The 56,580-nt window shown below is 60.0% G+C and carries 54 protein-coding genes and 1 tRNA gene (1 of these 55 only partly in view); 45 read left to right on the top strand and 10 right to left on the bottom strand.

Annotated features, from left to right (window positions below; translation table 11 throughout):
* The first annotated feature begins 281 nt into the window (after window positions 1-281).
* Both AAAV44_RS06930 and AAAV44_RS06935 read left to right on the top strand, forming a co-directional pair.
* On the top strand, window positions 282-953 hold the full coding sequence (locus tag AAAV44_RS06930; RefSeq protein WP_349115141.1) for a response regulator transcription factor: 672 nt from the start codon (window positions 282-284) through the stop codon (window positions 951-953).
* A gap of 9 nt (window positions 954-962) precedes the next feature.
* Window positions 963-2,006 carry a sensor histidine kinase gene (locus AAAV44_RS06935; RefSeq protein WP_349115143.1) on the top strand — a complete coding sequence of 348 codons (1,044 nt, stop codon included), beginning with the start codon at window positions 963-965 and terminating at the stop codon, window positions 2,004-2,006.
* A 314-nt stretch (window positions 2,007-2,320) separates the two neighbouring features.
* Here AAAV44_RS06935 and AAAV44_RS06940 read toward each other — a convergent pair whose 3' ends face one another.
* Window positions 2,321-2,758: a universal stress protein gene (locus AAAV44_RS06940; RefSeq protein WP_349115144.1), complete on the bottom strand. Its 438-nt coding sequence runs from the start codon at window positions 2,756-2,758 to the stop codon at window positions 2,321-2,323.
* A gap of 248 nt (window positions 2,759-3,006) precedes the next feature.
* On the opposite strand from AAAV44_RS06940, the gene AAAV44_RS06945 reads away from it, so the two are divergent.
* Window positions 3,007-3,987 (top strand): undecaprenyl-diphosphate phosphatase, encoded by a 981-nt coding sequence (locus AAAV44_RS06945; RefSeq protein WP_349115146.1) that lies wholly within the window; start codon window positions 3,007-3,009, stop codon window positions 3,985-3,987.
* A 333-nt stretch (window positions 3,988-4,320) separates the two neighbouring features.
* Complete coding sequence (locus tag AAAV44_RS06950) at window positions 4,321-7,224, top strand: UvrD-helicase domain-containing protein (protein ID WP_349115148.1); 2,904 nt, start codon at window positions 4,321-4,323, stop codon at window positions 7,222-7,224.
* Window positions 7,225-7,511: 287 nt separating this feature from the next.
* Here the strand turns inward: AAAV44_RS06950 and AAAV44_RS06955 are convergent, their stop codons facing one another.
* Window positions 7,512-8,450 carry a type I phosphomannose isomerase catalytic subunit gene (locus AAAV44_RS06955; RefSeq protein ID WP_349115151.1) on the bottom strand — a complete coding sequence of 313 codons (939 nt, stop codon included), beginning with the start codon at window positions 8,448-8,450 and terminating at the stop codon, window positions 7,512-7,514.
* 68 nt (window positions 8,451-8,518) lie between these two features.
* Entirely contained in the window at window positions 8,519-9,238 is a 720-nt protein-coding gene (locus tag AAAV44_RS06960) for a GntR family transcriptional regulator (RefSeq protein ID WP_195240705.1), read from the bottom strand.
* 304 nt (window positions 9,239-9,542) lie between these two features.
* On the opposite strand from AAAV44_RS06960, the gene AAAV44_RS06965 reads away from it, so the two are divergent.
* From AAAV44_RS06965 to nhaA, 7 genes are all read left to right on the top strand, one after another.
* The gene (locus tag AAAV44_RS06965) at window positions 9,543-10,943 is read left to right on the top strand and encodes a glycoside hydrolase family 1 protein (protein ID WP_117746098.1); all 1,401 of its coding nucleotides are present in this window, start codon (window positions 9,543-9,545) and stop codon (window positions 10,941-10,943) included.
* 120 nt (window positions 10,944-11,063) lie between these two features.
* The gene (locus AAAV44_RS06970) at window positions 11,064-12,407 is read left to right on the top strand and encodes a PTS transporter subunit EIIC (protein WP_138340244.1); all 1,344 of its coding nucleotides are present in this window, start codon (window positions 11,064-11,066) and stop codon (window positions 12,405-12,407) included.
* 161 nt (window positions 12,408-12,568) lie between these two features.
* Window positions 12,569-12,871: a PTS sugar transporter subunit IIB gene (locus AAAV44_RS06975; RefSeq protein ID WP_035137700.1), complete on the top strand. Its 303-nt coding sequence runs from the start codon at window positions 12,569-12,571 to the stop codon at window positions 12,869-12,871.
* Between the two features lie 9 nt (window positions 12,872-12,880).
* Window positions 12,881-13,213 (top strand): PTS lactose/cellobiose transporter subunit IIA, encoded by a 333-nt coding sequence (locus tag AAAV44_RS06980; protein ID WP_197736861.1) that lies wholly within the window; start codon window positions 12,881-12,883, stop codon window positions 13,211-13,213.
* A 241-nt stretch (window positions 13,214-13,454) separates the two neighbouring features.
* Complete coding sequence (locus AAAV44_RS06985; RefSeq protein WP_233540726.1) at window positions 13,455-14,408, top strand: ROK family protein; 954 nt, start codon at window positions 13,455-13,457, stop codon at window positions 14,406-14,408.
* A 147-nt stretch (window positions 14,409-14,555) separates the two neighbouring features.
* Window positions 14,556-15,479 carry a manganese-dependent inorganic pyrophosphatase gene (locus AAAV44_RS06990; RefSeq protein WP_118226883.1) on the top strand — a complete coding sequence of 308 codons (924 nt, stop codon included), beginning with the start codon at window positions 14,556-14,558 and terminating at the stop codon, window positions 15,477-15,479.
* A gap of 267 nt (window positions 15,480-15,746) precedes the next feature.
* On the top strand, window positions 15,747-17,105 hold the full coding sequence (gene nhaA, locus AAAV44_RS06995) for a Na+/H+ antiporter NhaA (protein ID WP_195543913.1): 1,359 nt from the start codon (window positions 15,747-15,749) through the stop codon (window positions 17,103-17,105).
* 332 nt (window positions 17,106-17,437) lie between these two features.
* On the opposite strand, the gene AAAV44_RS07000 is transcribed toward nhaA, so the two are convergent.
* Window positions 17,438-17,692 (bottom strand): hypothetical protein, encoded by a 255-nt coding sequence (locus AAAV44_RS07000; protein ID WP_055285533.1) that lies wholly within the window; start codon window positions 17,690-17,692, stop codon window positions 17,438-17,440.
* A 149-nt stretch (window positions 17,693-17,841) separates the two neighbouring features.
* Here AAAV44_RS07000 and AAAV44_RS07005 point away from each other — a divergent pair, with 149 nt between their 5' ends.
* From AAAV44_RS07005 to AAAV44_RS07035, 7 genes are all read left to right on the top strand, one after another.
* Window positions 17,842-19,146, top strand: a complete 1,305-nt coding sequence (locus tag AAAV44_RS07005; RefSeq protein ID WP_349115153.1) for an aminotransferase class I/II-fold pyridoxal phosphate-dependent enzyme — start codon at window positions 17,842-17,844, stop codon at window positions 19,144-19,146.
* Between the two features lie 51 nt (window positions 19,147-19,197).
* Complete coding sequence (locus tag AAAV44_RS07010) at window positions 19,198-19,512, top strand: STAS domain-containing protein (RefSeq protein ID WP_035137695.1); 315 nt, start codon at window positions 19,198-19,200, stop codon at window positions 19,510-19,512.
* Between the two features lie 153 nt (window positions 19,513-19,665).
* On the top strand, window positions 19,666-20,253 hold the full coding sequence (locus tag AAAV44_RS07015) for a twin-arginine translocase TatA/TatE family subunit (protein WP_349115155.1): 588 nt from the start codon (window positions 19,666-19,668) through the stop codon (window positions 20,251-20,253).
* Window positions 20,253-21,044 (top strand): twin-arginine translocase subunit TatC, encoded by a 792-nt coding sequence (gene tatC, locus AAAV44_RS07020; protein ID WP_349115157.1) that lies wholly within the window; start codon window positions 20,253-20,255, stop codon window positions 21,042-21,044. The genes AAAV44_RS07015 and tatC overlap by 1 nt, the downstream gene beginning before the upstream one ends.
* A gap of 6 nt (window positions 21,045-21,050) precedes the next feature.
* Complete coding sequence (gene hypA / locus AAAV44_RS07025; protein WP_349115159.1) at window positions 21,051-21,407, top strand: hydrogenase maturation nickel metallochaperone HypA; 357 nt, start codon at window positions 21,051-21,053, stop codon at window positions 21,405-21,407.
* Between the two features lie 55 nt (window positions 21,408-21,462).
* Window positions 21,463-22,146, top strand: coding sequence for a hydrogenase nickel incorporation protein HypB (gene hypB / locus AAAV44_RS07030; RefSeq protein ID WP_349115160.1), 684 nt, complete (start codon window positions 21,463-21,465; stop codon window positions 22,144-22,146).
* A 54-nt stretch (window positions 22,147-22,200) separates the two neighbouring features.
* Entirely contained in the window at window positions 22,201-24,795 is a 2,595-nt protein-coding gene (locus AAAV44_RS07035) for a DNA topoisomerase I (protein WP_349115161.1), read from the top strand.
* A gap of 144 nt (window positions 24,796-24,939) precedes the next feature.
* Here the strand turns inward: AAAV44_RS07035 and AAAV44_RS07040 are convergent, their stop codons facing one another.
* Window positions 24,940-25,923, bottom strand: coding sequence for a zinc ribbon domain-containing protein (locus tag AAAV44_RS07040; RefSeq protein WP_349115162.1), 984 nt, complete (start codon window positions 25,921-25,923; stop codon window positions 24,940-24,942).
* A 246-nt stretch (window positions 25,924-26,169) separates the two neighbouring features.
* Here AAAV44_RS07040 and tmk point away from each other — a divergent pair, with 246 nt between their 5' ends.
* The 21 genes from tmk (at window position 26,170) to nagA (ending at window position 47,341) form a co-directional block, all read left to right on the top strand.
* Window positions 26,170-26,853 carry a dTMP kinase gene (gene tmk, locus AAAV44_RS07045; RefSeq protein WP_349115163.1) on the top strand — a complete coding sequence of 228 codons (684 nt, stop codon included), beginning with the start codon at window positions 26,170-26,172 and terminating at the stop codon, window positions 26,851-26,853.
* A gap of 1 nt (window position 26,854) precedes the next feature.
* On the top strand, window positions 26,855-27,982 hold the full coding sequence (locus AAAV44_RS07050) for a DNA polymerase III subunit (protein ID WP_349115164.1): 1,128 nt from the start codon (window positions 26,855-26,857) through the stop codon (window positions 27,980-27,982).
* Entirely contained in the window at window positions 27,973-29,667 is a 1,695-nt protein-coding gene (gene ricT, locus AAAV44_RS07055; RefSeq protein WP_349115165.1) for a regulatory iron-sulfur-containing complex subunit RicT, read from the top strand. The genes AAAV44_RS07050 and ricT overlap by 10 nt, the downstream gene beginning before the upstream one ends.
* 101 nt (window positions 29,668-29,768) lie before the next feature.
* Window positions 29,769-30,575 (top strand): phosphoribosyltransferase family protein, encoded by an 807-nt coding sequence (locus tag AAAV44_RS07060; RefSeq protein ID WP_349115166.1) that lies wholly within the window; start codon window positions 29,769-29,771, stop codon window positions 30,573-30,575.
* A 10-nt stretch (window positions 30,576-30,585) separates the two neighbouring features.
* On the top strand, window positions 30,586-31,698 hold the full coding sequence (locus tag AAAV44_RS07065) for a hypothetical protein (RefSeq protein ID WP_349115167.1): 1,113 nt from the start codon (window positions 30,586-30,588) through the stop codon (window positions 31,696-31,698).
* Window positions 31,699-32,448: 750 nt separating this feature from the next.
* Window positions 32,449-33,441, top strand: coding sequence for a transporter substrate-binding domain-containing protein (locus AAAV44_RS07070; protein WP_349115168.1), 993 nt, complete (start codon window positions 32,449-32,451; stop codon window positions 33,439-33,441).
* Window positions 33,442-33,758: 317 nt separating this feature from the next.
* On the top strand, window positions 33,759-34,343 hold the full coding sequence (gene raiA / locus AAAV44_RS07075) for a ribosome-associated translation inhibitor RaiA (protein WP_035137685.1): 585 nt from the start codon (window positions 33,759-33,761) through the stop codon (window positions 34,341-34,343).
* Between the two features lie 80 nt (window positions 34,344-34,423).
* Complete coding sequence (locus tag AAAV44_RS07080; protein ID WP_349115169.1) at window positions 34,424-35,377, top strand: DegV family protein; 954 nt, start codon at window positions 34,424-34,426, stop codon at window positions 35,375-35,377.
* A gap of 99 nt (window positions 35,378-35,476) precedes the next feature.
* Entirely contained in the window at window positions 35,477-36,556 is a 1,080-nt protein-coding gene (locus AAAV44_RS07085) for an NAD(P)-binding domain-containing protein (protein ID WP_349115170.1), read from the top strand.
* Window positions 36,557-36,561: 5 nt separating this feature from the next.
* On the top strand, window positions 36,562-36,990 hold the full coding sequence (locus tag AAAV44_RS07090) for a hypothetical protein (protein ID WP_349115171.1): 429 nt from the start codon (window positions 36,562-36,564) through the stop codon (window positions 36,988-36,990).
* Between the two features lie 15 nt (window positions 36,991-37,005).
* Complete coding sequence (locus tag AAAV44_RS07095) at window positions 37,006-37,704, top strand: hypothetical protein (protein ID WP_349115172.1); 699 nt, start codon at window positions 37,006-37,008, stop codon at window positions 37,702-37,704.
* 6 nt (window positions 37,705-37,710) lie between these two features.
* Window positions 37,711-38,796, top strand: coding sequence for an isocitrate/isopropylmalate family dehydrogenase (locus tag AAAV44_RS07100; RefSeq protein WP_349115173.1), 1,086 nt, complete (start codon window positions 37,711-37,713; stop codon window positions 38,794-38,796).
* 126 nt (window positions 38,797-38,922) lie between these two features.
* The gene (locus AAAV44_RS07105) at window positions 38,923-40,017 is read left to right on the top strand and encodes a hypothetical protein (RefSeq protein ID WP_349115174.1); all 1,095 of its coding nucleotides are present in this window, start codon (window positions 38,923-38,925) and stop codon (window positions 40,015-40,017) included.
* 633 nt (window positions 40,018-40,650) lie between these two features.
* Window positions 40,651-41,094 carry a PTS sugar transporter subunit IIA gene (locus tag AAAV44_RS07110; RefSeq protein WP_035137680.1) on the top strand — a complete coding sequence of 148 codons (444 nt, stop codon included), beginning with the start codon at window positions 40,651-40,653 and terminating at the stop codon, window positions 41,092-41,094.
* Window positions 41,094-41,375, top strand: a complete 282-nt coding sequence (gene yajC, locus AAAV44_RS07115) for a preprotein translocase subunit YajC (protein WP_022094612.1) — start codon at window positions 41,094-41,096, stop codon at window positions 41,373-41,375. The genes AAAV44_RS07110 and yajC overlap by 1 nt, the downstream gene beginning before the upstream one ends.
* Window positions 41,376-41,411: 36 nt before the next feature.
* A complete protein-coding gene (gene agaV / locus AAAV44_RS07120; protein WP_022094611.1) occupies window positions 41,412-41,894 on the top strand; it encodes a PTS N-acetylgalactosamine transporter subunit IIB in 483 nt (160 codons plus the stop codon).
* A 90-nt stretch (window positions 41,895-41,984) separates the two neighbouring features.
* Entirely contained in the window at window positions 41,985-42,785 is an 801-nt protein-coding gene (locus AAAV44_RS07125) for a PTS sugar transporter subunit IIC (protein WP_022094610.1), read from the top strand.
* Window positions 42,775-43,857 (top strand): PTS system mannose/fructose/sorbose family transporter subunit IID, encoded by a 1,083-nt coding sequence (locus AAAV44_RS07130; protein ID WP_217108221.1) that lies wholly within the window; start codon window positions 42,775-42,777, stop codon window positions 43,855-43,857. Before AAAV44_RS07125 ends, AAAV44_RS07130 begins: the two co-directional genes overlap by 11 nt.
* A gap of 185 nt (window positions 43,858-44,042) precedes the next feature.
* The gene (locus AAAV44_RS07135; RefSeq protein WP_055310430.1) at window positions 44,043-44,774 is read left to right on the top strand and encodes a GntR family transcriptional regulator; all 732 of its coding nucleotides are present in this window, start codon (window positions 44,043-44,045) and stop codon (window positions 44,772-44,774) included.
* 114 nt (window positions 44,775-44,888) lie between these two features.
* Complete coding sequence (locus AAAV44_RS07140) at window positions 44,889-46,055, top strand: SIS domain-containing protein (RefSeq protein ID WP_035137674.1); 1,167 nt, start codon at window positions 44,889-44,891, stop codon at window positions 46,053-46,055.
* A gap of 116 nt (window positions 46,056-46,171) precedes the next feature.
* Window positions 46,172-47,341 carry an N-acetylglucosamine-6-phosphate deacetylase gene (gene nagA, locus AAAV44_RS07145; protein ID WP_349115175.1) on the top strand — a complete coding sequence of 390 codons (1,170 nt, stop codon included), beginning with the start codon at window positions 46,172-46,174 and terminating at the stop codon, window positions 47,339-47,341.
* Between the two features lie 75 nt (window positions 47,342-47,416).
* On the opposite strand, the gene AAAV44_RS07150 is transcribed toward nagA, so the two are convergent.
* Window positions 47,417-48,001 carry a flavodoxin domain-containing protein gene (locus AAAV44_RS07150; protein ID WP_055310431.1) on the bottom strand — a complete coding sequence of 195 codons (585 nt, stop codon included), beginning with the start codon at window positions 47,999-48,001 and terminating at the stop codon, window positions 47,417-47,419.
* Between the two features lie 156 nt (window positions 48,002-48,157).
* Here AAAV44_RS07150 and AAAV44_RS07155 point away from each other — a divergent pair, with 156 nt between their 5' ends.
* The 3 genes from AAAV44_RS07155 (at window position 48,158) to AAAV44_RS07165 (ending at window position 50,705) form a co-directional block, all read left to right on the top strand.
* Window positions 48,158-49,039 (top strand): aldose 1-epimerase family protein, encoded by an 882-nt coding sequence (locus tag AAAV44_RS07155; RefSeq protein ID WP_349115176.1) that lies wholly within the window; start codon window positions 48,158-48,160, stop codon window positions 49,037-49,039.
* Between the two features lie 59 nt (window positions 49,040-49,098).
* The gene (locus AAAV44_RS07160; RefSeq protein ID WP_117756831.1) at window positions 49,099-50,034 is read left to right on the top strand and encodes a hexose kinase; all 936 of its coding nucleotides are present in this window, start codon (window positions 49,099-49,101) and stop codon (window positions 50,032-50,034) included.
* Window positions 50,035-50,231: 197 nt separating this feature from the next.
* Entirely contained in the window at window positions 50,232-50,705 is a 474-nt protein-coding gene (locus tag AAAV44_RS07165) for a YhcH/YjgK/YiaL family protein (protein WP_117743267.1), read from the top strand.
* A 218-nt stretch (window positions 50,706-50,923) separates the two neighbouring features.
* On the opposite strand, the gene AAAV44_RS07170 is transcribed toward AAAV44_RS07165, so the two are convergent.
* A tRNA-Thr gene (locus AAAV44_RS07170) sits at window positions 50,924-50,999 on the bottom strand.
* A 157-nt stretch (window positions 51,000-51,156) separates the two neighbouring features.
* Here AAAV44_RS07170 and AAAV44_RS07175 point away from each other — a divergent pair.
* Entirely contained in the window at window positions 51,157-51,639 is a 483-nt protein-coding gene (locus AAAV44_RS07175) for a PTS sugar transporter subunit IIB (protein ID WP_349115177.1), read from the top strand.
* A 326-nt stretch (window positions 51,640-51,965) separates the two neighbouring features.
* On the opposite strand, the gene AAAV44_RS07180 is transcribed toward AAAV44_RS07175, so the two are convergent.
* The gene (locus AAAV44_RS07180; protein WP_349115178.1) at window positions 51,966-53,018 is read right to left on the bottom strand and encodes an aldose epimerase family protein; all 1,053 of its coding nucleotides are present in this window, start codon (window positions 53,016-53,018) and stop codon (window positions 51,966-51,968) included.
* A 205-nt stretch (window positions 53,019-53,223) separates the two neighbouring features.
* Between AAAV44_RS07180 and AAAV44_RS07185 the strand changes: the two genes are divergently transcribed.
* Window positions 53,224-53,988, top strand: coding sequence for a DeoR/GlpR family DNA-binding transcription regulator (locus AAAV44_RS07185; RefSeq protein WP_349115179.1), 765 nt, complete (start codon window positions 53,224-53,226; stop codon window positions 53,986-53,988).
* A 272-nt stretch (window positions 53,989-54,260) separates the two neighbouring features.
* Here AAAV44_RS07185 and AAAV44_RS07190 read toward each other — a convergent pair whose 3' ends face one another.
* Window positions 54,261-54,980, bottom strand: coding sequence for a GntR family transcriptional regulator (locus tag AAAV44_RS07190; RefSeq protein WP_349115180.1), 720 nt, complete (start codon window positions 54,978-54,980; stop codon window positions 54,261-54,263).
* Window positions 54,981-55,052: 72 nt separating this feature from the next.
* Window positions 55,053-55,973, bottom strand: a complete 921-nt coding sequence (locus AAAV44_RS07195) for a hypothetical protein (protein ID WP_022094155.1) — start codon at window positions 55,971-55,973, stop codon at window positions 55,053-55,055.
* Window positions 55,974-56,329: 356 nt separating this feature from the next.
* On the opposite strand from AAAV44_RS07195, the gene AAAV44_RS07200 reads away from it, so the two are divergent.
* Window positions 56,330-56,580: the start of a PTS lactose transporter subunit IIBC gene (locus tag AAAV44_RS07200; RefSeq protein WP_349115181.1), read on the top strand. 1,444 nt of this gene lie beyond the right edge of the window; the window shows 251 of its 1,695 coding nt (coding positions 1-251); the start codon lies at window positions 56,330-56,332; its stop codon lies beyond the right edge, outside the window.

Genomic DNA, 56,580 nt, shown 5'->3' on the forward strand with positions numbered 1-56,580 from the left:
GGCCCTCTACGGGGCAGGGGCTGACGGCCGTCCGGGGCGGTCGGCCAGCGACCACCGGTACGGCTCAATCGTATAACCGTGCAACGGAAAAGAGCCGCCCTTTCGGACGGCTCAAACTGTAATGGGGATTAAAAACTCATTTAATTCCCGTGCTCGTCGCGAGCGAGGGGCAAGCCTCTGCCACTCGCGAACAGTTCTGTCACTTTGGTGCCGCGTGAGGCGCGTATCTGCGGATCCGCGGTTATAATGGGGCAAGACAACCAAGAGGGGGGGCGGAATCCATGGCGCTGATCTATGTCGTTGAGGACGACGAGCCCATTCGTCGTGAGCTTATCGACATCCTTGCCCGCGCCGGTTTTGAGGTTGAGGCATGCGAATCGTTTGAGCATGTCTCGCGCGATATTCTCGCCGCCGTGCCCGACCTGGTGCTGCTCGACCTCACGCTTCCCGTCAAGGACGGCCAGCATATCTGCCACGAGGTTCGCCGCGAATCCGAGGTTCCCATCATCGTCCTCACGTCGCGCACGACCGAGATTGACGAGGTCATGGCCATGACGCTCGGCGCGGACGTCTTTGTTCCCAAGCCCTATAGCGCCCGTGTGCTCGTGGCGCGCATCAATGCCTTGCTGCGTCGCACCGCGGCGGCGGGCGAGCGCAGCACGCTTGTCCACAAGGGCCTGGAGCTCGATCTCGCCCGCTCCATGGTCACCAATACGGCAACCGGCGACAGTACCGAGCTCACCAAAAACGAGCTGCGTATTCTCTCGCTGCTTCTGAGCCGTGCGGGCAAGATCGTCTCGCGCTCGGCCATCATGCAGGACCTGTGGGACTCCGACGCCTTCGTGGACGACAATACGCTCACCGTCAACATCAACCGCCTGCGCACCACGCTCGAAAAAATCGGTATCAAGGGGTATTTGACGACGCACCGCGGCCAGGGCTATTCGGTCTAGGGGCCGGCTATGTCGTTCGCCAAATTCTTCAAAGATGCGCTGCTTCCCGTCGCCGTGTGGACGTGCGGCGTGCTGCTGAGCTGCTTTGTGCTGACGGTCGCCGGCGCACCCGTTTCTATCGTGGTCGTGGCTGTTGGCGTGTCCTTTATCTTCGGTATGCTCGGCATCGTGATCGAGTACGCGCGCCGTCGTCGTTTTCTGCGCCAGCTGGAGCGTGCGGCAGAGGAGCTCGAGAGTCCCGCATGGGTGCAGGAGATGGTGCAATGCCCGACCTATGCCGAGGGCGAGCTCGAGTACGAGGTCTTGCGCCGGGTGGGCAAGGCGGCATGCGACGAGGTTGCCGAAGGCTGGCGTCAGACCGATGACTATCGCGACTACATCGAGAGCTGGGTCCACGAGGCCAAGCTGCCCCTGGCGGCGGCCCATCTGATTTTGGAAAACCTGGATGGCAGCGAAGACGACCTGTCGCGTGTGGATGACCTGGGTCGCGAGCTGGCTCGCGTGGAACGCTATATCGACCAGGCGCTGTACTACGCGCGCTCGGAAGTCGTGGAGCGCGACTACCTGATTCGCCGCTGGGATCTCAAGACTTTGGTGACGGGCGCGATTAAAGCCAACGCGCGCGAGCTCATTGCGGCGCACGTGGCTCCGGTGTGCGAGAACCTCGACTTTGAGGTCTTTACCGACGAGAAGTGGCTCGAGTTTATTCTGGGTCAGCTCATTCAGAACAGCATTAAATATGCGCGTGAGGACGGCGCAAAGATTGTGTTTTCGGGTGCGTTGCTGGACGAGGGTCTGGCAAGCGAGCGCATCGAGCTTACCGTCGCGGACAACGGCTGCGGCGTGTGTGCGGCAGACCTACCGCGCGTGTTCGAGAAGGGCTTTACCGGCGACAACGGCCGCACCACCAAGCGTGCAACGGGCATCGGCCTCTACCTGGTGGCGCGCCTGTGCTCCAAGATGGGCATCGACGTCACCGCAGCATCCGACTCCGGCAAAGGCTTCGTCGTAACATTCGCCTTCTCAACCAACAAGTTCCAATACTTTGAGTAGACGGGCCGTCTTGCGGTGCGGACGGCCATGTTCCCGAACGTGAACTTAGCTAAGGCAATTAGCGCTATGTTCCTGAACGTGAACACAACTATGGGGCTCAAATGAATCTCCCATAACAAAAACGTGCCGCCCCAAACAAAACGTGCCGCCCCAAACGGGGCGGCACGCCATTTTTCTATCAGACAACTCGTTGAAGTAAGGCTGCGAAGGCCGCGGGGCCGGGAGGGGTTTCCTAAGGGCACATCCCGCAGCCGCAACGCGGCGAGGACGTGCCCGTGGAAACCCCGCAGGCCCCGCGGCCGGTGGGAGCAACGCTACTTCACGACCAAGATGTCGCAGTCCGTATTGCGCAGCAGGAACGTCGAAATCGAACCCAGGAGCGCATACTTGATCGAGGACAGGCCGCGGGCGCCGCAGAGCACCAGGTCGGGCTTAACCACGTCGAGCATCTCGTCCTTGAGCGTCTCGCGAATACGGCCGGCGCGAATCATGACCTCGACCTCGGGAATATCGGGATTGGCCTTGGCCTCTTCGAGCTGCTTGGCAATGGAGTTCTTAAATGCCTCCTCTAGGCCGTTGACCAGGTCGACCGGACAGGAACCGGCGCTCTCGAGCGCCGTGGAATCGATAACGTGGCCGATGATTAGCTTGGCGCCGTTGTTCGCGGCGACCTTGATGGCGCGTGCGAGCACAAAATCCTGCTGCTCAGTACCGTCGAGTGAAACAAATACCTTGGTGTAGCCCTCGTTCATGGTTTCCTCCTTGGTCTATCGCACGGGCGCGGGGCTCGTGCATCGGGCGGGCGCGGGCGCGTTGGCCGCCGGACACTTTATCTTGTTGCAGTTATACCCAAGGATTTGGGTTTGACCGCTCGCAATTCTGTGAACGGGCGAGTTTTTTGGTAAGGGTAGGCGCAGGCGCGCCGCCAACGGTTGATAATGGGACATCGCCCGCACCGTCCGCAGAACAATATCGGCGGGTGTCTAACGAGGGGGTCCCTTTGGATATTATCGAGCTTCTAAAATCTGCCTTCATGGGCCTGGTCGAGGGCATCACCGAATGGCTGCCTGTTTCGTCGACCGGTCACATGATCTTGGTGGATGAGTTCGTCAAGATGAACGTGAGCGAGACGTTCTGGAATATGTTCCTGGTCGTGATTCAGCTCGGCGCCATTCTGGCCGTCTGTGTGCTGTTCTTCCATGAGCTCAACCCGTTCTCGCCCAGCAAGGGCAAGGAGGGCCGTCGCGACACCTGGGTGCTGTGGGGCAAGATTGTGCTCGGTTGCATTCCTGCGGCGGCGATCGGCCTGCCGCTCAACGACTGGATGGAGGAGCATTTCTACAATGCTCCCGTCGTGGCGCTGGCGCTCATTGTGTACGGCGTGCTGTTTATCGTGATCGAGAACTGGCGCGCGAGCAAGCGAGAGGAAATGGCCGTTGCCGGTTCGTTTGGTTCGCGTGCTGTGGTGTCGGGCGGACGTCCCGCCGGTGCGCACTTTGCGGCGCCCGCCGCGGCTACCGCTGAGGATGAGGACGATGACGAGAATCTGGACTTTGGTTCCATCACCACGCTCGAGGATCTAAGCTGGAAGACTGCGCTGGGTATCGGCTGCTTCCAGGTGCTTTCGCTGATTCCGGGCACGTCGCGCTCCGGCTCCACCATCATCGGTGGCTTGCTTTTGGGCTGCACGCGTTCGGTGGCGTCCAAGTTTACGTTCTTCCTGGCCATCCCTGTCATGTTTGGCGCGAGCGCGCTCAAGCTGGTCAAGTATTTCATCAAGGGCGGCACGTTCGGTGCGAACGAGGTCGCTATCTTGGGCGTGGGCTGCGTTGTGGCCTTTGTGGTTTCGCTCATCGCCATCAAGTGGCTCATGGGCTTCGTCCGCCGTCACGACTTTAAGTGCTTCGGTGTTTACCGCATCATCCTGGGCATCGTAGTGCTTGCATACTTCTTCGTTCTGGAGCCTATGCTCGGCCTGTAACTTAGTCGACGCTGCGCGGCGGCCAGAGCGACAACTCGTCATTCAAAGAGGGTGGCATGACCAAAAGGTCTATGCCGCCCCCTTTTCATGCCAATTTGTTCGCCCTGACCGTCGCTCGCTGCTGCTGCCATGACATCGGCGGTTTCGTGATTGTCAATAGATTGGTGCAGACTAACCTGACCCCATTGCACCAAATCCGTTGGGGCGAGCCTGACGGTGACGCACGGAGTCGTGGTGTGATTTGCGTCGGTGTCCGCGCGGCTCGGTATACTGGTACGGCTCAAACTATGGCGCTGCCCGCAGGCGCGCCGTCCGTCAGATGAGGAGTCGCCCATGACCCAGCCCTTGCCCTGGGAAAAGAACGCCGCGGTACCCGTGCCGCCCACGCCGGAACCCGTGCCGCTCGATGCATACACCGCCCCCGCTGCGCCGGAGCCCGAGCTCGTCCCGCTCGACATCTACGACGCTCCCGCGCCGGCACCCAAACCCGCCAAGCCGCTCGTCGACCTCGACAGCCTTAATCCCGCCCAGCGCGAGGCGGTCCTGACCACCGAGGGTCCGTTGCTGGTCCTTGCCGGCGCCGGCTCGGGCAAGACCCGCGTCTTGACCTTCCGCATCGCACATATGCTCGGCGACCTGGGTGTTAAGCCCTGGCAGATCCTTGCCATCACGTTTACCAACAAGGCCGCGGCCGAGATGCGTGAGCGTCTGGCGGCGCTCATTCCCAGCGGCACCCGTGGCATGTGGGTGTGCACCTTCCATGCCATGTGCGTGCGTATGCTGCGCGAGGACGCCGACCTGCTGGGCTACACCGGTCAGTTCACCATCTACGATGACGATGACTCAAAGCGCATGGTGCGCGACATTATGCAGGCGCTCGGTATCGAGCAAAAGCAGTTCCCCATCAACATGATCCGCAGCAAGATCAGCTCGGCCAAAAACGCCATGATCGGCCCCGAGGACATGCTCAAATCCGCCGACAGCCCCAATGACAAAAAGGCCGCGCAGGTCTACCTGGAACTGGAGCGCCGCCTGCGCGCCGCCAATGCGATGGACTTCGACGACTTGCTCGTGCGCACGCTTGAGCTGCTGCGCACCCGCCCCGAGGTGCTCGATAAGTACCAGGAGCGCTTCCGCTACATTAGCGTCGACGAGTATCAGGACACCAACCACGTCCAGTACGAGATCGCCAACCTGCTGGCCGCCAAGTACCAAAACCTCATGGTCGTGGGCGACGATGACCAGTCCATTTATAGCTGGCGTGGCGCCGACATCACCAACATCCTGGACTTTGAACAGGACTTTAAAAACTGCAAGACCGTTAAGCTGGAGCAGAACTACCGCTCCACGGGCCATATCCTGAGCGCCGCCAACGCCGTGGTGCGCCACAACTCGCAGCGCAAGGACAAGCGCCTGTTTACGGCCGAGGGCGACGGCGAGAAGATCCAGGCCTTCCAGGCAAGCGATGAGCGCGACGAGGGCCGCTGGATTGCCGGCGAGATCGAGAAGCTGCATGCCAAGGGTACGAGCTACGACGATATCGCCGTGTTCTACCGCACCAACGCTCAGTCGCGTATTCTCGAAGATATGTTCCTGCGCGCGGGCGTTCCCTACAAGATCGTGGGCGGCACGCGATTCTTCGATCGCGCCGAGATCCGCGACGTCATGGCCTACCTCAAGATGATCGTGAACCCGGCCGACGAGATGAGCGTCAAGCGCGTCATCAACACGCCGCGCCGCGGCATCGGCTCCACCTCGATCCAAAAGATCGAGCAGCTGGCGCGCGACAACCGTTGCTCGTTCTTCCAGGCCTGCGAGATCGCAACAGCCGAGACAGGCATGTTTAGCGCCAAGGTGCGCAATGGCCTGTCGAGCTTTGTCTCGCTGGTGCGCGAAGGTCGCCGCATGGACGGCGAACTCAAGGACGTCGTCGAGATGATCGTCGATAAGACGGGCCTGCTGCAGGCTTTCCGCGCCGAGGGCACCATGGAGTCCGAGAGCCGCGCCGAGAACATCCAGGAATTCCTGGGCGTCGCCGCCGAATTTGAGGAGACGCACGAGGACATCGAAGGTACGCTCGAGAGCTTGGAAGAGCTGCGCGCTGCCGGTGTTGCCGATGTGCCTGTCAGCGCCGAGCCCGAGCCCGTCGTGGTGAGCGCGCCTGCGCCCGAACCGGGGCCGTCTGCCCCGGTATCCTCGTTTGAGGCGCTCGTTGGCGCGCGTGACGCTGCGGGTTCCAATCCGCTCGATAGTCTAGCCGCCCCGGCGCTCTCGCCGCAGGATGCCCTGGCCGCCGCCATCGCGGGCAACGCGTATGCCGCGCCGACAGAGCTGCCCGCCGGTGCCGTGCATGCTGACGAGATTGAGCGCACCTACGGCCCGCTCACCTGCAAGGCGCTGCCCGCTCTCATGGAGTGGCTGGCCCTGCGCTCCGACTTGGATTCCCTGGCCGGCGAGACGCATGCCATTACCATGATGACCATCCACTCCGCCAAGGGCCTGGAGTTCCCGGCGGTGTTCGTGGCCGGCATGGAAGAGGGTATCTTCCCGCACGTGCACGACTTTGGCGGCAGCGATGACCCGGGTAAGCTCGAGGAGGAGCGTCGCCTGGCCTACGTCGCCATCACGCGTGCCCGTAAGCGCCTGTTCTTGACCTATGCGGCCACGCGTCGCACCTACGGCTCGACTTCTGCCAACCCGCGCTCGCGCTTCCTCAACGAGATTCCGTTTGAGGATATCGAGTTTAGCGGTATCGGCTCTGCCGGTTTTGAGGGCACGGGCTGGGAGAAGCGCGGCGACCGCCACGGTACCTTTGGCTCGGGCATGGGCTCGGATATGTACGGCGGCAAGGTGTTTGGCTCGCATACGCGCTCGACCGGCGGTTCCGGTTCGCGCGGCGGATCGAGCTTCGACGATTTCTTTGGCGGCAGCAGCTACGGGACCGAGCGCCATCGTGGGGTCTCGCCCGACGCCGGCCGTGTTGCCTCGACTTTTGGCTCGGGCGCGCCGCGAGCCAAAAAGCCGTCATCTAAGGTGTCGCCAACGGTGGAACGCAAGGTCGATCGCGCCAGCGCATCGCAGGACTTTGCCGCGGGCGATACCGTGAGCCACAAGACCTTTGGTACGGGTACCGTGATCTCGGTTGTCGGAGACATGATCGAGGTTCAATTCGAAAAGACCGGCCAGACCAAAAAGCTGATGAAGGGTTTTGCGCCGATTGTCAAGCTGAATGCCTAACTGCGAGGTTGACCGGGCGTGCCGGGGGCTTTGGTCGCCTGCTCGGACAGTCCTGCTCGCACGGAGAGCACATTAAGTGCTCTCCGGCTCGTGCGGAACTCGCGATCGACCAAAGCCCCCGGCGCGCCCTCTTCCTTGTGGCGTTTTGGCCTGCAGCTTGCGAACGTTGCTTTGCCCGTTCGCTTTTTGATCTGGAGAGCCGGGTGGGCTGATAGATAGATACGAGTAGGGGCTCTCCCGTACATGGACGGGAGAGCCCCTTGTTGCGTTTGGGCTGTTGGTGCGACCTAGAGGTGCGAGATGATCAGTTCCATCTTGCCTTCAAGTTCGATCTTGTCCACGGTGCTCGGGGCCAGCAGGTGGCTGCCCTTGTGGACGGGGTCGCCGCAGATGGTGCCTTCGCCGTCGATGACCGACAGACACATGAAGGGCCAGCGCTGGTCGAGGGTCTTGCTGCCGTTAACGCGCACGCGATCGACGGTGTAGCAGGAGTTAGACTCGAGCTCGGTCACGCCGTCCACTTCGGGCGCGGTCACCGTGCCGTCGGTCGGAGCCTGAGCATCAAAGTCGATGCAGTCGAGGCTCTGCTCAATGTGCAGCGGGCGTAGCTTGCCGTCGGTGCCGGGGCGGTCGTAGTCGTACAGGCGATATGTCACGTCGCTCGACTGCTGCGTCTCCAAAATGAGCGTGCCGGTCTTGATGGCGTGCACGGTACCGGAATCAATCTGGAAAAAGTCGCCCTTGTGGATCGGTAGTACGTTGAGCATGTCGTCCCAGCGGCCGTCCTTGATCATCTGTGCGGCCTCGGTGCGGTCTTTAGCACGCTGGCCGACGATGATCGTGGCGTCGGGCTCGCAGTCTAGTACATACCAGCACTCGGTTTTGCCCAGGCTGCCGTTTTCGTGCTCGGCGGCGTACTCGTCGTTGGGGTGAATCTGGATTGAAAGGTCGTCCTTGGCGTCCAGAATCTTAACGAGCAGCGGGAACTCCTTGCCCTCGCAGTTGCCAAAAAGCTCACGGTGCTCGGCCCACAGCCACGATAGGATGTGGCCGGCATACGGGCCCTCCGCAATCTGGCAGTCGCCGTTGGGATGGGCCGAGATGGCCCAGCACTCGCCGATGGGACCCTCGGGAATGTCGTAGCCAAATACGGTTTCGAGTTGACGGCCGCCCCAGATTTTCTCGTGGAAGATCGGCGTCAGTTTAATCAAATCGGACATGTTCATACCCCCATTGTGCTGCGTGGGCGCCGCGTAAAACTGTTCAAAACGAGCGCCTGTATGACTACAAAAACCTATGCCAATGTTACGTTGTGCAACTCAAAGCGGTCGCCAACGTTGCGCGAGACCGAATACTCAAAGGCGGCGCCGCTGTCCAAAAAGCCAATCTGCTTGAGCTCGAGCAGGGGAGAGCCAGGTTTGGTGTCCAGGCGCTCAGCTTCTTCCTTGGTTGCTGCCACGGCGCGAATGGTACGGTGGAAGCTCGAAATTTTCAGCCCGCATTGCTCGCGGATGAAATGGTAGACCGATCCGTACAGGTCCTTCTTTTTAAGGCCCGGAATCAGCTCGAGCGGCATGTAGGTGTACTCGATAACGATGGGCTTCTCATCGGCCTGACGCACGCGCACGATGTGATAGGCAAAGTCATCCTCGGCAATTCCCAGCTGGGCTGCGATGTCCGCTGGTGGATTAACAATCGAGAAATCGTAGACCACCGAGGTCACCTTCTCCCCGCGGTGCTCATACGAAAAACCCTGGGCACGGTCGTTTTTGCCCTGGAAAAACGCCTGGCCGGGAAGTCCCGCCGTGTCCTTAACGTAGGTACCCGATCCGCGCCGGCTGGTAATAAGACCTTCCTCGGTGATTTGCTCGATAGCTCGTTTGACGGTGATTTTGGAAACGCTATAGAGCTCACAGAACTCAACGACGGTGGGAAGCTTGTCGCCCGGTTTAAGAGCGCCATCCTCAATACTCCGACGAATATCTGCAGCTATCGCCTCGTATTTGGGAATCATGGAACCTCCTTTCCGACATATATGAATACAAAAAGTAAGTATAACCCTCAACAGGGCATCCATATTACTTTTATCTAAGAAGTTCGAGAAAGAAAAAAGAAAAAGACGCTTTACTTTTAAAATTAGAGCGCTATAGTTTAAGCAACGAACGGAATCCTTCCGCACAACAGGATCGACCGTTTGGGGACGGTTTTGTTTTGGCGGGTTGGATATCGGTATGGCCGGTGCGCGCCCGCGCCGGATAACCTGCCAAAGCAAACCCGTCTCCAACCGGAAGCTCTAGAACACGAAAGCGAGGACTTTGATGGCACAGTATCAGCTGCCCAACGACTTCTTCTTTGGCGCTGCTATGTCCGGCCCGCAGACTGAGGGTCAGTGGAACCAGGGCGGCAAGCTCGAGAACCTGTGGGACACCTGGTCCATCCAGGATCTGGGTTCGTTCTACAACCGCGTTGGCTCTTACGCCGGCAATGACTTTATGGCCAAGTACCAGGAAGACCTTCGCATTTTGAAGGACTTGGGTCTGGATACCTATCGCACTTCCATCCAGTGGAGCCGTCTGCTCGATGCCGACGGCAACCTCAACGAGGAAGGTGCCGCGTGGTATCACGAGTTGTTCCGCGCCTCTCGCGAAGCCGGCTTGGAGCCGTTTGTCAACTTGTACCACTTTGACATGCCCACCTACCTCTTTAACCGTGGCGGCTGGGAGAGCCGTGAGGTTGTCGAGGCTTACGCACATTACGCCGACGTCGCCTTCCACGAGTTTGGCCAGGAGATTAAGTACTGGTTCACCTTTAACGAGCCCATCGTCGAGCCCGAGCAGCGCTATCAGGAGGGCGTGTGGTTCCCGCAGCTCCACGACTTCAACCGCGCCCGCACCGTGCAGTATCACATCTCGCTGGCGCACGCGCTGGCCGTGGCCAACTATCGTCGCGCCTATGACGAGGGCGCTATTCGCGCCGATGCCAAGATCGGCATGATCAACTGCTTTACCCCGGTCTACACCAAGGAGAACCCCAGCGAGGCGGACCTCGAGGCCGTGCGCATGACCAGCGGCATCAACAACCGCTGGTGGCTCGACCTCATCACCAAGGGCGAGCTTCCTGCCGACGTGCTCGACAGCCTGGCCGAGGGCGGCGTTAAGCTCCCGTTCCGCGCCGGCGACCAAGAGATCCTCAAGCAGGGTGTTGTCGACTGGCTCGGCTGCAACTACTACCACCCCACGCGTGTTCAGGCGCCGGCGAGCAAGGTCGACCAGTACGGCCTGCCGCACTTTGCCGACGAGTACGTATGGCCCGACGCCGTTATGAACGAGAGCCGCGGCTGGGAGATCTACCCGCAGGGCCTCTACGACTTTGGCATGGACTGCGCTAAGAACTACCCCGATCTTGAGTGGTTCGTTTCCGAGAACGGCATCGGCATCATGGACGAATACAAGAACCGTGACGCCGAAGGAACCATCCAGGATGACTACCGCGTCGACTTTGTACGTCAGCACCTGGAGTGGGTGGCCAAGGCCATCGACGAGGGCGCCAAGTGCCGGGGCTATCACTACTGGGCCGTCATCGATAACTGGTCTTGGGCCAATGCCTTTAAGAATCGTTACGGCTTTGTCGAGGTCGATCTCATGGACGGCTACAAGCGCCGCCTTAAGAAGTCGGCGGCCTGGCTCAAACAGGTCGCCACGACCCACGTGGTTGATTAGCGACCGGGCGAACGCCCAGACCGCGCGCCGCCGCGCGCAACACATGGCACATCTGGTGGCAGAGGGCGACAGACCACCGTGCGCATAGGAAAAGGCCGGATTTGAAAGTTAGGAGCAATCATGGCCAGTGACAACGGAAAGAGCTTCCTCGACAAGTTTGCCGAGGTCTCTGCGAAGGTGGGAAACCAGGTTCACCTGCGTTCCCTGCGTGACGCCTTCGCGACCATCACGCCGCTCTATATCCTTGCGGGTATCGCGGTTCTTATTAACAACGTCGTGTTCCCTCTGTTCCCGCTCGATGCGGCGGGCCTTGCCAACCTTCAGACGTGGGGCTCGGCAATTACGCTGGGCACCCTCAACGTCTCTGCCATTATCTTGGCCGGATTGATTGGCTACAGCCTCGCCAAGAACAAGCGTTTCGATAACCCGCTCGCTTGCGTGGTCGTCGCCATCTCTGCCTTCGTCATCATGATGCCGCAGCAGATCACCGCCTCGCTTGCCGCCACGAGCCCACTGCTCACCGACAAGATCACCTCCGCCGAGGTCACGGGCGCCCTTTCGACTGCCAACACCGGCACCAACGGTCTGTTCTCGGCTATTATCATCGCCCTGCTTTCCGTCTCGCTCTTCATCAAGATTTCTGGCGTCGAGAAGCTCAAGGTTAAGCTGGGCGAGGGCGTGCCTCCCGCGGTCTCCAACTCCTTCAACGTCATGATTCCGATGCTGCTTAACCTCGCGGTCTTCGCTCTTGCCGCAGCCCTGCTCGCCGTGTGCGCCGGCACCGATCTGTGCACCATCATCTCCACGTGCATCTCCAACCCGCTCAAGAGCATCATGAACGCCGGTCCGTGGGCTGTTATCCTCATCTACACCCTTGCTAACCTGCTGTTCTGCGTCGGTATTCACCAGTCCACCATCTCTGGCGCTACCGTCGAGCCGATCCTGACCATGCTCATCGTCGACAACATGGCTACCTTTGCCGCCGGTGGCACCATCCAGCCCGATCACTACATGAACATGCAGATCGTTAACAGCTTCGCCCTCATCGGCGGCTCGGGCTGCACCCTCATGCTCCTGCTCGACACGCTCCTGTTCTCCAAGAACAAGGCTTCCGAGACCGTTTCCAAGATGGCTATCCTGCCTGGTCTGTTCAACATCAACGAGCCGGTTATCTACGGTTACCCCATCGTGTACAACCTGCCGCTCATGATCCCGTTCGTTCTTCTTCCCGATCTGTTCATCGGCATCACCTATGGCCTTACCTGCGCAGGCATCATCAGCCCCTGCATCGCCCAGGTGCCCTGGACCATGCCTCCCGTCATCAATGCCCTGCTCGCTACGGGCTTTGACTGGCGCGCCGGCGTGTGGCAGGCTATCGAGATTGTCATTGGCATGGCCGTCTACCTGCCCTTTATGAAGATTTCCGAGAAGGCAATCGCCAAGCAGGAGGCTTTCGCCGAGTAGAACGCCTAACGTTCGTCCCTTTCACCTTTGCGGGCGCCGGTACGCGGTGCCGGTGCCCGCAGCTCTCTCCCTTGTGTAAAGATGCAGGGGGGTGGGCACAATAGCCGCAAGGAATAAAACCAGTTGTCGTCTGCGCGCCGCGCAGTTATAAGGAGGAAACCATGAAGAAGATCATGCTCTGCTGCAATGCCGGTATGTCCACGAGCCTGCTGGTCCAGAAGATGCAGGCCGAGGTTGCAAACCGTGGTCTGGATATTGAGGTCGAGGCTCGTCCCATGAACGAGGCCCACGATCACCTGGACGAGTGCGACATGTTGCTGCTTGGTCCGCAGATCGGCTACACCAAGGGCGATTTTGAGAAGGAGGCCGCCGGCCGCTTCCCGGTCGAGGTTATCAACATGGTCGACTACGGCCGCATGAACGCTGCCGGCATCATCGACCACTGCGTCAGCGTGATGGGCTAGGTGCTCTGCATGGAGGATATGAACGAACTGCAGATGACCTGCTTTGAGATCATCAGCTACGTCGGTACCGCCAAGAGCATGTACATCAATGCCGTGCAAAAGGCCAAGGAGGGCGATTTTGACGCCGCCGAGGAGCTTATCAAGCAGGGCGACGAGGCCTATAACGGTGGCCACGATGTTCACATGGGGCTTCTGAAGAAGGAGGCCAACGGCGAGCGTAACGGCGAGGCCCCGTTGATTTTGCTGCATGCCGAGGACCAGATGGCCGGCACCGAGACCATGCGCGTCATGGCGACGGAGCTCATCGAGGTTCACAAGCAGCTGCAGGCACTTCAGGCCTAGTCGGCGTTATCGCCGCGACGGACCGTGCGGTCCAACAGACAACATAGTCCCTTTGACGGGCGCCGGGAGCCTCCGCCTCCCGGCGCCTTTATTTTTGGGGATGGTCTTGCGCGGCCTGTTGGGCAGCCAATTGCGTTACCCCAGATAAAACCTGCCAAAACAAACCTGTCCCTTTTTGGTAGGTTTTTGCCTTGAGAGCGGTACCATACAGGCAATGTTTAAACGAGAAAGGTGGGCTCCCATGGAACCTAAGCAGTACTACATCGGCATCGACGTCGGCGGCACTTCGGTTAAGGAGGGCCTGTTCGACGAGGACGGCAACCTGCTTGCCAAGGCCAGCGTGCCCACGCCTCCTATCGTTGACGCTGCGGGCTTTGCCGCGGTGACCGAGGCTATCGACCAGGTGGTCGCCAAGGCACAGATTCCGCGTGCCTTTGTGGCGGGCATTGGCCTGGCCGTTCCGTGTCCCATCCCGGCGTCGGGCGATGCCAAGGTCAAGGCCAACATTGCCATTAACCTGCCCGAGCTGAGGGTCGCCATTCAGAAGCACTGCCCCGATGCGGTCGTTAAGTATGAGAACGATGCCAACGCCGCTGCCATGGGCGAGGCCTGGCTCGGTTCTGCCAAGGGCGTGCAGAACGTGGTGATGGTCACCATCGGTACCGGCGTGGGCGGCGGCGTTATCGTTAACGGCGACGTGGTATCGGGCGTTGTGGGCGCCGGCGGCGAGATTGGCCACATGTGCCTGAACCCGGCCGAGGAGCGCACCTGCGGCTGTGGCGGCCATGGCCATCTGGAGCAGTATTCCAGCGCCACCGGCGTGGTGAGCAACTACCTTGCCGAGTGCAAGAAGGCGGGCGTCGAGCCCATTGAGCTCACCGGCCCCTCCGATTCCAAGGACGTGTTCCAGGCCTGCCGCGAGGGCGACAAGCTTGCGCTGGCCGCAGCCGACACCATGGCCGACTACCTTGGCCGCGCCCTGGCGCTTATCGCCAACGTGGTCGACCCCGAGATGTTCCTGATCGGTGGCGGCGCGTCTGCCTCGGCCGATGTTTATCTCGACAAGGTTCGCGAGCACTTTAAGCAGTACGCGCTCTCTGCCTCGCGCGAGACGCCCATTAAGGTCGCTTCGCTCGGAAACGACGCCGGCATCATCGGTGCCGCCTACGTAGCCCTGCGCGCCGCCGGTAAATAGTCGGTGCAGGAGGGCGGTGGTACAAGGGGGCAGACTTCGCCCCCAGGCTCGCCCCAAATTGCGCCGCGGCCCTTGCGTCTCATAAGGTTCGGCGCCAGCGTGCTACCATAGCTACGTCCAAGTACACATATCAAGTGGAGGATATCCATGGCAAACGTTCTTGTCTTTGGTCACCAGAACCCCGATAACGACGCCATCATGAGCGCCGTCGTCCTGTCCCAGCTGCTCAACCAGGTTGAGTATGCCGGCAACACCTACGAGGCCTGCGCCCTTGGTCAGCTTCCGGCCGAGTCCGCCAAGCTGCTCGCCGACGCCGGCATCGCCGAGCCCCGCGTGATCGAGTCCGTCGAGGCTGGTCAGCTCGTCGTCCTCACCGACCACAACGAGTCTGCCCAGTCCGTCGCCGGCCTTAAGGACGCCACGGTCTTTGGCGTTGTCGATCATCACCGCATCGGCGACTTCGAGACCGCCGGCCCGCTGCACTACATCTGCCTGCCCTGGGGCTCCAGCTGCACCATCGTCACCAAGCTCGCCGGCGTGCTCGGCGTTGAGCTTTCCGACGTCCAGGCCAAGCTGCTGCTCTCGGCCATGATGACCGACACGCTCATGCTCAAGAGCCCCACCACCACCGATGTCGACCGCGCCGTCGCCGCCAAGCTCGGCGAGCAGGTGGGCGTCGACCCGGTCAAGTTTGGCATGGAGGTTTTCCTCACCCGTCCGTCCGGCTCCTTCACCGCAGCCGAGATGGTCGGCAACGACATCAAGATGTTCGAGCCTGCCGGCAAGAAGCTGCTCATCGGCCAGTACGAGACTGTCGACAAGACTCGCGCACTCGGCATGATCGACGAGATTCGCGAGGCCATGCGCGCCTACGCCGCCGAGAAGGGTGCCGACGGCATCGTCCTGTGCATCACTGACATCATGGAGGAGGGCTCGCAGGTCCTGCTCGAGGGCGAGACCGAGGCTGCTCAGAAGGGCCTGGGCATTGCCGACGAGCACGACGGCGTCTGGATGCCGGGCGTCCTCTCCCGTAAGAAGCAGGTCGCTGCTCCCATCATGGCCGCCTGCTAGGTTTAGTTGACCAAACGCCACGACCGGATCGCGGAAGCCCCGCGCTCCGGTCGTTTTTTGTGCACGGCGCCGCGTCGTCTCTTGGATAGGCGCGCCCGTGCCGTTGAGCAAATAATGTTCAACCTGTGGTTCCGCTTTTCGGCCACGCCTGCGTGCCTGTCGTGCAGGGTAGGCTAGATGCAAGCGTAATACGTTAGAGCGCGGCACCGCCACTTGGGCGGGCCGTGCTTTTTTAAGACGGGAGCTTTCCCGTGAAAGGAGCCGCCCATGGCAGCACCCGAGCAGCTGTTTAACGTTCGTGAGCGCAAGCGTTTTGAGCGCCACGACATTTGGGAGCGCATCACCGAGAACGGCACGATTTCCGCCGCCGTCATGGTCTTCGCCGCCATCGCCGCCGTCATTTGCGCCAACACCGATGCCTACGAGGCCATCCATCACTTTTTGGAGACCCCGCTGTATGTGGGTCTGGGCAACCTTACGGCCGGTCTCACCGTTGAGCTTTTCGTCAACGACTTCCTCATGGCGATCTTCTTTTTGTTGGTGGGCATTGAGCTTAAGTACGAGATGACGGTCGGCGAGCTCAAGAACCCGCGCCAGGCTATGCTTCCCATGCTGGCGGCCGTGGGCGGCGTCGTCGTTCCCGCCTGCATCTATCTGATCTTTAACCATGCCGGCGCGCACAACGGCTGGGCCATTCCCATGGCAACCGATATTGCCTTTGCGCTGGGCGTGCTGTCGCTTTTGGGCAACCGCGTGCCCAACGGCGTGCGCGTGTTCTTCTCGACGCTCGCCATCGCCGACGACCTCATCTCCATCGCCGCCATCGCCATCTTCTACGGTCAGAGCCCCAATCCGTTTTGGTTGGGCGCCGCCGCGCTTGTGACCTGTGCGCTCGTGTGGCTCAACAAGACGCAGCATTACCGCCTTGCCCCGTATTCGGTACTGGGCCTGCTGTTGTGGTTCTGCATGTTCAAGAGCGGCGTGCACGCTACGCTTGCTGGCGTCATCCTGGCCTTCACCATCCCGGCCAAGTGCGGTGTTAAGCTTGATAGCCTCACCGATTGGCTGGGCGAGTGCTTGCCGCTGCTCGATGACCGCTACGACGACGAGGCGCACATCCTGGGCCAGCATGACTTTACCGTCTCGACCACCAAAGTCGAGCGCGTCATGCACCGCGTGACCCCGCCGCTCATCCGCATGGAGCGCCTGATCTCCACGCCGGTCAACTTTGTGATCCTGCCGATCTTCGCGTTCGTCAACGCACAGGTTCGCCTGGTGGGCGTGGACATGAGCACGCTACTCACCGACCCGGTGACGCTCGGCGTGTACTTTGGCATGCTGCTGGGCAAGCCGATCGGCATCTTTGGCATGACGTTCGCCCTGGTCAAGCTCAAGGCCTGCGAGCTGCCGCACAATGTCAACTGGCATATGATTGCCGGCGTGGGCATTCTGGGCGGTATCGGCTTTACCATGTCGATTCTCATCAGCGGCCTCGCCTTCCCGACGGCCCAGTTTGAGGTTCTGGCTGCCAAGGCCGCCATCCTTGCCGGTTCGGTCACCGCTGCCGTGCTCGGCATGATCTACATGAGTGTGATCTGCAAGCACCCCGCGCCCAAGAACGAGTAGGCGCGTAGAAACAGACGCCAGAGCCTGCTCGAGCGCGTGTAAAACGCGGTTTTGAGTGCTACTTGCCACCTGCCGGACACCCCAGTGGCCAAAAAACGCCGTTTGTGAGTACTGTCACAAACGGCGTTTCATTTTAGGCGCGAAAAATAATGTACAAATCTATTCTGTCTGTGCATTAACGATTGCGTGGCTGGACGAAAAATGTTGATGCATCCTTCCAAAACCGGACACAAAAGGCCAAGACTGGCCTTTTTAATTCAAAATCGCTGTTACTAAAAAAGTAACAGTACTCATATTTGCTATTTTTTGACCACAGGCCCCAATGACTAGGTTTATTCCACGGTGCCGTAGATGGCGCCCCAGCCGTGGGCGGCCAAGGCGGAGTTGAGCTGGTCGCAAAGTGACTGGCGGTCGTAATAGCCGGGCGGTAGCAGGTTGACGATTTCCATGAGATCGGGCGCCAGGTCCAAGATTTCGGCCTGTACGATCAGATCCAGGCGGTCGATGGCGTGACGGTCGTAAAATAGTCCGTCGACCAGGCGCTGCAGGTCGCCGAATTCCTCGGCCTGGAACGATCCGTACTCCATAGTGCCTCCTTGGGCGCTTCACGCCGGCATGCGCGGCGATTCGTAATTCATTGCGATGGACTTAATCTATCACGGCTTCATAACGTTGCGACGGTGGCGGTCTATACTTAGAAGAATTGCAACGTACCGCTTCGTGAAAGGTCGCACCCATGCAGACGATCTACCAGAAGATGGAAACCACCGAACTCGATGCCGCCATCGAGGCGCTCAAGGCCGAGGTCGCCGAGGTCAAGGCCAAGGGCCTGGCGCTCGACATGGCCCGCGGCAAGCCGTCGCCCTCCCAGGTGGACATCTCTCGACCCATGCTCGATATCCTCAATGCCGATGCCGATCTGCACGACGGCAATGTCGACTGCTCCAACTACGGCTGCTTTGAGGGCATTCCCTCGGCACGCAAGCTGGCGGGGGAGTTCCTGGGTTGCCCCGCCGAGCAGACGCTCGTGCTGGGTTCGTCGAGCTTGCTGATCGAGCACGATATCGCCGGTATGTTCTGGCGTTGCGGCTCGTGTGGTAGCGATCCTTGGGAGGCTTACGAGGCAGCGCACGACGGCAAGAAGGTCAAGTTCCTGTGCCCGGTTCCCGGCTACGATCGCCACTTTGGCATTACCGCCGACTTGGGTATCGAGAACGTTCCCGTCGCGATGACCGACAACGGCCCCGATATGGACGAGATCGAGCGCCTCGTTGCCGCCGACGATTCCATCAAGGGCATCTGGTGCGTGCCCAAGTATTCCAACCCCACGGGTATCACCTTTAGCGAGGACACCGTGCGCCGCCTGGTCGAGATGCACGCGGCCGCGCCCGATTTCCGCATCTTCTGGGACAACGCCTACTGCGTGCACGACCTGTACGACGAGACCGACGAGCTCGCCAACATCTTTGATCTTGCCCGCGCGGCGGGCACCGAGGACCGCGTGGTGGCATTCGCCTCGACGTCCAAGATCACCTTCCCGGGTGCCGGTATCGGCTTTATCGGTGCGAGCCCCGCGGTTATCGCGGAGTTCTCCAAGCGCCTGAAGGCCGGCCTCATCAGTGCCGACAAGCTCAACCAGCTGCGTCACGTGCGCTTCCTTCCTACCATCGAGGCGGTCAAGGAGCACATGAAAAAGCATGCCGAGTTCCTGCGCCCGCGCTTTGAGGCTGTCGAGCGCAAGCTCACCGAGGGCTTGGGCGACACGGGCTGCGCCACCTGGACGCACCCCCGCGGCGGCTACTTTGTAAGCTTCGATGGTCCCGAGGGCTCGGCTCAAAAGGTCGCCGCGCTTTGCGCAGACCTGGGCGTTAAGCTCACGCCGGCCGGTGCCACCTGGCCCTATGGCAAGGATCCGCGCGACACCAACATCCGCATCGCGCCGAGCTATCCCACGGTCGAGGACCTGGAGGCCGCGCTCGATGTGCTGGTGCTGGCCGTCAAGCTCGTCGCTGCCGAGCTTGCGCGTTCCGAGCGCGCCTAACGCGCGGCTTCCCGTACTATCCGCACTTTCGATACGTAAAGGAGCGTATACATGGATTTGGGTATTTCCACCAACCCCACGCCAGAGCTCTACACCATTAAGGTAACCGGCGAGATCGATATCTCTAACGCCGATAGCCTGCGCAATGCCATCGACCTGGCGCTCGAGCAGCCCACTGAGGCCGTTGAGCTCGATTTTGCCCAGGTGAGCTACATCGATTCGACGGGCATTGGCGTGCTCGTGGGCGCCGCGCACCACGCGGTCGACCACGGCAAGCGCTTTAGCTGCACCAATGTGCAGCCCCCGGTGATGCGCGTGGTCCAGCTGTTGGGTGTCGACCAGGAGATTTCGATCACCGCTGCATAATCTTTGCCCCCAAAAGGGCGTGCCGTTTGGCATATGTTTGTGATGCGCTCGGACGTTTTGGCGTCCGGGCGCTATACTTGACCGAATGAATAGACGAGTTCCGGCCGAATGGCGCGGTGCGGGCTCGACTCACATCGAGCCTTGGAGGTATGTGTGTTTGGTATTGGAGAGGGTGAGCTCGCGATCATCGTGGTCTTCGGCTTTTTGCTGTTTGGCCCGGATAAGCTCCCACAGATGGGCCGCACGATCGGCCGTGCTATCCGTCAGTTCCGCGAGACGCAGGAAAAAATGACGGCTGTTGTTCAGTCCGAGATCATCGATCCGGTAAGCGAGGCCGCGTCGGCCCCGGTCAAGCCCAAGAAGGCTGCTGTCGATGACGATTCCGATGCGGACGAGGATGCTGCCGAGACGGCAGCGCCCGCCAAGAAGGAGACCTTTGCCGAGCGTCGTGCCCGCCTTGCTGCCGAGAAGGCCGCGAGCGAGGGTGCCGCCGAGGGCGAGGGTGCTGCTGAGGAGTCCGAGGCCGAGGGCGCCGAGCCTGCCGCTGCCGCCGAGCCTGTCGTCGAGCCCGAGCCTGCTGCAGAGCCGGAGCCCGAGCCCGAGCCGGCAGAGCCCACGACGGCTGACCTCTACGCCCGTCGTCCCCGCAAGCGCAAGGCCGTCGTCGACCAGCTCGCTCGCGAGCTCGAGGCCGAGGACGACGCCGCTGCCGCCGATGCCCCGAAGGGAGGCGATGAGTAATGCCTATCGGACCTGCGCGCATGCCGCTCTTCGATCACCTGGGAGAGCTCCGTCGCCGCCTGACCATCGTGGTCGTCTCGGTGTTTGCCGCAGCTATCGTGCTGTATTTCGCCACGCCTGTTGTGCTCGACATCCTGAAAGATCCCATCCGCTCCTTTGTGCCGGATGGTAAGTTCTACATCACCACCACGCTCGGCGGCTTTGGCTTGCGCTTCTCGCTGGCCATCAAGATGGCCATGGTCATGTGCACGCCCATGATCATCTGGCAGATTCTGGCATTTTTCCTGCCGGCGCTTCGCCCCAACGAGCGCAAGTGGGTCGTGCCCACGGTGCTCGCCTCGACGGTGTTGTTCTTCCTGGGCGCCATCTTCTGCTACTTCATCATTATCCCGGCAGGCTTTGAGTGGCTCATCGGCGAGACCTCGGCCGTCGCCACGGCGTGGCCCGATCTGGAGAACTATGTCAACATGGAGCTGCTCTTTATGATCGGCTTTGGTGTGGCGTTTGAGCTTCCGCTCATCATCTTCTACCTGTCTGTCTTTCACATTGTGTCCTATGCGGCCTTCCGCAGCGCCTGGCGCTACGTGTACGTGGGCCTGCTCGTGGGTTCGGCTGTGATTACGCCCGACGGTTCGCCCGTCACGCTGGGCCTTATGTACGGCGCCCTGCTCTCGCTCTACGAGATCTCGCTTGCCATCGCCCGCGTGGTCATTACCGCGCGCGAGGGCAAGAAGGGCCTGTTCGTGAGCCGTCTGGACCTGTTCTCGGATGACGAGGACGACGAGGAGTAAATCGGTATGCATGAGGTTGGCATTGTCAACGGCATACTCGATACAGTGATTCGCGCGGCGCGTGGGGCAGGGGCTTCGCGCGCCGTTTTGGTAACGCTGCGTATCGGGGATATGACCGAAGTTGTGCGCGAGGCGCTCGACTTTGCGTGGGAGACGTTTCGCGACGAGGATCCGCTCACGCAAGGCTGCGAGCTCGCTGTAGAAGAGATTCATCCGCAAAGCGAGTGTCTGGACTGCGGCGAGGTTTTCGAGCACGATCGCTTCCATTGCCGCTGTCCCCAATGTGGCGGCGCCAACGTGCGTCTGCTGCACGGCCGCGAGCTCGACATCGCAAGTATCGAAATCGAAACCCCCGACGATTAGCCCGCTAGCCATCTGGTGATGGGGTATAAAGGGGCCAAAGTAAGGAGTGCCGAGTATGGCCGAGAAAACGATTGATATCGCATCGCCGATTTTGTCGCGCAACGAACGCCTGGCAGATCAGCTGCGTCAGCGATTTAAAGAGACGAATACCTTTGTGATCAACGTGCTGTCGAGCCCGGGCTCGGGTAAGACCACCACGATCTTGGGTACCAATGAGCGCCTGCGTGACAAGGCGGACTTACGTTGCGCCGTCATCGAGGGCGATATCGCCTCGGACGTCGACGCCATCACCATGAAGGAAGCTGGCATGCCCGCCATTCAGATCAATACGGGCGGCCTGTGCCACCTCGAGGGCAACATGATCATGGAGGCCGTTGACGCGTTCGATCAGGCCGTCGGGCTCGAAAACATCGATGTCATCTTTATCGAAAACGTGGGCAACTTGGTCTGCCCGGTCGACTTTGACCTGGGCGAGAACCTATCCATCATGATTCTTTCGGTGCCTGAGGGCGACGACAAACCTATCAAGTACCCGGGTATTTTCCAGCACGCCGGCGCGCAGCTGCTCAACAAGGTCGATGTGGCCCCGGCTTTCGATTTTGACATGGATAGGTATACTAAGACACTCGATGACCTCAATCCGCAGGCGCCGCGGTTTGCCGTGAGTGCACGCAAGGGCGAGGGCATGGATGCCTGGTGCGATTGGCTCATCGGGCAGATCGAGCAAGCAAGGGCGTAAATCGGCCGCCATACGGGCGGGCGTAGCCGCAGAGACACGAGATAGGAGCCTCTTTTGAAGCTCATCATCGCCGAGAAAAACGACGCTGCGCGTCAGATCGCCGAGCGTCTGTCCACGGGTAAACCCAAAAAGGATAAGGTGTACAACACCGCCATCTACCGTTTTGAGTGGAAGGGCGAGGAGTGCGTGACCATCGGCCTGGCCGGTCACATCCTTGCGCCCGATTTTTGCGACAGCGTGCTGTTCGATAAAAAGCTGGGCTGGTATTCGGTTACTGAGGACGGCGAGATGCTGCCGGCCGACATGCCCGATGGCCTGGCTCGTCCGCCCTACGACACCAAGCGTAAGCCGTTCCTTGCCGACGGTATCTCCATCAAGGGCTGGAAGCTCGAGAGCCTGCCTTATCTCACCTGGGCGCCCGTCATTAAGCTGCCGGCCGAGAAGGAGCTCATTCGTTCGCTCAAGAACCTCGCTAAAAAGTCCGACAGCGTCATCATCGCCACGGACTTCGACCGCGAGGGCGAGCTGATCGGTTCGGACGCCCTCAACAAGGTGCGCGAGGTGGCGCCCGACTTGCCGGTTGCCCGCGCCCAGTATTCTTCGTTTACCAAGGCCGAGATCACGCAGGCCTTCGATAACCTTGTCTCGCTCGACCAGAATCTGGCCGACGCCGGCGAGAGCCGCCAGCACATCGACCTCATTTGGGGTGCGGTGCTCACGCGCTACCTGACGCTCGCCAAGTTTGGCGGCTTTGGCAACGTGCGTTCCGCCGGCCGCGTGCAGACCCCGACGCTTGCCCTGGTGGTCGAGCGCGAGCGCGAGCGCATGGCGTTTGTGCCCGAGGACTATTGGCAGATCCGCGGCATGGGCGCCGCGCAGGGTGCTGCCGAGGACGACCGCTTTAAGATTGCGCACAAGACGGCACGCTTTACCGACAAGGATGCTGCCGAGACGGCATACGGCCATGTCGACGGCGTTACGACGGCAACCGTCGCCGCGGTGACCAAGCGCTCACGCAAGCAGCAGCCACCCACGCCGTTTGCGACCACCTCGCTGCAGGCTGCCGCCGCAGCCGAGGGCATCTCGCCTGCGCGTACCATGCGCATCGCCGAGTCCCTCTACATGGCGGGCCTCATCAGCTACCCGCGTGTCGACAACACCGTGTACCCCGCGACGCTCGATCTGGGCGCCGTGGTGAGTGACCTGGCAAAGATTAACCCGGCGCTGGCGCCCGTGTGCAAAAAGGTGCTCGCCGGCCCCATGAAGCCCACGCGCGGCAAGGTCGAGACCACCGACCACCCGCCTATCTATCCCACGGGCGAGGGCGATCCGTCCACGCTCGACGGCGGCCAGCGCAAGCTCTACGACCTCATCGCCCGTCGCTTCCTGGCGACGCTTATGGGGCCCGCGACCATCGAGAACACCAAGCTCGAGCTCGATGTGAACGGCGAGCCGTTTGTGGCTTCGGGCGACGTGCTCGTGACCCCGGGCTTCCGCGAGGCATACCCGTACGGACTCAAGCGCGACGAGCAGATGCCGCCGCTGGAGCAGGGCGATACGGTCGACGTGTTCGACATTAAGCTCGAAGCCAAGCAGACCGAGCCGCCCGCGCGCTACAGCCAGGGCAAGCTCGTGCAGGAGATGGAGAAGCGCGGCCTGGGTACCAAGTCCACGCGCGCGAGCATCATCGAGCGGCTGTATGCCGTGCGCTATCTCAAAAATGATCCCGTGGAGCCGAGCCAGCTGGGCATCGCCATCATCGACGCGCTGACGCAGTTTGCCCCGCGCATCACGAGCCCCGATATGACCAGCGAGCTCGATGGCGATATGACCCGTGTGGAGCGCGGCGAGGATACCGAAGAGCATGTCGTGACGCACTCGCGCGCGCTGCTGGCCGGCGTGCTCGACGAGCTGCTCAAGCACACGCAGGAGCTGGGCGACGCCATCAGCGACGCCGTCACGGCCGATGCGCGCGTGGGTGCCTGCCCCAAGTGCGGCAAGGACCTGGTTATGAAGACGAGCGCCAAGACCCGCGGCAGCTTTATCGGCTGCATGGGCTGGCCCGACTGCGACGTGACCTATCCGGTGCCAAGCGGCGTCAAGGTAAGCCCGCTCGAGGGCGAGGCGGCTGTGTGCCCCGAGTGCGGCGCGCCGCGCATTAAGTGCCAGCCGTTCCGCCAGAAGGCCTTCGAGATTTGCGTGAACCCCACGTGCCCCACCAACTACGAGCCCGATCTTAAGGTGGGCGAGTGCAAGGTGTGCGCCGAGGCAGGACGCCATGGCGATCTGATCGCGCACAAGAGCGAGAAGAGCGGCAAGCGCTTTATCCGCTGCACTAACTATGACGATTGCGGCGTGAGCTATCCGCTGCCGGCGCGTGGTAAGCTCGAGGCGACGGGCGAGACCTGCCCCGAGTGCGGCGCCCCCATCGTGGTGGTCAACACGGCGCGCGGTCCGTGGCGTATCTGCGTCAACATGGACTGCCCGACCAAGGAGAAGAAGCCCGCCCGCGGCCGCAAGACCACGACCAAGGCGAGCACGGCGAAGAAGACCACGGCGGGAAAGAAGACCACGGCTAAGAAAGCAACTGCCGCCAAGAAGACGACCGCGAAGAAGTCGACTACCAAAAAGACCGCTGCCGACAAGTAGCCGCACGGTCGAAGCATCACCTAAAACAAAAACGAGCGAGGACCTCAAAATCCTCGCTCGTTTTTTATCCGGCAGTTAGGGACGTTCCTTTTCTGCCGGCAGTTTAGGAACGTCCCTAACTGCCGGCTCGGGAACGACAAAGCGCTAGTTCACTTCGACGGGTTTGGCGCCGGGGTAGCGCTCCTCAAAGTCTAGGCGGTACTTATTGTCATTGGTGCCCGCCACGTTGTCGCGCGACAGCGGCGCCACGATCTCATTCTTGTGATCCGCAGGCTTGGTGTATTTCAGGCTGATCTCCCAGGCATCACAGATTGCGTCAATGCGGTGATCCAGGTCATCGTACAGGGCGATGATGTCCTTCCAGGAGCTGTAGTTCTTAGAGCTCGTCGGGACGTCCAGGTCCTCGACGATGTCGTAATACTGCTCGATGGTGTCCTCCGTGCGCTCGGCGACGTCGGCGAGATTTTGACGGGTGGTTCGATCCTCTTCCAGATAGCTGCCGTTGAAGTTCTGCGCGCAGCCACGGACGTAGTTGTCGAGGTCTTCGAGCAAGTCGTAGTATTCGCTCAGACGACGGTAGAGGTTCTGCTCGGAGAGCGTTGCTTCGCCGCCATCCTCGTCGTCATCGTCGTCATCGTCGTACAGGCTGTTGGGATCGCCGAGAGGCTTTAGGTCATCTTCGTCGACGTCATGGTGCAGCTTAGCTACCTCGGCAGTCGTCTGCGTGGCGGCGTTGTCGAAAGGCTTGATCACAAAGAAAACGACCAGGGCGATGATGATTGCCACCAGCACAACGATAACGGCGATAAGCGGCCCGGTGCCGCTCTTTTTGGGGGCGGGGGTCTGTGGCGAAGCGGGCGCGTATGCGGGAGCCGGCTCCTGTTGGGACGAGCCGCTCGCGACGGGTATGCGCTGCGTGGTCTCGACGGCCGCGGGGCCTGCGGCGGGGTCGGGGCGATAGGCGAGGGGGTCGTCCGCCTTGGCTTGCGGCGTATCGAGGGAACCGGTCTGCTCGAAAGCGGGCTGGCTATCGCTCGCGGCTGTTTGCTCAACGGGTGCACCGCACGAGGTGCAGAACTTGGCATTATCTGCAAGAAGCTTGCCGCACGAGGCGCAATACCGAGACATTGCCACTCCTTTCGCCACATTTCAATGCAATACGACGATTATACCCAGCGCCCAAAAATCCCCATCATAAGTTGCGGTGAAATAGGGACTGTTTGGCGGTCTCAGAGCTTCAATCAGTCCCTATTTCACCGCAACTTCGGGGATGCCTCGATGGCTAGGTTGGATTTGGGACGCGCCGAGCACTGGGGTATCATGGCTTGGTTGATATATCTGCATTTACGCGCCTTGTAGGAAGGGGCTGCGCCCATGGCTTTTGAGCCCGCTCAACATAGCTTTATCACGCTCGAGGGCGTCGATGGCGCCGGCAAGTCCACGCAGGCGCGCCTGCTTGCCCGCGCGCTCGAACTCGCTGGCTACCAGGTTGTGAGCCTGCGCGAGCCGGGCGGTACCGCCATCAGCGAAAAGATCCGTGCTCTGCTGCTCGACCCCGCCAATACGGCGATGGGCGACACCTGCGAGTTGTTGCTCTACGAGGCCGCGCGCGCCCAGTTGGTGCACGAGGTCATCGCGCCTGCCCTTGCTGCCGGCAAGGTGGTCCTGTGCGACCGCTTCTACGATTCCACAACTTGCTATCAGGCGTTTGCCGATGGCCTCGATCGCCAGATAGTACGCGATGCCAACAACCTGGCCGTCGCGGGGACGCACCCGGCGCTCACGCTCGTCTATCACATCACGCCCGAGCAGGCGGCGCTGCGCATGGCAGCCCGTGGCGCGGCAGATCGCATGGAGGCTAAGGGCATGGCCTTCCAAGAGCGTGTCTACCAGGGATTTTGCGCCATCGCCGCCGAGGAACCAAACCGCGTAAAGCTCATCGACGCGACCGCGTCCATCGAGGACGTCTTCGCGCGGACGGTCGAGCAGGTTCGCGTCTACGGCCTCGACATTTCCCAGGACGCCGTCACCGCCGCGCTTGCCCAGGAGGCCGAGTAACATGGCCCCCGCTCAGACAAGCCTGCTGGCCAAGCTTGACACCCAAGAGCGCGTGCGCGACTTTTTGACCAATGCCGTCGCCAGCGGCCGCGCATCGCACGCCTATCTGTTTTTAGGCGCTCCCGGCGCCGGCAAACTCGATGCCGCATGGGCGCTCGCCCAAGCTTTCCTGTGCGAGCAGGACGGCTGCGGCGCATGCGACAGTTGCGTGCGCGTTGCTCGGCACACGCATCCCGACGTGCACTATTACACGCCCGAGAGCGCCACGGGCTACCTCATTGCCCAGACCCGCGAGCTGCTCGATGACGTGCCGCTGGCGCCCATCCGCGCCAAGGCCAAGGTCTACATCATCGACCGTGCCGAGCAGCTGCGCGCCAACACCGCCAACGCACTGCTCAAGACACTCGAGGAGCCGCCCGAGGGCGTTATGTTCATCTTGCTGGGCACCTCGGCAGACGTGATGCTGCCCACCATCGTGAGCCGCTGCCAGTGCGTGCCGTTTCGCCTGGTGTCGCCCGCCGTGGCCGCGCGTGCCGTGAGTCGCGCGACGGGTCAGGACCTCGCGCGTTGCCGCATGGCGGTCGCCGTGGCGGGAAGCCCCACACGCGGCATCGAGTTCCTTAAGAGCGCCGAGCGCCAGGATGCTCGCCGCCAGATGGTCCGCGCCATCGACTCGCTCATTGCCGCCGACGAGGCCGACGTACTCAGTCGCGCCAAGTCGCTCATCGTCGCCGTTAAGGCGCCGCTCGCCGAGGTCAAGTCCACACAGGAAAAGGTGCTCGAGCAAAACGCCGACTACCTGTCGCGTGGAGCATTGAAGCAGCTTGAGGACCGCAACAAGCGCGAACTCAACGCGCGCGAGCGTTCGGGTATCATGGAAGCGTTGGCGAGCGCACGGACGCTCATGCGCGACGTGCTGCTGACACTTCAGGACGAGGCGGCCGACGTAGTGAACGAAGACGTGCGCGACACAATCGGTCGGCTTGCCGCCGCGACCAATGTTGCGGGTGCCACCCGGGCGCTCGAGGCAGTCGCGACCGCCGAGCGCAACATCGCCAGAAACGTTACTCCCCAGCTGGCCATCGAGGTCATGCTGTTCGATATCAGGAAGGCACTGAAATGCCGTTAGTCGTACCCGTTAAGTTTACCTACGCCTCGCGCGACCTGTGGTTCGACCCGCAGGATCTGGATATCCTCGAGGCCGATTATGCCATTTGCTCCACCGAGCGCGGAACCGAGATCGGCCTGGTCACGGCCGATCCCTTCGAGGTGCCGCAGGACGAGATCGGCCAGCCGCTCAAGCCCGTGCTGCGCGTTGCAAGCGACATCGACCTGCAGCTTGCCGACGACCTGGCCATCCAGGGCGACGAGGCGATGGTCGATTTCCGCCGTCTCGTCAAAGAGCTCGACCTCGAGATGAAGCCGGTCGGCGTCGAGTACCTGTTTGGCGGCGAGAAGGCCGTGTTCTACTTTGCGGCCGAGGAGCGCGTCGATTTTCGCCAGCTCGTCAAAGACCTGTCCTCGACGCTGCACATTCGCGTCGATATGCGCCAGATTGGCGTGCGCGACGAGACCCGTCTGGTGGGCGGCTATGCCCAATGCGGACAGGAGCTCTGCTGCACGCGCTTTGGCGGACAGTTTGAGCCCGTTTCGATCCGCATGGCAAAAGAGCAGGACCTGCCGCTCAACTCGTCCAAGATCAGCGGCGTTTGCGGCCGCCTGATGTGCTGCCTGCGTTATGAGTTCGAGGCGTACAAGGACTTTAAGAGCCGTGCGCCCAAAAAGAAGACGCTCATCGATACGCCGCTCGGCAAGGCGCGTATCCAGGAATATGACACGCCGCGTGAGCAGCTGGTGCTGCGCCTGGAGAACGGCAAAGTCTTTAAGGTCAACCTGGCTGATATGACGTGCTCGGAGGGCTGCAAAAAGAAGGCTGCCGAGCAGGGCTGCAACTGCCGCCCCGACTGCGTGACGCGCGACGTGCTCGAGCGCATCGAATCGCCCGAGATGCGCCTGGCGCTCATGGAACTCGATCGCGAGAACGGCGTCGACGTGGGCGATGGCCTGTCGAGTGCCGACCGTCTGGCCGGCACGTCGATGCCCAAGCGCCGTCGTCGCGATGCCGAATCCGATGCTCGCGCCGGCCAGGGCCAGGGCGAGGGTCGTGGCCGCGGAAAGGGCCGCGGCAAGGTCGAGGCGCCCGAGGCCGAGGGGGCGGCCGATGGCCGTCGCCGCCGCAAGCGCACGGCGTCCGTCGACAATGGCGAGACCGCGGGCAAGAACGCTTCCCGCGAGCGCGAGGCTCAGCAGCCCCAGCAGCAAAACCGCGGCGGTGGCATGAACCCCACGCGCCGTCGTCGCCGTCACCTGTCGAGCGAGGAGCGCGAGGACGCCTTCCGCGCCGCAGCCGCTCGCGAAGCCGGTGCCGCTTCCAAGGGCGCCTCGGCCTCCGATGCGCCTGCCGACAAGGCTGGCAAGCCGCGCGGCGAGGAGGAGCGCGCGCCGCGCCCGCGTCGTCGCCATTCCTCGGGCACGCAGCAGAAGCCCTCGGTTCCTTCTGTGGCCGATCAGGTTTCGGACGGTGAAGTCAAGGTCACGCGCCGTCGCCCTGGAGACGGCGGAGGAGCTGCCGCCAAGGCTTCGCGCGGCGGTACTCGCGACGAGCGCGAACCGCGTGAGGATCGCGGTGGCGAGGGCTCGACCGACCAGGGTCAAAAGCGTCGCCGTCGCCGTCGCTCCCGCAAGCCGCGCCAGGACGGTGGTGAAGGCTCGACTCACACCTCGTCCGCACCGCAACCGCCTGCCGGCGAATAACGTCCGTAAGCGGATGTGACTCGCCTGACCCTAGCACCTCTGGGTATCATGGCTCTACACCGACAACCCTCCCTTCGCCTTCGCGTAGGGAGGGTTGTGTCATGAAGAGGCATTTGAATGTGTTGAGTCGCTTGCAGGGTGCAGGCACCCTACCGTTTGCGGACGAATTGCTACCGCTTGCCGAGTGCGCGACGTACGAGGCGCTCGAGGCGTTGTCGCCCACGCGATGCGCCGGCTGTGAGCGTTCCGGTGCGTTGATCTGCCAGGATTGTCTGGCATCGCTCGTGCTCATCGATCCGTGCCATAGCTGCATCCGATGTGGCGCCCCGTTTGGGGATTTACTGTGCACCGAGTGTTCGGTCGAGGGCACGTCTTCGGCAATGGCCGAGGCGCTCGATCGCTGCCTGGCGTGTGCCGTCTACGCACATCCGCTGCCGCGCATCATCAAGGCGTACAAGGATGCGGGCGAGCGCCGCCTGGCACCGTATCTGGCGGAGCTACTCTACGACACCGTCTTACATGCCCAGGTGGCAGCCCCCGATCGCTACGGCGGCGTGCTGTCCGGTGTCGACGCGGTGGTATTTGTGCCCGCGACTGCGGCGGCGTTTCGGCGGCGTGGATTCGATCATATGGAAGCAATCGCGCGCTCGTTTTGCGATCTTTCGGGTGTGCCGTTGCTGGACGCCCTGGTCAAATACGGTCATGGTGACCAGCGCGAGTTCGGTCGCGATGAGCGCCGGGAACATGCCCGGGGCATGTACGAGACGGTCGAGGATGTGCGCGGCTGCCGTTTGCTGCTCATCGACGATGTCATTACCACGGGCGCGACTATGGCAGCGGCCTCGGCGGAGCTCAAGCGCGCCGGCGCCGCGGCAGTCGATGGTCTCGCTATCGCACGCGTTTGGTAGGGGTGGTTTTGTGGCAGTGAAGATAGCGCGGCGCATCGAGCCGACAAGCGAGCAACTGGCGGCCTCCGTAGTCCTGACCGGCGCCTCGGCGCTGCGCATGATGCGCGCCGAGCGCCGGCAAATGGGTTACATCAGCTGGAGGGACCTCGATCCCGATGAAGAGCACAGTGTGCTGCACGCATCGTCGCCCTCGGCCGAGGACATCTATCTTCCCGATTTGGTGCGGATCGGGGCCGTGAGCGGCGAGGTCCAAGAAGACCTGTGTCTACTGGTGGGGTCTGCAAAGCAGCGTCGCCGCATGCCTGGTGCAAGCTGGTCCGTTTGTTCTGCAGGACTGCCGGTTGGTTCGATTCTGGAGGTGGAGCCGGGGGTGTACAGCTTGTCTCCCGAGGTCCTCTGCGTAGCCGTTGCGCGCGAAGTCGGCTGTATCCAGGCATTTGCCCTGGCCCAGGAACTGTGCTCCAAGATTTCGCTGAGCGATCGCGGGCAGTATCTACCTCCCTACACATCGCCTGTCGTAAACAAATTGGCAAAGGACAAAGACCAGCCGCCAGATGTCGGTTACTTTGAGGTCGAGCCCGTGCTGACACCCGATCGCCTGACAGATTACCTCGCGGCGTGCAAAGGAAGCACGGCCAAACGGCTGCGGCGTCTGTGCCCCTATCTGTCGGAAAACCTGCGCTCGCCCATGGAATGCATCATGCTCGCTCTGTTTTCGCTTCCGTTTTCCTATGGCGGATTTGCCTGCGGTCCCTTTAAGACCGACTGCAAGATCGAGTTCGATGACCGCGCACAGGCAATCTCGGGGATGCCGCATGCAGTTTGCGATGCGTATCAGGAGACGGCCCGGTTTGACCTGGAATACAACGGTGAGCTGGGCCATTCCTCCCGGAGGGGACGTATCCATGACGAAAAACGCAACACGGGCTTGATTACTATGGGAATCGAGATCGCGACGGTCAACAACGAAATGCTCCGCGACGTGGAAGCGATGGAAGCGCTCGCATGGCGCATCCACCAGCGTATGGGTAAGCGATATCAGAATCGCGTAGAGGCTCGTCGAAAGAGGCAAGATGCTCTGCTGAATACGCTCCGAGCGTGCTTTGGGCTCGAGTCGGCGTAAAACTATGGCTTTATAGGGGGTCTGTTTATATGACCTGTGCAAAAAACGGCAAATATGAGTACTGTTACTAGAATAGTGACAGCAAAAACAAAGAAACTTGGGCAAAAATCTGGATTCAGCGAAGAGATAATAAACGAATGTGGAATATCTTGGCGCCAAGCAGGCTGTGCGGAACTCAAAAAGGGCTCGTGGGGCGGAAATACGCTGCTACTAAATTGGTAGCAGTACTCATATTTGCCGTTTTTTGCACATGGCACCCTGAGACGGGTGCCCCGGAGCTCCCCGTGGGGGAGCTCCGGGCTTCATGGGGGCACGAATGGTCCGCTCCGACCTGCGAAATCTGTGCTCGCGATGCGAATAACGTCCCTAACCTTAAACTATAGCTTGAACTTAGCTATAATGCGCTACGTTCCTGCCAGGCTGTGGTTGCGGACGGACGAAATGTCCATCCTAGTCCAAGACAGACGCGGTCAAAGGGATCCACGTAAGCGACCGCGTGCGCGCGGCGCGATCATGGCGCGTCCTAGATGTAAGCCGCACCGTCCGTTCTACTTTCTTTGGGGCAATACCGCCTCGCGGGCGAGCGGGCCAGTCGTGAGGGTGGCTGCGGCCTCCCGAGCAAACGCCCCGGTGCGCAAGTGTGGGGTCAAATACCAGGTCAGCTGGTGGGAACAACCCGATATCCCGTGCAGGGCACGGATTGTATACGACACAGAAGGCAGGGCATTGGACATGGTGAGGGGCAGCTTGATGCACGCGGCTCGGTTAGGTGCTGGGACCGCGGCGGTCATTGCCGTTTTGGGCCTGAGTGGATGCGCGTTCAATCCACTGTCCACGTTCACGACGCCCACGATCGACCAGATCGAGCGCGAGACCGTTACCCCCACGGTGTCGGACGACGCCCTGGTCACGCCGGGAACCCTGACGGTCGCTCTCGATACGTCCGATGCCCCGCAAGCCATGCAGGATGCCGACGGAAACCTCACGGGTTATGCGGTCGATGCCGCTCGCGCCCTCGCATGCCGCATGGGTCTCAAGGTCGCCTTTGTCGATGCGTCCTCGGCCGATTCCGCGCTCAGCGATAAAAAGGCCGATATCTTCATTGGCGACGTCAGGTCTACGGACGGCGATATCAGCTCGCTTGGCACCTGTCTGTACGACGCCCCCGCCGTATTCGGCAAGAGCAGTGACGGCGAGTCGCTGAGCGTTTCCACCGAAACGCTTAACACCGCTACCCTGGGCGTTCAGACCTCCTCGGCCTCGCAGGAAGCGCTCGCCAAGCAGAGCATCACGGCCAACCAAAAGACCTTCTCCAACATCAACGAGTGCTTCGAGGCACTCGAGTCGGGCGAGGTCGATTACGTGATCTGTGATTCCACGGCCGGTGGTTACCTCGCGCGCCTGATGAGCCAGATCTCTTACATCGGCGCGCTCGAGACGCCCTCGACGCTCGGCGTCGCGGGCCTCGCGGCCAACGACGAGCTATGTCGTGCCGTGAGCGATGCTCTCGACGGCATCACGGTCGACGGCACGCTCGAGGCGGTCCACTCCGTCTGGTACGGTACGATACCCTATGACCTCACCACCAAGACGGTCTCGGGCGCCGACGTGCAGCCGACCGACACCGGATCCAGCGAGTCCGCATCCTCCGATTCGAACAGCGAGGGTGCAACCTCCGAGGATAAATCGTCCAGCCAGGAGGGCGCCATCACCGACGACGACATTAACAAGCTCAATAGCTAGTTATTGCTAGGGGTGGCGTCTGCCATACATTGAACAAGGCGCTTCTTTACGGTTTCAACACGCATAACCGGGTCTCCCCAATAGGGGAGCCCGGCTTTTCTATTTTGATAAAACCAGCAGGTCAAAGCTAATTTCCAGGAGAAAAACCAACTCCGCCGACGCCTTCCTATAGCGCACTTTGCCACAGAAAAGTGCGAGACTTCGGTATGCGGTATCAAGCAATCGTTATTCGGGTCTTTAGGAATCCGCGTGATTAAATGCACGGCAATGGGTACATAGCCAGTACAGTAAGTCCCCGAGGCAGATTGGAGCCACGTATGGATATCAAGGTTTCTGGACGCAAGACGACGGTAACCGATGCTCTGCGTGCGCATGTGGATGAGAAGATCGGCGAGGCGCTCAAGGTTTTCGATATCGAGCCCATGACGGTCGACGTTGTACTTCGCTATGAGAAGAACCCCTCGAACCCCAACCCGGCAATCGTCGAGGTTACGGTTCGTGCCCGCGGTTCGGTGATTCGCGTTGCCGAGCACGGTGCAGATATGTACGCCGCCATCGACCTCTCCGCCGATAAGGTCACCCGCCAGCTGCGCAAGTTCAAGACCAAGGTCGTGGACAACCGCCAGGGCGGTGCCAGTGCAGCGGATGTCGCACCGGTCGAGCGCGTCGAGGATCTGGCCGACCTGCTGCTGCCCGAGGAGGAGGACGACCTGCTCGTCCGCGAGAAGGTCATCGATGTCACCCCGATGACCGAGGAGCAGGCGCTGGTGCAGACCGATCTGCTCGGCCACGACTTCTACGTGTTCGAGAACGCGACGACTGGCCTCATCAATGTGGTGTATCACCGTAAGAATGGTGGATATGGCATCATCAAGCCCCGCATCGAAACACTTGACGAGTAAAATACGTTAACTTGCATGAGTTAACGGCTGGCGGCCATCCCATGCGGATGGCCGCCTTTTTTACGTAAGGAGTCGCTTTGATGGACAAGGCTGCATCTACCGGCCATTCGGACCGTTGCCGCATCGTCGTCGATACCTGCTGCGACTTTAGCCCCGAGGTCGCCGCGAACCTCGATGTCGATATCCTGGGTTTCCCCTTCATTATCGATGGCGAAGAGCGCACGGACGACATCTGGTCGAGCATCACACCCAAGGAGTTCTACGACCGGATGCGCGCCGGTGCCCGCGTGTCCACCTCGGCTGTGTCGCTCGGTCGCTATATCGAGTTCTTTACCGAGTGCGCCAAAGAGGGCACGCCCACGGTCTACCTGTGCTTTACCTCGGCGCTGTCGTCGAGCTACAACTCCGCGTGCCAGGCGGCGGACGCCGTGCGCGCCGAGTATCCCAACTTTGAGCTCTACGTGGTCGACAACGCTCTGCCCTGTGCGACAGGCGCGCTCTTGGCGCTCGAGGCCGTGCGCCAGCGTTCGGCGGGACTGACCGCCAAGCAGCTGGTCGATTGGGCAAACGAGGCAAAGACCTACGTCCACGGCTACTTTACGCTTGAGAGCTTCGACGCACTGGCTGCCGGCGGTCGCATTCCGCCCGCGGCAGCGCAGCTCACGGCAAAGCTCGATGTCAAGCCTGAGCTCTCCTACGACCTGGCCGGCTCGCTGTCGCTGATCGGCATCAACCGCGGCCGCAAGAAGGCGCTCAAGTCCATCCTCAAGTCGTTCCGCGAGAACTACGTGCCCGATCGCACCATGCCCATCGCCATCATGACGGCCGATGCCGAAAAGGATGGTGACTGGCTCGAAGCCGCCATCCGCAAGGAGGAGGGTTGCGCCGACGTCACGATCATTCGCGGCTCCGTGGGTCCCACCATCGGCTCGCACGTGGGCCCCGGCATGGTGGGCTGCGCGTTTTGGGGTAAGAACCGCGCCGACAAGGCGTCGCTTTCCGACCGTATCGCCCGCCGCGTGCGCGGTCAGTAGGCAAGCGCTGCGTCCGTAATCGCCCTCGACTCACAGCCCAAACGCTGGCACCGAGTATTTTAACCTGGTAACAACACCCAACCCAAAAGGAAAGGTTTCATGGCAAACAAGCTCTCCGTCGCATTCATCGGCACCGGAATCATGGGTGCCCCCATCGCCGGCCACATCCTGGACGCCGGCTACCCCGTCACGGTCAACAACCGCACCAAGTCCAAGGCCGCCGCGCTTATCGAGCGCGGCGCCGTCTGGGCCGATACGCCGGCCGAGGCCGTGGCGAACGCCGATGTCGTCTTTACCATGGTGGGCTATCCCTCCGAGGTCGAGGAGCTCTATCTGGCGGGCAACGGCCTGCTTGCGTGCACCAAGCCGGGCGCGGTCTTGATCGATCTCACCACGAGCTCGCCCGAGCTCGCCCGTGACATTGCCGAGGCCGCCCAGGTTTCTGGTCGCATGGCGTTTGACTGCCCCGTCACCGGCGGCGAGTCGGGTGCTATCGCCGGCACGCTCACGGCTATCGTGGGCGCTACCGAGAACGACATCGCGCCGGTCCGCGACATCCTTTCCACCTTTGCGGCAACCATCTGCTGCTTCGACGGCGCCGGCAAGGGCCAGGCTGCCAAGCTCGCTAACCAGGTGTCGTTGGGTGCTTGCATGGTCGGCATGGCAGACGCCATGGCATTTGCCGAGCTGAGCGGCCTCGATCTGGAAAAGACCCGTCAGATGATCCTGGGCGGCACCGGCAAGTCCGGTGCTATGGAGAGCCTGGCGCCCAAGGCGCTCGACGGCGACTATAAGCCCGGCTTTATGGTCGAGCACTTCATTAAGGACCTGCGTCTGGCGCTCGCCTACGCCGATGACCGCGAGCTCGCGCTGCCCGGCGCCGACGTCGCCTTTACGCTCTACGACATGCTCGACGCCATCGGTGGCGCCAAGCTGGGCACCCAGGCCATCACGGTCCTCTACAAGGAGGAGGCCGACGCCATCGCCGCCGGTCTGGACTGGTCGCAGTATCGTCCCGAAGAGCACGGTGCTCACGAGGACGGCTGCGGTCGCGGCGAGCACGGCGACGATCACGAGTGCGGTTGTGGCCACCACCATGGCGAGGATCACGAGTGCTGCGGCGGCCACGGCCATGATGACGGCCACGAGTGCTGCTGCGGCCACCATCACGGGGAGTAGCACCCATGAGCTGGACGTTCGTGGTGCTCGCGCTGGTGCTCTTTATCTTTGCGATTTACATTGGCTTTTTGTGCGGCCAGTGGGCCTGCGAAAAGCGCGTGATCACCAAGCGCGACTACTGGATCGCTAATTTTGCAGGCGCGGCAGCGGTTGTCCTACTGACCTGGGTGTTTTCGCTGTTCCCGCTGGTGCGGTTTGCGCCGATCGGCTGGCTCGGCGGCTTTATCGCCGGCCTTAAGATGAGCTTTGGCGAGTCCGTCGGCCCGTGGCGCAAGCACGACGAGGTCTTTAACGTCAACAAGGCTCACCGCGCCGCCGCCGACGCGGGCGACGCCGAGGAGCGTCGCCGTGCGCGTCACAATGGTGCAGCCGATCGACAGCTCATCTCGGTCACCGATGACAGCAAGGGTGCTGGCAAGCACGCTAAGAAATAGTAAGAAGAGGTAACTATGGCAGAAAACAAAGACGAACAGCTCACCGACGAGGAGCTGGCACAGCTTCAGCTGGCAGAGGAGAACGAGAATGCCGTCGACCGCCTGGTCCAAGAGCTCGGCTGTCCCACGCGCCGCATCCGCCAGTTTGCCGCCCGCGTGCTGCATCTGCTTGCCGAGCGCGATCCGCGGCGCGTCGTGCCCTGCGTGCCCGCGCTGATCGAGGCACTTGACCGCCCCGAGGCTCAGACCCGCTGGGAGGCTCTCGATGCCCTTGCGGCGCTCGCCACCACCTGCCCCGAGCAGCTGGGCGATGCCTTTGAGGGCGCCGAGACCGCGCTGTTCGACGAGATTTCCTCCACGCTGCGCTATGCCGCCTTCCGCCTGCTGTGCGTGTGGGGCGCCACGAGCGTCGAGCGTTCGCGCGAGGCCTGGCCCATCCTGGACGAGGCCATCCAGTGCTACCACGGCGACCTCGAGTATCGCGACATGCTCGGTTGCCTGTACGAGTTTGGTCAGGGCGAGATTGACGCCGAGGTCGCCGAGAAGCTCGCGCTGCGCCTTAAGTTCGACGCCGAGAACGGCAAGGGCAGCTATCTCAAGGCCCGTTCGAGCGAGATTTGCGAAATGCTTGTTAAACGTTTTGGCCTGGATCTCTCCAAAAAGAAGAAGCGTGCTAGCGTAAAAAAATCTGACGACGCCGAAGACGAGGAGTAACAGATTATGGCGCACGATGTAGTCCTGATTCCTGGTGACGGTATCGGTCCCGAGATTACGCAGGCTATGCGCCGCGTGGTCGAGGCCACTGGTGTCCAGATCAACTGGAACGTCCAGGAGGCCGGTGCCGGCGTCATGGACGAGTTTGGCACGCCGCTGCCCCAACATGTGCTCGATGCGGTCGCCGAGACCAAGGTTGCTATCAAGGGCCCCATCACCACGCCGGTCGGCACGGGTTTCCGCAGCGTTAACGTCGCCCTGCGCAAGCATTTTGACCTGTACGCCTGCGTGCGCCCCTGCCTGTCGCAGCCGGGCGACGGCTCGCGCTTCCGCGACGTCGACCTGGTTATCGTGCGCGAGAACACCGAGGACCTCTATGCCGGCATCGAGTTCGATGAGGGCGCTGCCGAGGTCGAGGAACTCTCGCAGCTTGTCGAGCGTTCGGGCCAAAAGACCTTCGCCGTCGATTCCGCGATCTCGATCAAGCCGATCTCTATCGCCAAGAGCCGCCGCATTGTGGAGTATGCCTTTGAGTATGCCCGCCGCTGCGGCCGCAAAAAGGTGACGGCCGTGCACAAGGCCAACATCATGAAGGCGACCGACGGCCTGTTCCTGCGCGTGGCGCGCGAGGTGGCCGCCAACTATCCTGATATCGAGTTCAACGACAAGATCGTCGACGCCACCTGCATGGGCCTGGTCCAGAACCCCAACGACTTCGATGTCCTGGTGCTGCCCAACCTGTACGGCGACATCGTGAGTGACCTGTGCGCCGGCCTGGTGGGCGGCCTGGGCATGGCCCCCGGCTCCAACATCGGTGCCGACTGCGCCATCTTTGAGGCTACGCATGGCTCCGCGCCCGATATCGCCGGCCAGGATATCGCCAACCCCACGGCCGAGATCCTCTCTGCTGCGATGATGCTCGATCACCTGGGCGAGAACGATGCTGCCAATCGCATTCGTGCCGCCGTATCTGCCACGCTCGACGAGGGCGAGCAGGTTACCGGTGACGTGCGTCGTGCCCAGACCGGCTCCGTTGAGGGCGCCGTGGGCACGCAGGCCTTTGCCGATGCCGTTATCGCGCACCTGGTCTAAGGTATGCACGCTGCAAACGCCTAAATAGTACTTAAGTGTTTGCGTATAACCTAAGAATCAATACGCCCGGCGCTCTGCCGGGCGTATTCTATTGGGGACTATGTTTCCTAACAAGGAGTAACTGATATGGGTCTGATTCAAAAGAAAGACGAGAAGGACGAGATCGACGGCATCCAGATCATCGAGCGCGGCGAAGGCCCCGACGGTGATGAGGACGAGAAGATCGACCTGGTCGCCGGCACGTCTGCCGAACATATTGCCGCCGGCACGACTGTCGAGGAGGAGGACGCTCGCCTGGAGGCAAAGATCGCCGCGGACGCCGCCGACGAGAACCTCATGCCCCAGGAGCAGGACGAGGACGACGATATCCTGGGTTCCGACGAAGACGACCGCGCATCCAAGCACAAGAAGACGATGATTGCCGCCTTCGTGGTTGCAGTCGTGATCGCTGCTGTGGTCGGCTTCTTTATCGGCAACGGTGGTTTTGGCGGCAAGGGCGTCGGCTCGGCGACCCTCACCGAGGACCAGCTCGATTCGACCGTGGCAAGCTACAGCTACAACGGCAAGAAGAGCGACATCACCGCGCGCGAGGCCATTGAGAGCCAGTACAGCCTCGACACCGTCAAGGATGGCGATGGCAACTACACCGCTCCCTCTGCCGACGTCATCCTGTCCTACGTGCGCAACAAGATCCTGCTCGACGCTGCCGAGGACGAGGGCATCACCGTCTCTTCTAAGGAGATGAAGAAGTACGCCGAGGATTCCATCGGCACTTCGGACTACAAGACCATGGCCACGCAGTATGGCGTGTCCAAGGACCAGGCCAAGCAGATCGTCCGTCAGTCCGCGACGCTGCAGAAGCTCTACAAGAAGAAGGTGGGCGATAGCTCCGCAAGCATGCCGACCGCCCCGACCGAGCCTGCTGATGGCAACGAGGAGACCGCGAGCAAGGACTACGCCGATTACATCATCAAACTTGCCGGCGACGAGTGGGATAGCGAAAAGGGCACCTGGAAGGACGCCGATAGCACCTACGCTAAGGCCTTCGCTGACGATGCCTTTACGGCTGATAGCGCTACCTACAAGCAGGCCATGACCGCCTATTACACCGCCTACCAGCAGTACTCTTCGCAGGCTTCGAGCGCCAGCTCCAAGTGGACCGAGTATGCTAACGGCCTGTATGCCAAGGCCAACATCAGCATCTATGGTCTGTTTGCATAAAGATCTGTCTGAGCCGCCGAGCGCGTAACCGAAATATCTGAATAAGCCCGCTAGAACGGACAACGTTCTAGCGGGCTTATTGCTGCCGAAACCACTGGGGCAGGCCTTGCGCCCGCGCAAGCGCTCCATCGCGCTTCCCTAATTCATCTGGGAAAACAACTGCAAACGATTGCAAGTAACCGGTGAACGGTCGAAAACTACCGTTCACCGATAATCTCAAAACTGGTTCTAACTGGTATTAAGTCAAAAAGACCAATTCACATATCTTCACAATGACCTGCAATTTTTCTTCACGCTATTTTTAGCCGCCCTGCGTTGTTTAGACACAGGAAAAGATCCGATCTTTTGCCAAAGCATTTCGAAACGGTTTCAAAACCGCAGGTAGAAGTGTTAACGACCGGTAACCGGTCGATTTATCACCGTGAGCGGTGCAAAAACGTTTTACCGTATGAATCAAGGAAAGCGACCTCTTCTGGGGTGATATAGTGACAACAACACGTCACGTGGTTACTTCCAGTTTAGAAACCACTGGTCTTCAAAGAACGCTTTCCAAGAAGCTTTAAGGGCGAGCGCCCGCTGGCTTCCGAAAATCATCGGACTCAGATTGTACACACCTTCGGAAGGGAAATTTGAATGGTTGGCTTTATTCTTACCGGTCATGGACAGTTCGCACCCGGCCTTGCAAGCGCTATCGCGATGGTTGCCGGCGACCAGCCTGCTTTTACCGTCGTTCCTTTTGAGGGCGACCAGGCCGCATCCTACGGTGAGGATCTCCGCGCCGCTATTACCGCCATGCGCGAGGAGTGCGATGGCGTGCTCGTCTTTACCGACCTGCTTGGCGGCACCCCGTTCAACCAGTCGATGATGATTGCCCAGGATGTCGACAACGTCGAGGTTCTGACTGGCACCAACCTTCCCATGGTTATTGAGCTTCTGTTCCTCCGCGGCAATGCCACGCTCGCCGAGCTTGGCGAGCAGGCCGTGACCGTTGGCCAGACGGGCGTCACCGCCCAGACGGTCGCATCCGTTGCCGGCTCCGAGGAAGAGGATATCTTCGGCGACGAGGACGGCATCTAATGGCCGATTTCGGAGCCAACGTCCTGAGCTCCTCGGTCGCCCTTTTAGGCCTGCTTGTCATCATGGGCTTGATTTACACCATCTGGTCGCAAATCAACATGAAGAAGAAGCAGAAGTACTTCAAGGAGCTGCACACCGAGCTCAAGCCGGGTCAAGAGGTTCTTTTCGCCGGCGGTATCTACGGAACCGTCAAAGGCATCGAAGGCGAGAAGGTCCAGATCAAAGTCCGATCCGGAGCCGTCGTAGATGTTTCGCGTTACGCGATTCAGGAGATCAAGTAACTGTCGTCAGCAAATAACGAAAGGAAGCTGATCAACATGGCAGAACCCAACATTCTTCTTACCCGCATCGATAACCGACTGGTTCATGGTCAGGTTGCCACCCAGTGGAACTCCACCCTGGGCTCCAACCTCATCCTCGTCGCCAACGACGACGTGGCGTCCAACACCATGCGCCAGAACCTCATGAAGATGGCCGCTCCCGCCGGCGTCGCTACGCGTTTCTTCTCTCTGCAGAAGACCATCGACGTCATTGGCAAGGCGAGCCCGCGCCAGAAGATCTTCATCGTGGCCGAAACACCGGAAGACGTGCTTACGCTCGTCAAGGGCGGTGTGCCTATAAAGAAGGTAAACATCGGCAACATGCACATGTCGGAAGGAAAGCGCCAAGTCGCCACCTCCGTCGCAGTTAACGACGAGGATGTCGCTGCGTTTAAAGAGCTGCAGGAATTGGGGGTGGAGTTGGAGATCAGGCGCGTTCCGAGCACGCCTGTTGAGGACACGAGCAAGCTCTTCTCGTAATCCTCGTGATCCACGTTGTCAGGAGTGAAACCCTGACGTTCTGTACGTGATATCCAAAGTGCGTACATACATTTTGAAAGGAGGAGCAAGATGGAATACTCGATCATCCAGATCGCTCTGGTCTTCGTCGTCACGTTCATCGCGGCAATCGACCAGTTTGACTTCCTCGAGTCTCTCTATCAGCCCATCGTCACCGGCGCCGTCATCGGTCTTATCCTTGGCGACCTCAACACCGGTCTTCTCGTGGGTGGTACCTATCAGCTCATGACGATCGGCAACATGCCGATCGGAGGCGCTCAGCCGCCTAACGCCGTCATCGGCGGCATCATGGCAGCCATTCTCGCTATCGCCACGGGCCTCGAGCCCAACGCGGCAGTCGGCCTCGCCATTCCGTTCGCTCTGCTTGGCCAGCTTGGCGTCACCCTGGTCTTCACGCTTATGTCCCCGCTTATGTCCACGGCCGATAACATGGCTCACAACGCGGACACCAAGGGCATCGAGCGCCTGAACTACTTCGCCATGGCTCTGCTCGGCCTGATCTTCGCTGTCGTCGTCACCCTGTTCTTCATCGCTGGCGCTACCATCGGTCAGACCATCGCTTCTGCCATCCCGACTTGGCTGCAGACCGGTCTGTCCGCTGCAGGCGGCATGATGCGCTTCGTCGGCTTCGCCGTCCTGCTCAAGGTTATGATGAACCGCGATATGTGGGGCTTCTTCCTCATGGGCTTCGGCCTCGCGCTCATCACCGTTGCCAACGATTCGCTGGCAACCCCTGCTCTGCTCATCCTCGCTCTCATCGGCTTCGGCATCGCTTTCTGGGACTTCCAGCAGCAGACCGAGCTGAAGGGTGCAGCTGTTTCTGACGGAGGTGACTTCGAAGATGGCATCTAATGAGTATGTGATCCCGGAGCACTACGAGGATCTCACTCCTGCTCCGCAGCTCGACCAGAAGACCCTCAACAAGATGGCTTGGCGCTCCTGCTTCCTGCAGGCCTCGTTCAACTACGAGCGTATGCAGGCCGCTGGCTGGCTCTACTCCATCATCCCCGGTCTGGAGAAGATCCACACCAACAAGAACGACCTCGCGGCTTCCATGAGCCACAACCTGGAGTTCTTCAACACCCACCCGTTCCTCGTCACCTTTGTTATGGGCATCGTGCTTTCGCTCGAGCAGAACAAGGTTGACATCCCCACGATCCGCGCCGTCCGCGTCGCCGCAATGGGCCCGCTCGGTGGTATCGGTGACGCCCTGTTCTGGCTGACGCTCGTGCCTATCACGGCCGGCATCACCTCCAACATGGCCATCAACGGCAACGCCGCTGCGCCGATCATCTTCCTGGTGATCTTCAACGCCGTCCAGTTCGCTCTGCGCTTCTGGCTCATGAACTGGTCCTACAAGCTTGGCACCAGCGCTATTGACGCTCTGACCGCCAACATGCAGGCCTTCACGCGTGCCGCTTCCATCATGGGCGTCTTCGTCGTCGGTTGCCTGGTCGTCACCATGGGTGGCACCCAGATCAACCTCCAGATCCCCAACGGCACCACCCGTGGCCTCTCTCCCACTACCGTGATCGTCTCCGAGAAGGAGGCCGAGAACTTCACCGGTATGGAGGGCATCGATACCGAGACCGCTGAGGCCGGTACCATCGCCATGACCGATGAGGACGGCAACGCCCTCACCGCCACCGATGCCGACGGCAACGAGGTCAAGTGCGGCGTCGCCGATCTGGGCAACGGCATGGAGTCCGTGACCTACGCTACCGTCACCGAGGATCCGGTCAACTTCTCTGTTGCCGACACCCTCAACACCATCGTCCCGAAGCTCGTCCCGCTTATGCTTACGCTGCTGCTTTACTACATGTTCGCTAAGCACAGCTGGACCCCGACTAAGGGCATTCTCCTGCTCTTCGTCCTTGGCATCCTGGGCGCTGGCCCGCTTGGTCTCTGGCCGAGCATCTGGTAAGGCTCTAGCTTGAGGGGTGTGTCCCTACGCGGCTCACACCCCGACCCCTTAAGCCATGTGTATGTTAAAAGCCGCGTGCTCGAAAGAGCGCGCGGCTTTTGTTTTCTTGATGATTCGGGTGTGGCAGACAGATAATGCTAAACACCCTAGGTAGTTAGCCGAATTCGAGCAAAAGGGAGGATAGGATGGCGATCGGAGCGCGTAAGCAACCGCTGTACGATCAGCTGGTCGATATTCTGACCGAAAAGATCGACCATGAATATCGCGCCGGTGACATGATTCCTTCCGAGCGCGAACTTTCGGAGCGCTATGGTCTCTCGCGTACTACGGTACGCCTGGCTCTGCAGGAACTGGAGCGTTTAGGACTGGTGGTTCGGCAGCACGGTCGCGGTACCTTTGTGACCGACCGTTCGGCAAAGGCAACCAATCTTATGCAGTCCTACAGCTTTACCGAGCAGATGCGCGCGATGGGTCGCGACCCCGAGACCACGATTCTCGAGTTTTGCGAGATGGAGGCCGATAAAAATCTGGCCGAGCATATGGGATTGCGTATCGGTGATCGCATTTTTAAGCTTAAGCGCCTTCGTTCTGCCGACAACATGCCCATGATGGTCGAACGCAGCTATCTACCAGTTCGTCAATTTCTGTCCTTAAAGCGACCGCTGCTGGAGCGTAAGCCGCTATACGATGTGATTGAGCAAGACTTTCAGCAAAAGATACGCGTGGCCGAAGAGGAGTTCTATGCGAGCATAGCCCGTCCCACCGACGCTCACCTTTTGGGAATTGTCGAGGGCTCGCCTGTGCTCGATTTGGTCAGGACTACGTATAACGAGTCAAACGAGGTTGTGGAGTACACACTCTCGGTTGCTCGTGCCGATCAGTTTAAATACAAGGTTTACCACCAGCGTAGCGACTAGTGTTCGCATCGTTTCCATATGATGATTCTTTGCATTTAACTGGTTACTACCAGATAACCAACCGAAGTGTATAATTGCACGTCAGAGGATTACTTCTAGAGAGAGGTATTAGAAATGTTCGAGAAGAGTGTCGAGGAGCTCACCGAGCTCGGCGCCCAGATCACCACGGCCGAGATTGCTCAGCAGCCCGAGCTTTGGCGTGATACGCTCAACATCTATCGCGAGAACAAGGAGGCCATCGAGGCCTTCCTGGCCGAGGCTCGCGCTATGGGCGAGGGTCGTCTGTCCGTTGTCTTCACCGGTGCCGGTACGTCCGACTACGTTGGCGATACCTGCGCCCCGTACCTGCGTCACGCTGGCAACACTGATCTCTACGACTTTAAGCCCATCGCCACGACCGACATCGTGAGCGCCCCGCGCGACTTCCTGCGCGCCGAGGATCCCACGCTCGTGGTTTCCTTTGCCCGCTCTGGCAACAGCCCCGAGAGCCTTGCCGCCGTTGCCGTTGCCAAGGAGCTCGTCCACAACGTCAAGTTCCTCAACATCACCTGCGCTCCCGAGGGCAAGCTCGCCGTCGAGTCTGCCGATGATCCCAACGCGCTGACGCTGCTCATCCCGCGCGCCAACGACAAGGGCTTCGCCATGACCGGTTCTTATTCCTGCATGACCCTGCTCTCCACCCTTATTTTTGACACTGCCTCTGACGAGCAGAAGGCCGAGTGGGTCGAGACGATTGCCAAGATGGGCGAGGAGGTCATCTCCCGTGAGCCCGAGATCGCCGATTACCTGGCTGGCGACTTCAACCGCGTGACCTACTTGGGTTCTGGCTCCTTCGGTGGCCTTGCCCAGGAGAGCCAGCTCAAGATCCTCGAGCTCGCTCACGGTCTGGTCGCTACTTCCTACGACACCTCCATGGGCTATCGTCATGGACCTAAGTCCTTCGTCGACGATAAGACGCTCGTCTTCGTGTTCGTCAATAACGACGCCTACACCCGTCAGTACGACATCGACATCCTCAACGAGATCGGTGGCGACGAGATCGCTCAGCACACCATCGCCGTTCAGCAGGAAGGTGCCACCGTCTACGAGGGCGAGTCCTTCACCTTTAAGGGCTACGAGGCACTTCCCGAGGGCTACCTTGCTCTGCCGTTCGTGATGTTTGCCCAGGCTATCAGCCTGCTCAACTCCGTGCGCGTGGGCAACACGCCCGACACGCCGAGCCCCACTGGCACGGTCAACCGCGTGGTTAAGGGCGTGACGATTCACCCCTTCACCGCTTAATCGCGTCCCCCTGTAAGGGCGCCCGTCCGCTCATAACGGCGGGCGGGCGCTTTTTGTTTACGTGAGCTGGGTATAAGCATCACCACAGTCAACTGCTTTAGAAGCGAGGAGTGCATATGAGCACGTACGCAATTAAGGCTGACAAGTTCTTCTTGCCGGCAGGCCCGCAACTGGGCGGCTATCTTATGGTCGAGGATGGCGTCTTTGGCGCCTGGCAGGCCGACGAGCCCTCTTGCGAGATTAAGGACTACACGGGATCGTGGATCGCACCGGGTATGGTCGATACTCACATCCATGGCTTCTACAACCACTCAACTACCGATAACGATCCCGAGGGCATCGATATCAGCTCGACCGAGCTCGCCCGTCGCGGTACCACCAGCTGGCTGCCCACGACGTTCACCGATGGCGTCGAGCAGATCAAGGACGCCTGCGCCGCCATCGCTCAGGCGGACGAGGGTCGCGGCCCCGACTTCTGCGGTGCCCGCATTCAGGGCATCTACCTGGAGGGCCCCTTCTTTACCATGAAGCACGTGGGCGCGCAGAACCCCGCTTACCTCATCGATCCCTCCGAGGAGGTCTTCGATCAGTGGCAGGAGGCTGCGGGTGGTCGCATCGTTAAGAGCGCCATGGCGGCCGAGCGCGACGGTGCCGCTGCTTATGCGGCTGCTCTGAACGCCAAGGGTGTGGTGACCAGCATCGGTCACTCCGACGCCACCTACGATGAGTGCATCGCCGCCATCAACGCCGGTGCCAGCTGCTTTACGCATACCTATAACGGTCAGCGCGGGCTGCATCACCGTGAGCCCGGTGTCGTGGGCGCTGCCATGTCCACGCCCGAGACCTACGCCGAGATCATCTGTGACGGCAAGCACGTTAACCCTGCCGCCATCAAGGCGCTGCTGCAGGCAAAGGGCTGGCAACACACGGTGCTCATCACTGACTGCCTGGGCTGCGGCGGCATGCCCGAGGGCAGCTACACCAGTGGTGGCATGGACGTCATCATGAAGGACAACCTGTGCTGGCTCGCCGACGGCAAGAGCATTGCCGGCTCGGTGCTCACGCTTGCCCAGGGCGTCAAGAACATCGTCGACTGGGGCATCGCCAGCGCCGATATCGCCATTCGTATGGCAACCGAGGTGCCGGCACGCTCCGCGCACATCGAGGATAAGTGCGGCAGCATCATGCCGGGTCGCGACGCCGACTTTGTCGTGTTCGACCATGAGCTTACCCTCGTCGAGACGTATGTTGGCGGCCAGAGCGTCGGCAACGCCTTTGCCGAGTAACGATAGAAAAAGACGGCGGGCCCGAATCTGCTCGGACCCGCCGTATGGGTTAAACGCTCAAAAGCACCTTCACAGTTACAGCTTGTTAGCGATCTTCTTTGCCGTGCGCTTGACGCCGGCCACCAGGCCTCCTGCAGGATGCTCCTTCTCGTATGCTAGACGCTTCTCGCGCTTGGCGTACTCTTCGACGATGATATCGCCATATTCGTCTTCGATCTTATCGAAGAAGTCGACGGCGCCCTTAATTTCCTCAGCGGTTGGGTGTCCCTTTTGGACACCGCCGGCGAGTTTGAACGGCCCCCACGTATCAAAGCCGGGGCAGCCGTAGACACCCATAAAGATGGCCTGCCTCATGCGGCAGATGCCATCGATATCCTTGCCGTACCACTTGTTTTTGCCACCGTAGGTCATAAGGCCAAACACCTTGTCCTGCGGCTGCAGCACGTTCGTGAGCACTCGTGCCATGTCCTTGTCGATCTCGGAGTAATAGATGCCCGTGGCGACGCCAATCAGATGGTATTCGTGCAGGTCGGGGTACTCGTTTTTGCCAAGCGCCTTGACGTCGAGGGTATCGATCTCGGGGTGTGCCTCGACGATGGCGTCCACGAGCTTTTTCGTATTGCCGTGATGGCGCGAGGCGTAGAGGATGATGGTTCGCATAAGAAGGCCTTTCAGCTGTAATTGCATCAATGTCTGTATGGTACCCCGTTACATGGCTGGGATACCGGACGCATCGATGAACGTGCGGGTTTGTCCTTTGGTTAGGGCCGAGACGGGTACTTGCGAGCAAAAAGCAGTTGTTCGAAAGGATGGGCAATGGAATACGCTCTCTCCAACGATTCGATTTCTATTAAGGTGTCCACGGCTGGTGGTTCGTTTACCTCGATCGAGGCCGGAGGTCGCGAGTATCTGTGGCAGGGCGATCCCGCCGTGTGGTCCGGCCAGGCACCGATTTGCTTCCCGATTTGCGGAGGCTTGCGCGATAACAACGCCATGACGTTTGCCGGGCATCATGTAAAGCTCGCTCGCCATGGGTTTGCGCGCAAACAGGAGTGGAAGCTGCTGAGCCAGAGCGAGAACGAGCTGGCGATGTGCCTGGCTTCGGAGGATAACGCCGCGCTGCTGAGCGATTATCCGTATCCGTTTAAGCTTGTCGCCCGCTATACGCTCGAGGACGCTGCCGTGCGCGTTTCCTACGAGGTCACCAACGAGGGCACCGAGGACATGCCGTTCTTTATTGGCGGTCATCCCGGATTTAGGTGTCCGCTCGATGAGGGCGAGGCCTATACGGACTACGAGCTGCGCTTTGAGAAGGACGAGGCTGCTGAGCTTTGCACTGCCGTCCCCTCGACTGGCTTGATTGACGTGACCAATCGCTCCAAGAACCCCATGGTGGGAAAGACGCTGCCCCTGTCGCACGAGCTCTTCGATTTTGCGGAGACCATCTTTGACGTGCTCGAGAGCCGTCAGGTCACGCTTTCCAAAAAGGGCGAGGACAAGGGCGTCCGCCTGAGCTTTGAGGGCTTCCCATATCTCATTGTGTGGAGCAAGCCCGAGGGCGATTTTGTGGCGGTTGAGCCTTGGGGCGGTCTCTCGACCTGCTCCGATGAGGACGACGTGCTTGAGCATAAGCGCGGCTGCCTTGTCGCCAAGCCCAAGGAGACCGTCGTTCGCTCGTTCACGATTGAGATTCTGTAATTCCGTTTTGTCGACTCGTATCGCGAGGCACAAGGAGCCTGCGAGATAAGGAGCTAAAAATGATCCTCACCGTTACGATGAACCCGTCTGTTGATACGCGCTATCAGCTCGATGAGCTCGTTATCGACGACGTCAACCGCGTGACGCCCGAAAAGACCGCCGGCGGCAAGGGCCTCAACGTGGCCCGTGTGCTGGGTCAGCTGGGCGACGACGTTGTGGCAACCGGTCTGCTCGGCGGCCACATGGGCGCCTACATGGCTGAGCTCATGGACGCCAACGGTATTAACAACGACTTTGTGCCCATCAAGGGCGAGACTCGCATTTGCCTCAACATCCTCCACGCCGGCAACCAGACTGAGCTGCTCGAGAGTGGCCCGACAATTGCCCCCGAGGAGCTCGATGCCTTTACCGCCAAGTTTACTGAGCTTGCGGGCAAGGCCGACGTCGTCACCATTTCGGGTTCGCTGCCCCGCGGTGTCGAGGCAGACTACTATGCCAAGATCACGGGCATTGCCGAGAACGCCGGAGCCAAGGTGCTGCTCGATACCTCGGGTGCTTCGCTCGAGGCCGCCCTTAAGTCCGAAATTAAGCCCGAGCTGGTCAAGCCCAACCTGACCGAGATCAACGGCCTTCTGGGCACGAGCTTTACCACCGACGATGTGGACGAGCTCCGCGCCGCGCTCGCCTCTGATGCCCGCTTCTCCGATATCCCCTGGGTCGTCGTGTCCATGGGTGCTGCCGGCTCCGTTGGCTTCCACAACGGCCGTGCGTTCCGCGCAAAGACGCCCGATATCCCTGCCGTTAACGCCACGGGCTCTGGTGACTCCACTATCGCAGGCTTCGCGCATGCCATTGCTGCTGGCGCAGACGACGAGACGGTGCTGCGTACCGCCAACACCTGCGGCAAGCTCAACGCCATGGATCCCATGACTGGCCACTTGGTTATGGATCGTTGGGACGAGGTCTACAACGGCGTTGTCGTGACCGAGCTGTAAGGGCTTGGGCGTCGGCCCCGGCATCGATTGCTAGCTCATGTCGACGACAAGTGCGATAGCATTATGTCGGGGCGCGACGCCGACGTTGTCGTGTTCAATCCCGACCTTACCCTGGTCGAGACGTATGTGGGCGGCAACAGCGGCGGTAACGCTTTTATCGCGTAGCCGCCAAAGAAACGATCCGAGAGGGGATTTAGATGATTTACGGTGCATTGGGCGATATCGAGGAGTACCGCGGAATGCTCAAGGGCCTCGACGTGCTGATCGACTGGCTCGAGGAGAACGATCCGGCGCAGCTCGAGGTCGGCAGTCATCCGATTCTGGGCGACAAGGTCTATGCGAACGTCATGGCTCCCACGACGCGTCCCGAGGCCGAGGCTCACTATGAGACGCATCAGCGCTATCACGACCTGCAGATCGATGTCGAGGGTCGCGAGGCCTTTAAGGTCGCTACGGGCAGCTTGACGCTGGTCCAGGAGTTTGACGAGAAGGACGACTACGATCTGGTCGATTCCGACGCCTCGATCGCCGGCGATCTTGCTGACGATAAGTTTGCGCTGTTCGTTGCCGGCGAGCCTCATATGCCCACGCTCGAGTTCCCGGGCGATGGCGCGCAGCCGGTCAAGAAGATCTGCTTTAAGCTACTTGCAGATGCTTACTGGGAGGAGTAACGCGCTGCTCGGTTGAGCAGCTGTTCGCGTGTTGGCGTGATTCCCCTAGGGAAACCACGCTAGGACCCCGCCAAACGTGCTTTCCCTAGGGGAATCACGTTTGGCGGGGTTTTCTGTTATTGAATAGGGGAGCTGCCGACGTGGCGATGTTTGGATTGGCACACACGTACTCAAAATCGGCAACAAAAAAGCCGCCCGAAGGCGGCTATCTTGTGCAATGGAGCCAGCGACCGGGCTCGAACCGGTGACCCCCGCTTTACGAGAGCGGTGCTCTACCAACTGAGCTACGCTGGCGGCCATATGATGACGCAACTGAGGCGTCAACGGCTGTCTATGATACGGGACATCGCACATCCGCGCAAGGGTTCTGACGGCTTTTCTCACTTTAAATGCACTAATATTGGAGACGTGATGTCTTGCTCTTACGGGTCTCAAAGAGAATGGGGCAGCGATGGCTCAACCCAAGATTCTTCTCACACGCATCGATGACCGATTTATTTACGGGCAAGACGTTGAGCTGTGGAATGAGGCGACTGGTTCCAACCTTGTCCTGATCGTCAACGATGAGATCGCGGCGGATTCGCGCCAATGGGCACCCATGAGGGTGGCGGCGCCAGAAGGCGTTTGGACGCGGTTTTTCTCGGTGCAAAGGACTGTCGACATCATTTATACCGCAACGCCGCGCCAATGGATTCTTATCATGGTGGCGTCGCCCACGGATGCGCTCGCACTGGTTAAGGGTGGTGTGCCGATCACCAAGATCAGCATTGGCCATATGCAGGCAGGGGAGGGCAAGCGCCCCATAACGCCCGCGGTTGCCGTGAGCGACGCAGACGTTGCTGCCCTCAAAGAACTGCAGGCGCTCGGCATAGAGCTAGAAATCCGCTATCTCCCCAGTTCCGCCCCCGACCCCATCGGCAATCTGTTCAACTGATCCCTTGGGGACGGAGGAAAACGGATCATTTTGCCCTTGCGAGGGACGCGTGCGATGCTGCCTGTCAAAAACAATGCCCATTTACTACGTTTGATCGGCTATCGCCGAGCATGTCGAATTTGAGAAAAACATAACCGCAGGTAGGCGGCTCGCGAATTTAGCAAAAACCGGTGCATGGTCGAGCATCCCGGGCTAAACGTAGTAAATGGGCATAGTTTTGATATGTCACTCATACAGTCACAGCGAAATTGAGCCCAAAAGATGAAAAAACGCCCGTCGGCGGTGGTGCCGGCGGGCGTTGCTGTGCAATATGTCGCGTTGTGGGCCTAGTGCCTCATAAAGTGGTATTCGATCACATTGCTGTATGGGTGACCCGGGCCCACAATGCCCTGCGGGAACAGCGGCTGGTGCGGCGTGTCGGGGTACATCTCTGCCTCGAGGGCAAAGCCGGCGCCCCAGCTATAGTTGGCATCGTCCTTGGCGTGCTCGTCGCCCAGCCAATTGCCAGTGTAGAGCTGCACGCCCGGGGCGGTGGTGTAGTAGTCCAGCTCGCGGCCGGTCCACATCTCCTCGACATGCAGGGCGCGGCGTAGGTTGCGACCGTATTGATAGTCATCGATGCACAGGCAGTGGTCGTAGCCGCGTGCCTGCTTAATCTGCGGATCGTCGGCCTCCATGCCAGGCGCGACGGGGCGCAGCTCGCGAAAGTCAAACGGCGTGCCCTCGACCGGAGCAATCTCGCCGGTGGGGATGTTCTGCTCGTTGATGGGCAGGTAGTGGGCAGCGTTAGCAACAAAGAAGTGCTCACAGTCCATTCCGGCGTTATGGCCGGCAAGGTTAAAGTACGTGTGGTTGGTCATGGCCACGTAGGTGGCGCGGTCGCTCTCGCAGCCGTATTCGATACGGAAGCAGCCGGTGCGCGTCACGGTAAACACGGCCGTAAAGGTGCGGTTGCCGGGCAGGCCCAGCTCGCCATCCTCAAGCGAGGTGGTCATGCGCACGGCATTGTGGACCTCGTCGAGCTCAACATCCCATACGCGCTTGTGCAGGCCGTGCTCAAGATCGCTGTGCAGGTTGTTGACGCCCTCGTTGGCCGGCATATGCCAGTCCGTGCCGTCGATGGTGATCGTGGCGCCCGCGGTGCGGTTTGCCACGGGGCCGATGGTCGCGCCAAAGCAGGCGGGGTTGTCAAAGTAATCCTCGAGCTTATCGAAGCCCAGCACCACATCGCGCACGTTGCCGGGAATGTCGGGCACATCGATACCCAACACGGTGGCGCCATAGTCCATAATGCGAACGCAGATCTCGGGCCCGTTGAGGGTGTAACGATGAACGGGGGTACCGCACGGCGCGGTGCCGAAAAGCTCGGAAGTGATCATTTGGTTCCTAACATCGAGGTATTTCCGACAAACTGTAGCGCGAACAGGCGAGATTATCACTACACCCCACTAAAGCAGGGGGTATTTTTCTCAAAAAAGTGATGATTAGAGCTGTGCGGGCGTTCATTTCTGACGCGCGCGAGTCTGATACAATTTGTTCGTTATTGTTTGAATTGACGTGAGCGTGGAACAGCGAGGACTCATCGTGATTAAAGCGGAGCGACAGGATAAGGTTCGGCAGCTGCTCGAGGAACAGGGAACGGTCTCGGTCAAGGAGATTTCGGATGCGTTAGGTGTCTCGGATATGACGATCCGCCGTGACCTTGAGGAGCTTGCGAGCCTAGGCGAGATCGAGCGCGTGCACGGCGGAGCCCGCAGTGCACAGGGCCGTCCTCATGCTATGCTGCGCCATGAGTACTCGCACAGCGAAAAGCGCACCAAGCATGCCGAGGAAAAGCTGCAGATTGCGCGCCGTGCTGTGGAGCTTATCGAGGAAGGCTCGACCATCTTTTTGGGCCCGGGCACCACGGTTGAGCAGATGGCCTCGATGCTGCCGGCGTTTCGCCTGCGCATTGTGACCAATTCGCTTTCGGTGTTTAACCTGCTCGAGGCGCGCGAAGACTGCGAACTGTGCCTGGTGGGCGGCGTGTACCGCCGCCGCACTGCCGCCTTTGTGGGCCCCACGGCCGAGGATACCTTGCGTGCGCTGGGCATCGATGCAGCCTTTATCGGTGCCAACGGCATTTTGGACGGCGACGTGTCTACGTCTAACATGGAAGAGGGCCGCATCCAGCAGCTCGCCTTTAGCAAGGCCGACTCGCGCTATCTGATTGCCGACTCCAGCAAGATCGGCAAGCGCGACTTCTACACCTTCTGTCGCCTGGACAGTTTGGACGCCGTGGTGTGCGAGCCGAGTATCTCGGTCGAGGACCGCGCCGCCATCGAGGAGCACACACAGGTCATCTGCTAGCTAACGCTACGGGATTGCCAACAGGCGATGCGGGAGGACTTTTACCTCCTGTCATTGTGGAAACCAGCGCGTCAGCGCTACGCAATATGACGCGCAAATGAGGACCCCACAATCAAATCGTCTCAACCTGTAACATCTAGACGTCCAAAACCGGTCTTAGTGTTACAGATTGAGACAATTCGGCGGGGTCTACCTTGTTTGTCTCGATCTGTAACGGTTAGGACTTAAAAACTCGGCTACGTGTTACAGATCGAGACAAAAGAAAAAGAACATTAGGACTTGAAAATAAAGTTTTGATAAGGGATTCGACCAGTTAAGACGGTGCGGCAGACAATTGAGATTAGTTTGCCTCCGGAGTCGTAAGCATAATGAGTCAGTTCGATGACCGGAAGTTTTGCAACACCATAATCACTGGCTTCGGAATCGCTAAGCAGACGTGCTCTATAGCTTTCCCTAACAGATTGGATAGACTTGGACAAGTCGTCCATGATTCTGCTAAATGCCTGAAAATCTAACTGGTTATTCGGAACGCGCGACTTTGAAATGAAGAACGTATCAGCGCCTATGAAGCTGCCTTCAAGTTCGTAGGTCAATTCAAGACGCTGAATTTCATCGCGACTTTGACATCCAAATTGTTGGAGCATCATTACGGAAATTGGACGACCTGATGTGAGGCCGCCGAAATGTTTGGTGATGGCATCCGGATCAACGCCATCGCAATGGCTTGCAAAGTCAAAGTCTAAAAGTGAATTGAGCTCGCTAACGCGTTTCGGTGCAACAAACGATCCCTTACCTTGGATTCGATAGATACTTCCACGACGCTCCAGCTCACTCATGGCAAGTCGGACGGTTGTTCTGCTTACGGCGTATTCGTCGCAGAGTTCCATTTCTGTTGGAAGTTTATCGTCTGCTTCATATTCATCGACGATCTGCTTGAGCAGCGCGTCGGTGAGCTGTAAATAGAGTGGCCGTTTTTCGTGTGTATCGAGCATTAGAGCCTCAGTTTGCATGTTGGTTATACCTGATGGTTGCCTCAGTCGGGATGTAACGTGGGCAAGGTAACCTTAACGTATCACAGAGCGGCTCAGCATGACGATCTGATGCCTGTATCCACGAAGGGCTTGTCCGAGCGTGAAGATATTCTGGGGTAGGCAAATACCGTTCATGGAGTCCCCGATATGTTGGAGGTCAGCGCCGGCTGCTTTTGCTGCAAGGCCTATTTTCTTAATGGTCTCGCTGTCGCAGGAGTCTTGACTCGTCCCGTTTGCCGCCATGACGAGAACCTTCTCTTCAATTGACTTGCCTACGTTGTGGGATCGTACAAAGTCTACGATGGCGCGCAGGTCTGCTTCTTGGAAGCAAGGGACGGTGTAGGGGGCTGGCACGAGAAGGATATCGACGCCGAGGTCAACAAACTTGCGCGCAATTTCGAGCGTCATGACAGGTTCTGCAACGCCCGCTCCATGCATTTTTCCGGCTATGACCAGGCCATTGAAATGCTCTTTGGAGAGTTTAATCGAATGGGCGATTGCATCGTTGGAGACGCCAGTTCCAGGGTTGCCTGTGAGGCAAATAAAATCAAATCCGAGTTCGTTTGCCTTTTCTAAGGTCTTGGGAGAGACGCGACGACCCATGGGGATTTCCGTACGGGATTCAGACATCTCTGCCTCGTTATCAACTGGCTCCAGATTGACGCCAATGGGCCTTCCGCATGCTCGCTTCACCCAAGTGACCGGGTTTTCATTGAGATCATCTGGAATACCGGCAATAACTGGATCGAACACATCGAGCGCGTTAAACAGAAGCAGGTCGGCACCTGCGGCACGTTCGATTTCTGCATTAGTAACGCCGCCGAGAAATTGGGAAGAGGGTACGTTTTCCGCCATGATGGTACGTCCCTCGGAAGCCAGAATTGCCTGCTTTAGATCCATGGGTGACGTGGCGGCAAAATCGGATGCGGACATGTTCAGTAATCGTTTGGGCATTGTTACTTCCTTTGACTAGAACGACAGGCTTGTGACATTATCTCTAATATTGTTACAACAATATATTCAATATGTTATATCCAATCGGTGAACGGTTGCAAGCTTATTGTATTGCTCGGAAAAAATAGCCTTTAGCTGGGAAAACCTTAAATTAATCAACTACCGTTCACCGAATAAGTATTTGAATTCTTGACATATCGACAAAGCGGAAAAAGAAATGGTTATGACAAATCGCGCAAATGATATTACATTTCGCACAAGAACGTATTCACTTACATAAGTGGATACAAACGGGGACGACGACGGTTGAGTCCGGATAAATCGTTGTGTGCCCGGGAATCATGAAAGGATGTGTTATGGACGCTATCGTCAAATTCCTTGAAAAACACCAGCCCCTCTTCGACAAAATCTCGAGGAACATTTATCTGGTGGCGATTAAGGATGGCTTTCTCTCGAATATGCCAATTGTGCTGTTCTCGAGCCTGTTCCTTCTTCTTTCGACGCTCCCTGCCTATGTAGGCATCACGCTTCCGTCTGAGGTGCTGGATTTCTTCAATAAAATCTATGCATATACCATGGGACTTCTTGGCATTATGGTGGCCGGCAC

It is taken from the genome of Collinsella sp. CLA-AP-H1, assembly GCF_040092945.1.
GTDB lineage: Bacteria > Actinomycetota > Coriobacteriia > Coriobacteriales > Coriobacteriaceae > Collinsella.

What these genes read in the sequence shown, in the direction of transcription:
- AAAV44_RS06930 (WP_349115141.1), top strand. Translation starts at nt 282, where the DNA reads ATGGCGCTGATCTATGTCGTTGAGGACGACGAGCCCATTCGTCGTGAG.
- AAAV44_RS06935 (WP_349115143.1), top strand. Translation starts at nt 963, where the DNA reads ATGTCGTTCGCCAAATTCTTCAAAGATGCGCTGCTTCCCGTCGCCGTG.
- AAAV44_RS06940 (WP_349115144.1), bottom strand. Translation starts at nt 2,758, where the DNA reads ATGAACGAGGGCTACACCAAGGTATTTGTTTCACTCGACGGTACTGAG.
- AAAV44_RS06950 (WP_349115148.1), top strand. Translation starts at nt 4,321, where the DNA reads ATGACCCAGCCCTTGCCCTGGGAAAAGAACGCCGCGGTACCCGTGCCG.
- AAAV44_RS06955 (WP_349115151.1), bottom strand. Translation starts at nt 8,450, where the DNA reads ATGAACATGTCCGATTTGATTAAACTGACGCCGATCTTCCACGAGAAA.
- AAAV44_RS06960 (WP_195240705.1), bottom strand. Translation starts at nt 9,238, where the DNA reads ATGATTCCCAAATACGAGGCGATAGCTGCAGATATTCGTCGGAGTATT.
- AAAV44_RS06965 (WP_117746098.1), top strand. Translation starts at nt 9,543, where the DNA reads ATGGCACAGTATCAGCTGCCCAACGACTTCTTCTTTGGCGCTGCTATG.
- AAAV44_RS06970 (WP_138340244.1), top strand. Translation starts at nt 11,064, where the DNA reads ATGGCCAGTGACAACGGAAAGAGCTTCCTCGACAAGTTTGCCGAGGTC.
- AAAV44_RS06975 (WP_035137700.1), top strand. Translation starts at nt 12,569, where the DNA reads ATGAAGAAGATCATGCTCTGCTGCAATGCCGGTATGTCCACGAGCCTG.
- AAAV44_RS06980 (WP_197736861.1), top strand. Translation starts at nt 12,881, where the DNA reads ATGGAGGATATGAACGAACTGCAGATGACCTGCTTTGAGATCATCAGC.
- AAAV44_RS06985 (WP_233540726.1), top strand. Translation starts at nt 13,455, where the DNA reads ATGGAACCTAAGCAGTACTACATCGGCATCGACGTCGGCGGCACTTCG.
- AAAV44_RS06990 (WP_118226883.1), top strand. Translation starts at nt 14,556, where the DNA reads ATGGCAAACGTTCTTGTCTTTGGTCACCAGAACCCCGATAACGACGCC.
- nhaA (WP_195543913.1), top strand. Translation starts at nt 15,747, where the DNA reads ATGGCAGCACCCGAGCAGCTGTTTAACGTTCGTGAGCGCAAGCGTTTT.
- AAAV44_RS07000 (WP_055285533.1), bottom strand. Translation starts at nt 17,692, where the DNA reads ATGGAGTACGGATCGTTCCAGGCCGAGGAATTCGGCGACCTGCAGCGC.
- AAAV44_RS07005 (WP_349115153.1), top strand. Translation starts at nt 17,842, where the DNA reads ATGCAGACGATCTACCAGAAGATGGAAACCACCGAACTCGATGCCGCC.
- AAAV44_RS07010 (WP_035137695.1), top strand. Translation starts at nt 19,198, where the DNA reads ATGGATTTGGGTATTTCCACCAACCCCACGCCAGAGCTCTACACCATT.
- tatC (WP_349115157.1), top strand. Translation starts at nt 20,253, where the DNA reads ATGCCTATCGGACCTGCGCGCATGCCGCTCTTCGATCACCTGGGAGAG.
- hypA (WP_349115159.1), top strand. Translation starts at nt 21,051, where the DNA reads ATGCATGAGGTTGGCATTGTCAACGGCATACTCGATACAGTGATTCGC.
- hypB (WP_349115160.1), top strand. Translation starts at nt 21,463, where the DNA reads ATGGCCGAGAAAACGATTGATATCGCATCGCCGATTTTGTCGCGCAAC.
- AAAV44_RS07040 (WP_349115162.1), bottom strand. Translation starts at nt 25,923, where the DNA reads ATGTCTCGGTATTGCGCCTCGTGCGGCAAGCTTCTTGCAGATAATGCC.
- tmk (WP_349115163.1), top strand. Translation starts at nt 26,170, where the DNA reads ATGGCTTTTGAGCCCGCTCAACATAGCTTTATCACGCTCGAGGGCGTC.
- AAAV44_RS07050 (WP_349115164.1), top strand. Translation starts at nt 26,855, where the DNA reads ATGGCCCCCGCTCAGACAAGCCTGCTGGCCAAGCTTGACACCCAAGAG.
- ricT (WP_349115165.1), top strand. Translation starts at nt 27,973, where the DNA reads ATGCCGTTAGTCGTACCCGTTAAGTTTACCTACGCCTCGCGCGACCTG.
- AAAV44_RS07060 (WP_349115166.1), top strand. Translation starts at nt 29,769, where the DNA reads ATGAAGAGGCATTTGAATGTGTTGAGTCGCTTGCAGGGTGCAGGCACC.
- AAAV44_RS07070 (WP_349115168.1), top strand. Translation starts at nt 32,449, where the DNA reads ATGCACGCGGCTCGGTTAGGTGCTGGGACCGCGGCGGTCATTGCCGTT.
- raiA (WP_035137685.1), top strand. Translation starts at nt 33,759, where the DNA reads ATGGATATCAAGGTTTCTGGACGCAAGACGACGGTAACCGATGCTCTG.
- AAAV44_RS07080 (WP_349115169.1), top strand. Translation starts at nt 34,424, where the DNA reads ATGGACAAGGCTGCATCTACCGGCCATTCGGACCGTTGCCGCATCGTC.
- AAAV44_RS07085 (WP_349115170.1), top strand. Translation starts at nt 35,477, where the DNA reads ATGGCAAACAAGCTCTCCGTCGCATTCATCGGCACCGGAATCATGGGT.
- AAAV44_RS07090 (WP_349115171.1), top strand. Translation starts at nt 36,562, where the DNA reads ATGAGCTGGACGTTCGTGGTGCTCGCGCTGGTGCTCTTTATCTTTGCG.
- AAAV44_RS07095 (WP_349115172.1), top strand. Translation starts at nt 37,006, where the DNA reads ATGGCAGAAAACAAAGACGAACAGCTCACCGACGAGGAGCTGGCACAG.
- AAAV44_RS07100 (WP_349115173.1), top strand. Translation starts at nt 37,711, where the DNA reads ATGGCGCACGATGTAGTCCTGATTCCTGGTGACGGTATCGGTCCCGAG.
- AAAV44_RS07105 (WP_349115174.1), top strand. Translation starts at nt 38,923, where the DNA reads ATGGGTCTGATTCAAAAGAAAGACGAGAAGGACGAGATCGACGGCATC.
- AAAV44_RS07110 (WP_035137680.1), top strand. Translation starts at nt 40,651, where the DNA reads ATGGTTGGCTTTATTCTTACCGGTCATGGACAGTTCGCACCCGGCCTT.
- yajC (WP_022094612.1), top strand. Translation starts at nt 41,094, where the DNA reads ATGGCCGATTTCGGAGCCAACGTCCTGAGCTCCTCGGTCGCCCTTTTA.
- agaV (WP_022094611.1), top strand. Translation starts at nt 41,412, where the DNA reads ATGGCAGAACCCAACATTCTTCTTACCCGCATCGATAACCGACTGGTT.
- AAAV44_RS07125 (WP_022094610.1), top strand. Translation starts at nt 41,985, where the DNA reads ATGGAATACTCGATCATCCAGATCGCTCTGGTCTTCGTCGTCACGTTC.
- AAAV44_RS07130 (WP_217108221.1), top strand. Translation starts at nt 42,775, where the DNA reads ATGGCATCTAATGAGTATGTGATCCCGGAGCACTACGAGGATCTCACT.
- AAAV44_RS07135 (WP_055310430.1), top strand. Translation starts at nt 44,043, where the DNA reads ATGGCGATCGGAGCGCGTAAGCAACCGCTGTACGATCAGCTGGTCGAT.
- AAAV44_RS07140 (WP_035137674.1), top strand. Translation starts at nt 44,889, where the DNA reads ATGTTCGAGAAGAGTGTCGAGGAGCTCACCGAGCTCGGCGCCCAGATC.
- nagA (WP_349115175.1), top strand. Translation starts at nt 46,172, where the DNA reads ATGAGCACGTACGCAATTAAGGCTGACAAGTTCTTCTTGCCGGCAGGC.
- AAAV44_RS07150 (WP_055310431.1), bottom strand. Translation starts at nt 48,001, where the DNA reads ATGCGAACCATCATCCTCTACGCCTCGCGCCATCACGGCAATACGAAA.
- AAAV44_RS07155 (WP_349115176.1), top strand. Translation starts at nt 48,158, where the DNA reads ATGGAATACGCTCTCTCCAACGATTCGATTTCTATTAAGGTGTCCACG.
- AAAV44_RS07160 (WP_117756831.1), top strand. Translation starts at nt 49,099, where the DNA reads ATGATCCTCACCGTTACGATGAACCCGTCTGTTGATACGCGCTATCAG.
- AAAV44_RS07165 (WP_117743267.1), top strand. Translation starts at nt 50,232, where the DNA reads ATGATTTACGGTGCATTGGGCGATATCGAGGAGTACCGCGGAATGCTC.
- AAAV44_RS07175 (WP_349115177.1), top strand. Translation starts at nt 51,157, where the DNA reads ATGGCTCAACCCAAGATTCTTCTCACACGCATCGATGACCGATTTATT.
- AAAV44_RS07180 (WP_349115178.1), bottom strand. Translation starts at nt 53,018, where the DNA reads ATGATCACTTCCGAGCTTTTCGGCACCGCGCCGTGCGGTACCCCCGTT.
- AAAV44_RS07190 (WP_349115180.1), bottom strand. Translation starts at nt 54,980, where the DNA reads ATGCTCGATACACACGAAAAACGGCCACTCTATTTACAGCTCACCGAC.
- AAAV44_RS07195 (WP_022094155.1), bottom strand. Translation starts at nt 55,973, where the DNA reads ATGCCCAAACGATTACTGAACATGTCCGCATCCGATTTTGCCGCCACG.